Here is a 57,285-nt window from a genome sequence, read left to right as displayed (position 1 = left end):
GCGACCGCGGCGTGAGCCAGCCCGCCGACACGAAGGCCGTCCTCGCGCTCCTTCGGGAGCGCGTGGGCGCGGCCGGGTCGCACCGTTCATGGGCCGCCTCGGTCGGCCTCTCGCACACCTACGTCTGCGAGGTCGCCCGCGGGGCCAAGCCCCCGGGGCCCCGCCTGCTGGCGGCTCTCGGGCTGCAGTCGCACACCGTCTACACGCTCGCGCCGCGGGAGGCCGCCCATGCGTAACCCGTTCCTCGACGACCCGGACCTCGTCGACCTGCCCGATTTCCTTCGGCACCTCGAAGCAGACATCCGCCTCGCCGCAAGCCCCTCCTTCAACAGGCACGCCGCCCGTGCGCCTGTCGTCGACATCCCGTCGGAGATGCCCCCGGCCGCGCCGGTCGACGCCCGTCCCGTCGCCCAGGTCCGCACCATCCCGGCCGCGGCGACGCCGGTCCCACCCCGGCGCCCGGTGCTCATGCCCTCGGCCGATCCCCGCCGCCCCTCGCAGGGGAGCCTGCTATGACGGGCGGCGCCCTCTCCAGCATCGACGGCGACGTCTACGAGACGCCGTCGCCGGCGCTCGTTGCCCGGATCGTCGATTCGCACGGCCTGGATATGGCCTGCGAGCGCTGGTTTTGGATTGGCGAGCGCACGCTGAGCTCCCTCGCGCAGAAGGGGCGCGCCCAGGCAGGCCGCGTCTCCCCGCCCCGCACCGGGGGTCGCTCGATGTCGTGCTCGGAAGCCGAGGCGGCCGTCGCCATCGAGACGGGCTACGCCCTCGGGAGCGCCAAGCGGGGCACCCGGGCGGCCGGCATCAGCGTCGGCGCGCAGGGCCTGTATTCGCGCCGCGGCCTGACGCCGCCGACGATCTCTTCCGAGGAAAGGGGCGTCGCGACCTCGCTCGGGGCAAGGGCCCGTCGCGGCGACGTCGAGGCCATCTCGGCCTGGGAGGCGAGGCTGACCTTCGAGCGCGCCGTCGGTTCCGTCATCCGCGCGGCGCTAGCCCTGGTCGCCGCGCAGCCCGCCACCGGCCGCTACGTCCTGCCCCCGGTCGACGCGGTTCTCGCAGCGGCACTCCGGGACGAGGACCCGGCCGCCGTCGCCGCCGTCTTCCCCGACCTCGCTGCGCTGGAGCCGGAGCCCGAACCGGCCGAACCCGAGCCCCCTGTCACCGTCACGCCCCCCATCCCGGAGACCTACCCCATGCCCCGCATGCGCCGCATGCCCACCGACGACGTCATCCGGGCCGAGCGCGCCCAGGGCAAGACCGCCGCCCGCATGGCCTACGATTGGGAGGTCTCGGTCCAGACGGTCTACGCCCATTGGCGCCGCCTCGACGCCGCCGCCGCCCTGGCTGCCCAGGTCGAGGCGGTTGCACCCGAGCCGGTGCCCGCACCGCGTCCGGAGCCGATCTTCCGTCCCGCCGCGCCCGTCCAGCCGCCCGGCCGCCTGACCGTTGGGGATCTCGCCATCGCGGTCGACCTGGCGCAGCGCGCACAGATCACGCCGGGGGAGGCTGTCGAGTTCATCCGTGCCGACGTCGACCAGGCCCGGGCCCGTCCCGCGGCGCTCGAACCGGAACTTGCCGGATTTACGGCGCCGCGCATGTCCCCTGCGCTAGCCAGCTGGTTCCAAGCGCTGGCCGACGGTCGCGATCTGCCCGAGCTTGAGATGGCGGACTTCCATGTCTGAGGCATCCCCAGTCCGGCACGAGCCGGCCCCCGCTGCCGAGGCTCCCGCCGAGCGCCCAATCGACGTCATCGCCCGCATCGGACGGGCGATGTACGGCCCCCTCTGGATTGGGAAATTGGCCGCCGACAACGGCCTGTCGCACCAGAGCGTCCGTCGGTGGCTGGCGGGCCAGGGCAGTCCCACTGCCTTCGACTTCAGGCTTGTGAAGCTCATCGCAAGGGAACATGCCGCCCGCGTGATGCGCGCTGTCGGGGATGAGACGCCATGAAGCTCAGCCTCGACATCCCATCTCCCGCTGCCCGTGGGAACGGCGGCCCGGCCCTCGACGAGACGAACTACGAGCAGTTGGAGCGGATCGGACGCGCCCTGCATGGCGACCTTTGGCACGCCAAACTGGCCAACGACCTCGGTGAGAGCGAGCGCGACGCGCGCCGTTGGCGGGCGGGTCAAGGTCAGCCCTCCGACGAGACCCTCCGTATGGCACGCTGGTATGTGCGCCAGTACATCAAAATCCTCCAGCGCATCGTCGAGGAATAGCCGATGAGCGAGTCCCCCTTCGAGCTCCCCGGCGCCGTCCTCCTCGCCGGCGCGGACGCTGCCATTGAGGCCGACCGCATCCGCGCCGGCGAGCCCTGGGCCGGGTGCGAGATCGCCGGCCTGCAGTTCTACGATTACGAACGTGAGGGCCTCGACGGCGATCCCGTCCGTCCCCGCGCCGGGGACCGCCTCGTCCTCGTCCGGGCGCCGGACAACGAGCACGACCCACGCGCCGTCGAAGTTTGGTGGCGCAACGATATCAGGCTCGGGCATCTGCCTCGGGGCGTCGCCCGCGAGGTTGCCCCGCACATGGATGCCGGGGCACCACTCCGGGCTTACGTCAGCGACCCGGGCACGGGAGAGGCCTGGTCCGCCCGGGCGCTCCTCGTCGGCCCCGCTGTCGGCGACCTGCACGCCAAGTGGATCGCGCACGCCACCGCCCAGGCGCTGGACGAATGGAAGTGGGGCGAGCGCCTCGCCGAGATGCGCCGCGAGGGCGACAGCCGTGCCAGGGGCGCGCGGTTCGAGAAGCAGCTGTCGCTCGCCCGGGCCGCCCGGCTCGCTCAGGCGGTCAACACGTTCGTCGCGAAGATGCCGCCCGAGCCCATCGACGAGGCGCTCCTCCCCCCGGTCGGTGCCTGCGTGGAGATCTTCGCCATCGAGAAAGCCGTTGGGTGCTCGCGCTCGACCGCGAAGCGCCTCGCCTAACGGGCCGGCGCCCGCGTCCAGGTTCGCATGCGCGGATGGTTCGCCGAGCGCTCCGACGTCGTCGTCACGGCGGAGCTCCGGGCCGCCATGGCCGAGTGGGCATCCCGGCCGCGGCGGCGGGTGACCGTCGCCGAGCTCGTCTAAGCCGGGACCAACACGGCCACGACATCAACCATACGCACTTAACCTTCGCCGGCGGCCGTTGATCGGTTTCGGCAAACACCCGATCGTGCTCGTATGACGCTTCCCGACATCATCGTCTCCCGCGACGTCTTCGAAGGCAGGCCAGCGTTGGCTGCTGCAGCCGAAGATGACACGCCGCTCGACCTAGAGACAGCGGTCTGGCTTCCGACGCTGTGCATGCCGGTGACGCTCCCCGGAGCCACTCGGCCGACGTACTGGCCCATCGTCGAAGTCCGCCAACTGCGCTCGGCCATCTCGCGCGGGGAACTGCGACCTGAGCGATGGGGCCGGCAAATCGTCGTCACGAAGCGCATCATCAGGGAGTGGAGAGAAGCATGCCGCGACGCGCCCTCGGAGCGAGACTCTGGGAAAAGCCGGCCGAGCACAACAAGGACGGCACGCTCCGGAAGCGGCCGGTCTGGGTCATCCGCGACGGCAAGGCAAACATCGTCACCGGCGTCCCAGTCCTCCCTGAACTCCCTGACCGCAATCGCGGCGCGGCTGAGCCGGCGCTCGCCGAGTACCTGACCCGCAAGCACAACCCCGCCCGGGACGAGGACCGTGCGCTGGGCGAGATCCTGGTGACGGACGTCCTCGCGGTCTACGGAGAGGACATCGCCCCCAAGCACGCTCGTCCCGAGAAGACCGCCGCCCGGCTGCTCCAACTTGGGGCCTGGTGGGATGGCATGACGGTCGCCGAGGTCAACGGCAAGAGCGTCCGGGCGTACGGCACGTGGCGGAAGAAGACCGCGTGGAAGTCGGCCAAGCCCGACAAGACCGGCAAGCGCCCGCGCACGGTCACCGATGCCGGCGTGCGCCGGGAACTAGAGGACCTGCAGGCGGCGCTGAACCACTACCTAAAGGAAGGCCACATGCGGGCCACCGTGAAGGTCCCGCTACCGCCCAAGAGCCCGTCGAAGGAGCGCTACCTGGAGCGCGCGGAAGCGGCGCGCCTGCTCCGGACGATGCTCCACATGCCGGAGATGCAGACGCGCCACCGGGGTTCGGACAAGGGCAAGGTCGTGGCGACGAGCAAGCGCCCTGCTCGGCACCTCGCCAGGTTCCTTCTCGTAGGAATCTACACCGGTACCCGTGCCGCCGCGATCTGCTCGGCCGGCTTCGTCCCGGCGGAAGGCCGGGGGTGGGTCGATCTTCGGCGCGGCGTGTTCCACCGGCGGAAGGCAGGAGCGGCCGAGACGAAGAAGCGACAGCCGCCGGTAAAGCTTCCGGCGCGCTTGCTCGCTCACATCCGGCGTTGGGCCAGGACCCCGCGCAAGGACGGATCGATGCCCGAGTTCGTCGTTGAGTTCCGGGGCAAGCCAGTCGGCGAGGTGAACAAGGGCTTCGCCTCCGTCGTCACCGCGGCCGGGCTCGGTCCGGACGTCACGCCTCACACCCTGCGGCACACCTGCGCGACTTGGCTGATGCTGAACGGCGTCGATCTCTGGCAGGCGGCCGCCTACCTCGGCATGACCGTCCAGATGCTGGAGCGGGTCTACGGGCACCACCGGCCGGACTTCCAGGAGGCCGCAGCCGGTGCCCTGGACAAGGCCGGGAGGCGGGCGACCGAGACCCTCGACATCGAGGACGCCTTCACCCGTCGGGCTGCGTAACCGGGCTAGACATCGGCCAGCCCCCCGTACAGCAGGGCGTTCAGCGTCAGGCTGCACGCAGTATAGGCATCGGCCGCATCGTCGATTTCCTCGGGCGTCCACGGCTTGCCGTGGCGGAGAAGCCGTTGCGCCCCGCCCGGCACCGTCGCCGGGTAGGCGTGCACGATCCCGTTCCGCAACCGGACGAGACGCTTGAACTCGGTCGCCGCCGCGACGCATTCGGCGCCCAGGGCAGCCTCCGCCAGCTCCCCCGATAGCCGTAGGAGGTCGTCGGCAATAGTGCCTGCGGTCTTCAGAGCCACGGTGTCGAGGTAGCCGTCCTGCATCCGCGCGCAGCAGCAGACTGCGTTCCACTCCAGGCTGGCGAAGCAGTAGGCAGAGCGCCCCAGGGAGATAAGGTACGGATCATCGACGGGGGTGCGGAGGCGGTCGTCCTTCATGCCTCCCTCCTACCCAGGGGTCCCCTTTCGTTCTAGGGGGACAACGGGGGGACAGGAACGCGGGGGAAACCGGGGGGATTGGACGGTATCCGAGGGGTGTTGCCAGAGCGCGGCGCAGGGCGTGGGAACGTAGCGCGGACCCGCTCATAACGGTCTGGTTGCAGGTTCGAGTCCTGCCGGGCCCACCACCTTGCCCTGCGATCCCTCAAGGAGAGGTCCAGCAAGGCCCACCATCTTGCGCGGCGCTTCGGCCGCGATGGAAAAATCCATCCCAGCCACCATACGACCCTGTTTCAAATCCAACTCCTGCGTGTGCCTGGGGGCGTTCGGATTTTGTTGCCACGTTGAGGATGCCGGCGAGATCGCCGTGCAGGTCGATCAGCAGTCCTTTCGACTTCGGGTCAGGCGTCAGGACGATGCGGTCGACCAGCGATCGAATCAGTTCGGCTGCTTCATCGCGCCGCGCCTCGTCGTTCAACGCATCGACGAGCGCTGTCACCTCCGTCCGGTAGCAGAGCGCCATGTTCGGATGGAGGAGGATCGGCGCAGGCTCCTTGCCAGCTAGATGTTTGGTCCCGGAATTTGGTGGTGCGGGTCATTCGTGAACCTGGACGGATCGTCTGTCCAGGCTTTGCAGATGGCTTCGTAAGGGGTGAGGCCGCGTAAGGTCTTGAGGCGACGCGCGAAGTTGTAGGCTGCGACAAGGTCGGCGAGGTGCTGCCGAAGCTGATCGTGGCTGTCGTCATGAAAGCGTTTGACGGTCGCTTCCTTGATCGTCCGGTTCATCCGTTCGACCTGTCCGTTCGTCCAGGGATGACGAGGCTTGGTCAAGCGGTGCTCGATCTCGAGATCAGCGCAAGTTCCCTCGAAAGCATGGCAGCGAAACGGCACCTTCTCAGCCCTCATCGCTTTGATGTCTTCGAGTGTCCAACCATCGCCGGCTGGATCGGTGAAGTGCGTGCCATTGTCGGTGAGCACGATCTGGATTTTGTAGGGAACAGCGCTGGCAAGAGCTCTGAGAAAGTCTCCTGCAATGCGGCGGGGTCGCTTGCTCATGCAGCTCGACGAAGGCGAACTTGGATGTTCTGTCGATGGCTACGAAGAGATAGATTTTGCCCTCTTGTGTTCTGACTTCGGCGATGTCGATGTGGAAGTAGCCGATCGGGTAGCGTTTGAACTTGGATCGCTTGGGCTGCTCATCGGTCGCGTCGGACAGCTGCGAGATGCCGTGGCGCTACAAGCAACGATGCAAGGACGAGCGCGTCAGATGTGGGATTGTTGCCTGGAGAGCGTAGAGGCAATCATCCAGCGGAAGGAGTGTGTAGCGTCGGAACGCCACAATGACGGCCTCGTCCTCGCTGGACAGTACCGTGGATTTTGGCTCGCTCGGCCCTGTGTTGTGATCCTCGGTTGAGGTTCGCTTCTTCCAATTGGCCACCGTCTTGGGATTGATGCCATAGCGCGTCGCGAGGTGCCTCAGGCTGTCTTGACTATGCTGGATCGCTCGACGGATTTCCGCAGTCGTTGTGGCGCAGCCGTGGTGAACCTAGCCCATAGCGCATCCCTGCACTCGAGCGCGAAGAGTGCACCATCAAACCCTGGGATCAAACATCTAGGACAGAATTCTAGCGAAAACTCGAGAACCGGACCAAAGGTCGTTTTCAACGACCGTTGGCCTTACCCGTCGCAGGATCCCTCTCCCCGCAGGGAAGAGGGGCCATGCGTCATCGTGTCGGCGCCGCGTTCACGCCGCCGTGGTCATCCCGGCTTCGTTGCGCTTCACGTCGTAGCGGTCGAGCATCATCAGCTTGTGCCAGACCTTCACGAAATCGCGGACGAACCGCGCCTGGCCGTCGCTGCCGGCATAGATCTCGGCCACGGCCCGGAGCTGCGCGTTCGCGCCAAAGACGAGATCGCAGCGCGTCGCCGTGAACCTGGTCGCGCCGGTTTGCCGGTCGTCCAGGGTGAAGGTCATGCCGGCCGCATCCGCCTTCTTCCACTCGTAGTCCATGCTGGTGAGCACGGTGAAGAAGTCGTTGGTCAGCACGCCGACGCGGTCGGTGAAGACGCCGTGGCGCGAACCGTCGTGATTGAGGTCGAGCGCCCGCACGCCCCCGGTCAGCACCACCCAGTCGGGCGCGGTGAGCGCCAGGAGGTTGGCCTTGTCGAGGAAGACCTGCTCGGGGGCGACGCGGCCCTGCGTGATCTCGGCGAAGGACGGATCGACGTAATTGCGAAACCCGTCGACCAGGGGCTTCAGCCACTCGACGCTCTCGGCATCGGTGAGCGCGTCGGTGGTGTCCATCCGGCCCGGGACGAAGGGAACCGGCGTGGCCGCCCCGGCCGCCTTCGCCGCCTCCTCGACGGCCGTGCAGCCGCCGAGCACGATGAGATCGGCGAGCGAGACCTTCTTGCCGCCGGACGCCTTGCCGTTGAAGCCGGCCATGATGCCGCGCAGACGCTCGATCACCGGCAGGGTGCGCCGGTTGACGGTCCAGCCCGATTGCGGCGCCAGCGCCAGACGGGCGCCGTTGGCGCCGCCGCGCTTGTCGCTGTTGCGGTAGGTGGCGACCGACGAGAACGCCGTGAAGGCGAGATCGGAGACCGACAGGCCGCTGCCCAGAATCTCCGCCTTCAGGGCGGCGATGTCGGATTCGTCGATCAGCGGGTGGTCGACCGGCGGGATCGGGTCCTGCCACAGCAGGTCGTCCTCGATCTTCGCCTCGGGCCCGACATAGCGCTCCTTCGGACCCATGTCGCGGTGGGTGAGCTTGTACCACGCCTTGGCGAATTGCAGCGTGAAGTAGTCGAAGTCCGACAGGAACTTCTCGCAGATCGCGCGATAGACCGGGTCGGTCTTGAGCGCGATGTCGCTCGTCATCATCATCAGCGGGTGGCTCTTGCCCGGGATATGGGCGTCAGGCGTGCGCGGCGCGTCCGGGTCGGTCGGCTCCCATTGCAGGGCGCCGGCGGGGCTGCGGGTCTGCCTCCACTCGTACTTGAACAGGTTCTCGAGGTAGCTGTTGTCCCAGTTCGTCGGGTTCGGCGACCACGAGCCCTCGATGCCGTTGGTCATGGTGTATTCGGCAAAGCCCGTGCCCTCCGGGTTCTGCCAGCCGAGGCCCATCGCCTCCATCGGGGCGATCTCCGGCGGCGGCCCGACCTTGTCGGCCTTGACCATGCCGTGGCTCTTGCCGAAGGCGTGGCCGCCGGCGATCAGCGCGACGGTCTCCTCGTCGTTCATCGCCATGCGGGTGAAGGTGATGCGGATGTCGCGGGCAGAGCCCATCGGATCGCCGTTGGCGTAAGGACCCTCCGGGTTGACGTAGATCAGCGCCTGGTGCGAGGCGGCGAGCGGATTCTCGAGGTCGTACTCGGCCTCGCCGTTCTGACCGCGCCAGCGCTTGTCGCGGGTCACCATGCTGTCGAAAGCCTGGACATTGGTCGGATCCCACTGCTCGGGACCCCAATAGGTCGCGTTGTCGGCCTCCCAGGCATCCTCGCGGCCGCCGGCGAAGCCGTAGGTCGGGAAGTTCATGATCTCGAGGGCGCAAGTCCCAGTCAGCACCATCAGGTCGGCCCAGGACAGGGCGCTGCCGTATTTCTGCTTGATCGGCCAGAGCAGGCGGCGCGACTTGTCGGTGTTGCCGTTGTCCCACCAGCTGCTGATCGGGGCGAAGCGCTGCAAGCCCTGGCCGGCGCCGCCGCGCCCGTCGGCGATGCGGTAGGTGCCGGCCGAGTGCCAGGCCATGCGGATCATCTGCGGGCCGTAATTGCCGTAATCGGACGGCCACCACGACACCGAGCTGGTCAGGAACTGCTTGATGTCGCGCTTCAGCGCCTCGTAATCGAGCGACGCGAAGGCGGCGCGATAATCGAACGCCTCGCCGAGCGGGTTCGCCTGCGGCCCGTTCTGGTGCAGCATCTCGACGCGCAGGCGGTCGGGATACCAGTTCTCCAGGGTGGGCGGTGAGGTGAAGGCGCCGCCGACGCGATCGCCGCCGAAGGGGCACTTGCCCGACAGGACGTCAGTGTACTGTTCCACGCCGTCGTTCCTTCCATACCGATCGCGCGCGGCGACCGTGAGGCATGAGCAGGCGGTCCCGGCCGCGCGAGGCCGTCCGCTCAAAAGTCGTGATCCGATCCCGCAGGATGCTCTATACTGATGCTGGGTATATGAATGAGGCCGTGAATGCGGGCGATGGGCGGAATCACCCAGGGCTCAGACTTGCGGACACGATGCGTCATCCCAGACCCGTCACGATCAGGCAGTGCGCCGACACAGATAGGCGCCGCTTCCGTTGCGGCCACTCTCATCGCGTCGCGCGCGTCACGGCGTCTCGGCGGGGGGCGCGGCAGCCCGTCCCGCCTGCGCCGCCCTGGCCCGGCCCGTGGGAGGTGCAGGTGGAGCGATCCGACCGGCGGAGCGTCGGGCCAGAGGACGATGCGGCCCGCATCGACCGCGACGAGCCGGTCGACCGCTCCGGCGCGCGGCAACCCGCGCGGCCGTCATGGCACTTGGACATCGTGGCCGAGGGCGGTCGTAATGCCATCGGCCCAAGATGCTGACGCATCGGGCCGATGAACCATCTCAAATTTTCGATTCTAAGCCAAAGGCTTAGCGAAAATTGGAGAACGGAACCAAAGGTCGTTTTCAACGACCGTTGGTATAACACGCCCTGCTCTGGTCGACTCAAGCCACCGCCATCGCGTCAGGCGGGCGGCGACGAGCCACCATCGTGCCTTTTCGATCAATCCTGAGCGAATCCGCTCTCACCGGCGTCTCGGGCATTCCGCCAGGGGCGCTGCCTCCAATTTAGGCATAGCCGCGAACCCGGCAGCAAAACAAACAGGCTTGCGTGTTCGTAACATCGTGTCACAGTTCCGGAATGACGAAGGGGCAACGATGCGCAGGACACAGGAGCAGCGGAGTGCGGAGACGCGGCGCGCCCTCCTGGAGGCCACGATCCGCCTGCTTCACTCCGACGGGTATTTTCGCCTGACCACGCCCGCCATCGCCCGGGAGGCCGGCATCTCCCGCGGCGCTCTCAACCATCACTTCGCCTCCAAGGAAGACCTGCTGATCTCGGCCCTCGAGTTTCAGCTCCGCACCGTCATCGTCGACATGCGCGCCTTCGCCGAGCGCACGGCCCACCGCGCCGACACGTCGGATCTCGTGGTCGACTACCTATGGGACCTGATGGCGGGCGGCCTCTATTACGTAACCCTGGAGTACCTGCCGCAATTACGGCACAACCCGACGTTCAAGGGCCGGATGATCCCGGTGGTGCGCGAATTCCACCAGGCCCTCGACGAGGTCTGGACCATCCTCGCCGAGACCGAGGGGATCGAGCCGGAACGGGCACGGGCCACCCTGACCCTCACCATGGCGATGATCCGCGGCATGGTCGCCCAAACCATCGTGCGCGACGACGAACCCTATTTCCGCAGCCTCCTCGACTTCTGGAAGGCCGGCCTGCGCGTGCTGCTGCACCAGCCGGTGGCCCTCGACGCGACCAGGAAAGCCATCGAACCGTGACCTCCGTCCTGCTCATCAAGAACGCCCGCCTCGTCGACGGCAGCCAGGACCGGCCGAGCGACCCTCTCGACGTGGTGATCGAGGGCAACCTCATCCGCGAGGTCGGCCCCGGCCTCGCCTCCGGCGCCGAGACGGTGATCGATCTCGCCGGCCGGACCCTGATGCCCGGGCTGATCGACTGCCACGTCCACGTGATCGCCTCGACGCCCGATCTCGGCGCCAATGCCGAATTGCCCAATTCCCTCGTCGCCCTGCGGGCGGCGCGCATCATGCACGGCATGCTGATGCGCGGCTTCACCACCGTGCGTGACCTCGGCGGCGCCGACCACGGCCTCGTCCAGGCGATCGAAGAGGGGCTGATCGCGGCGCCCCGGCTGGTGATCTGCGGCAAGGCCCTGTCCCAGACGGGCGGCCATACCGATTATCGCGGCCGCAACCACTCGCGGCCGGTCGATTACTACGCCGAGCGCCTGGGCACTCTCGGCCGGATCTGCGACGGCGTCGACGCGGTGCGCCGCGCCTGCCGCGAGGAGATCAAGGGCGGGGCGCGCTTCATCAAGATCATGGCCAATGGCGGCGTCTCCTCGCCGACCGACCCGATCGCCTTCCTGGGCTTCTCCCGCGACGAGGTGCGGGCGGCCGTCGAGGAGGCGGAGAGCGCCCAGACCTACGTCGCCGCCCACCTCTACACCGATGCGGCGATCCGCCGTGCCCTCGCATGCGGCGTCGTCTCGATCGAGCACGGCAACCTCGTGACGGCCGAGACGGCCCGGCTGATCCGCGAGGCCGGGGCCTTCGTGGTGCCGACCAACGTCACCTTCGAGGCCCTCGCCCGCGACGGGGCGGCCCTCGGCCTGCCGCCGGAATCGGTCGCCAAGATCGAGGACGTGCGCGAGGCCGGCCTCGCCGCCCTCGCGACCCTGAGCGATGCGGGGGTCCTGATGGCCTACGGCTCCGATCTCCTCGGCGACATGCACCGGCACCAGTCGGAGGAGTTCGTGATCCGCGGCCGCGTCCTGCCGGCCGCGGCGGCGATCCGGTCGGCGACCCTGGACGCGGCGAAGGCCCTCCGGATGGAGGGCCGGATCGGCACCGTGGCGCCGGGCGCCTTCGCGGATCTCGTCGCCGTCGACGGCAACCCGCTCGAGGATCTCGCCCTGCTCACCGGCCAGGGCCGCCACATGCCGCTGATCGTCAAGGACGGCGCCGTCGTCAAGCAATCCGCCCGCTTCTGACCCCCTCCCCGTCCCGCCTTCTCGAGGAACCCCGACCATGCGCTTCGACCGACGCCAAACCCTCCGGCTGATGGCCGCCGGCACCCTCGCGGCCGGCCTGCCCCGCGGGGCCTCGGCCCAGGCGGAGGAGTTCCGCGTCGGCGCGCTCTGCCCCGTGACCGGGGCGGGCGCCACCTTCGGCGCCGGGATGCAGAAGACGATCATCGCGACGGCGGCCCGGATCAACGCCGCGGGCGGCGCGGCCGGCCGGACGTTCCGGGTCTTCGCCGATGACGACCAGACCCAGCCTCAGGCCGGCGTCCTCGCCGCCAAGAAGCTCCTCGAGGTCAACCGCGTCCAGGCGATCCTCGGCACGTGGTCGTCGGGCGTGTCCCTGGCGGTGATCCCGCTCACCAACGAGGCCGGGGCGATCCTGATGAACACTTCGGGCGCGCCGGCCCTGTCGGTGCCACCGGCCAACGCCAAGCACCTGTCCTACCGCTTCCAGGCGACCAACGACCGGTTCGGCCGCGCCTTCGCGCAGATCGCCGCCCGGGAAGGCTTCAAGCGGCCGGCCACGATGGCGTTCAACAACGCCTCGGGCATCGGCAACACCGAGGGCTTCGCCAAAGCCTGGAAGGCGCAGGGCGGCAGCCTGACCAAGGCGGTCGTCTACGAGCCCAACCAGCCGAGCTACCGCAGCGAATTGCAGAGCGTGCTCGACACCAAGCCCGACGTCATCGTCATGGGCTCCTACGTCGCCGACACCGCGATCATCCTGCGGGAATGGTACCAGACCGGCGCGACCACCAAGTTCATCCTGCCCGACTGGGCGGTCAACGCCAGCACCATCGCGAGCCTCGGCGAGGATGTGCTGTCGAACTGCATCACGGTCGAGAGCGTGGCGAACGAGGGCTCGCCGGCCTTCGCGGATTTCGACGCTCTCTACCGCAAGGAGATGGGCGCGCCGGGCCGCGGGAACAACTACGCGGCGATGGCCTACGACATGATGGTGCTGCTGGCGCTGGCCGTCGAGGCGGCCGGACCGGGGGCCGACGTGGCGGCGATCAACGCCCGGATCATCCCGTTGAGCGGTCCCGACGGCGAGGTGGTCTCGTCCTTCGCGCAGGGACGCGACGCCCTGAAGGCGGGGCGCACGATCAATTACGACGGCGCATCCTCGGTGCTCGACCTCGATCAGTACGGCGACGTCACGCCCGATTTCGGCGCCTACAAGTTCAACGGCAAGAGCTTCGAGCGCAAATATATCGTCAAGATCTGAGCGCTCCGCTTCTCCTCCCGACACTGATCCTCCGGCAGTCGACGACGCGGCCGGGCGCGGGGCTTCGGCCGGCGCGCCGGCGCCCCGCCGTGCCGGCCGCCCTCGCCCAGGCACTCCGATGCTCTCTCTCGACCTGCTCGTCGCGGGCCTGATCTCCGGCCTCGTGATCGGGCTCTCCGCCCTCGCGGTCACCCTGGTGTTCGGCGTCGCGCGCTTCCCCAACGCCGCGACGGGCGACGCGATGTCCCTCGGCGCCTACGCGGCCCTCGCGGTCGCGGCAGGGACCGGGTCCCTGGTGGCCGGCGGCGTCGCCGCGGTCCTCGCCGGCATCCTCCTCAACGTCATCCTCTACCTCCTGGTGTTCCGACGCCTGTCGGACCGCAGCCCGATCATGTCGCTTTTGGCCTCGATCGGCGCCGGGTTCATGATCCGCTCCAGCCTCGGCCTGGTCTACGGGCAGGATCCGCAGGCTTTCCGGGTGCCGCTCGCCCGTCCGCTGGTGCTGCTCGACGTGCGCGTGCAATGGCTCGACCTGAAGCTCGCCGGCCTCACCCTGGCGACGCTCGCGGTCGTCTATCTCATCCTGGCGAAGACCGCGGCCGGGCGGCGGATGCGCGCGGTCTCGGCGGATCCCGCGCTCGCGCGGGTCTCCGGCATCGACCCGACCCGGGTGATGCTGACGCTGTGGGCGCTGGCCGGCGGCGTCTCGGCGGTTGCCGGGCTGGTGCTCGGCCTGAAGACCGTGGTGACGCCCGATCTCGGCTGGAACCTGCTGCTGCCGGCCTTCGCGGCGGCGGTGCTGGGCGGGATCGGCAGCCCGCTCGGGGCGGTCGCGGCCGGCATCCTGCTCGGCATCGTCCAGGAGCTGGCGACGCCCTTCGTCGGCTTCACCTACAAGATCGCGATCGCCTTCGCGGTCCTGATGCTCGTTCTCCTGATCCGGCCGCGCGGCCTGTTCGGCCGCGCCGAGGGAGCCCGCTGATGGAAGCCTATCTCCTGGCGATCGCGATCTTCGTCGCGATCTTCACCCTCCTGACGCTCGGCCTCAACCTCCAGTATGGTCTGACCGGGCTCACCAATTTCGGCCTCGTCGGCTTCTTCGGCATCGGCGCCTACGCCTCGGCGATCCTGACGACGCATGGCTACCCGGTCGTCGCCGGCTTCGCGGCCGGCGCGGCGCTCGCCGTGATCGCCGCCTGGCCGATCGGCCTCGTCGCCTTGCGCCTGCGCGACGACTACTTCGCCATCGCCACCCTGGGCTTGTCGGAGGTCGTGCGCGTCGCGATCATCAGCGAGAAGGAACTGACCGCGGGCGTGCAGGGCATCCCGGGAATCCCGCGCCTGTTCGCCGTCCTGGAGTCGCGCACGTGGCAGCCGCTCCTGCTGCTCGCGGTCCTCGTCGCCGCCAATCTGGGGGTGGTGCTGGTGATGCGCCGCATCGCCCGCTCGCCCTTCGGCCGGGTGATCGGGGCGATCCGCGACAACGAGGAGGCGGTGCGTGCCCTCGGCAAGGACCCGGCCCGGTTCAAGACCCAGGTCCTGATGGTCGGCGCCGGGCTGTCGGCGGTCGCGGGCAGCTTCTATGCCCATTACGTCGGCTACGTCACGCCCGACCAGATCACGCCGCTCGTCACCTTCCAGATCTGGATGGCGATGATCCTGGGCGGCACCGGCCGGATCTCGGGGGCCGTCCTCGGCACGCTGCTCCTGATGCTCCTGATCGAGGGGGCGCGCTTCCTGCCCGACCTCCTGCCCTTCGTCTCGAGCACCGCCATGGCGGAGCTGCGGGTGTTCGTGGTCGGCCTCGCCCTCGTCCTCTTCACGGTGTACCGCCCCCAGGGGCTGATGGGCGAGGTGGCCCGGCGATGAGCCTCGAGATCTCCCGACTGGTGAAAGCCTATGGGCCGATCCGCGTCACCGACGACGTGTCGTTCACGGTGCCGGCCGGCGGCCTCGTCGGCCTGATCGGGCCGAACGGCGCCGGCAAGTCGACCCTGTTCTCCCTCGTCACCGGCTTTCTGGCGCCGGATTCCGGCAGCGTCTCCCTCGACGGCCGTTCCCTCGACCGCACGGGCCCGGCCGAGCGGGCCCGGCGCGGCCTGGTCCGCACCTTCCAGGTGCCGCGGGAATTCTCGCATCTCACGGTGCGGGACAACCTGATGGCCGCGGCGCCCGGCCAGGCCGGCGAGACCCTCGGGGCGCTCTTCCTCCTGCCCGGCCGGGTGCGCCGGGAGGAGGAGGCGCTGCGTCGCCGGGTCGAGGAGATGATGGCCTTCCTCAAGCTCGACCGGGTCGCGGAGGTACCGGCGGGCAACCTGTCGGGCGGGCAGAAGAAGCTCGTCGAACTCGGCCGCGCCCTGATGACGGGGGCCCGCACGATCCTGCTCGACGAGCCGTTCGCCGGCGTCAACCCGGTCCTGATCGAGGAGATCTCGGCCCGGGTGCGCGAGCTGAACGCCCGCGGCATCGGTTTCCTGGTGATCGAGCACGACCTCGCCGCTCTGTCGCGCCTCGTCACGACCCTGCATGTCCTCGACCGCGGCCGGCTGATCGCCGGCGGCCCGCCGGCCGCCGTCCTGGCGGATCCGGCGGTGCGGGACGCGTATCTGGGAGGAGCGTCGTGAGCCTGTTGTCCATCGAGGGCCTGACCGGCGGCTACGGCGAGGTCGACATCCTCAACGGGGTCGACGTCTCGGTCGCGGCCGGCCAGATCGTCACCATCGCGGGCACCAACGGGGCCGGCAAGTCGACGCTGGCGAAGGCGGTGGTCGGGCTGCTGCCCCGGGTCGCCGGCCGCCTGCGGCTCGACGGCGCCGACCTGATGCCGGTACCGGCCGAGCGGCGGGCCGCCCGCGGCATCGGCTACGTGCCGCAGGTCGCCAACGTCTTCGGGCCGCTCACCGTGCAGGAGAACCTGGCGGTCGTCGAGGGCGTCGCCGGGCGGCGCGGGCGCATCGCCGAGCTGTTCGCGATGTTTCCCGCGCTGGCGGAGCGCCGCCGTGCCCGCGCCGGCAGCCTGTCGGGGGGCGAGCGCCAGCAACTGGCCTTCGCCCGCGCCCTGATGACCCGCCCGCGCCTCATCGTCCTCGACGAGCCGACCGCCGCCCTCTCGCCGGCCCTGGTCGCGGACAGCTTCCGGCGCATCGCCGGCCTCGCCGCCGGCGGCACCGCGGTGCTGCTGATCGAGCAGCGGGCCCGCCAAGCCCTGGCGATCTCCGACATCGGCTACATCCTGGATCTCGGCCGCGTCGCGATGACCGGTCCAGCGCGGACCCTCCTGGACGACGAAAGGGCCGCGCGCCTCTATCTTGGGCAAGAGACGGCCTGATTGTCCAAGAGGCCGGAGACGGCCTGATTTCCAAGAGGCCGCCTCGATGGATCCTGTGCCGAAGCCGCGCGCTCACCCGACGGCGGAACCGTGGGGCGGGAGGCATCCGGGAAACACCGCGAAGCCGTCGTCCCGCACCCGGTCGAGGAACCGGCGGTAATCCTGCTCGCACGCCATGCCGGGCAGGATCCGCCCGTAATGCGCCGCCGGCGCGGTCCGCTCCGGGAGCAGGGCGAGAGGCGTCGCCGCGGGCGTGAGGTGCGCGCCCCTGCCCGAGACCAGGGTGGTCAGGATGCCGAACATCTCGCCCTGGATGGTCGGCCGGCCCAGCATGGCGAGACGGTACTGCCCCTGGAACTCGGTGACGAGGTAGATATGCCCCGACTGGTTGGACACCGAGACGGTGCCGGTCTGGGCGAAGGGCGCGTCGAGGCGCTCGGCCTCGCGGAAGACCAGCTGGGCGCTCCCGGCATCCCAGGCGATCTCGGTGCGGTAGGCGAAGATGGCGTCGGCCTGCCCGAAGGAGGGCCGCAGCGTGAGATAGCATCCCTCCAGGAAGGCCACCGCCGCACGGGTATAGGAGCCGAGGGCCGCCGGAGCCTGGCGCGCCGCCGCCGCGGGGGCCGGCGCCGACCGCCGCAGCGGCGTCCCGAGCGCCTCCTCGAGGCGGATCGTCGTCGCCAGCGTGAACGGCCGGCGGCCCGACAGGGCCTTCTCCAGGGTCGAGATGCTGATGCGGGCCGCATCCGCCAGCGCCTGGCGCGACAGGCGGTTGCGGGCGAGCGCCTCGCGCACCGCATCGGCGACCGCCTGGCTCTGCCCGTCCGGGAGGGCCGCCTCCTCGGTCTCGCGCGGAGTCTCGAAGGGCGGCATCGGGCGGACCTCGCGCGGAACCCGGCCGTGTGCCGGACGGATCCGCACGAAACCGCACAGCTGGACCGGCGTCAAGGCGGTGTCGTCGGCGCTGGGCCGGGCTCGGGCGCCGCCTCGGCGACCGCTTCCACCACCAGGCGCTTGGGCCCCGGGGCCAGGCCATCGAGCGGCCAGCAGGTCGCGAGGACCAGCCGTCGCCCCGGCGCGTCCGGATCGATCCCGGATCCGTCGAAGCGCACGATCCGGGACCGGACGACGCGGAACCGGACGATGCGTCCGTCCCGCCCCTGCACCGTGACCGGATCGCCCGGCGAGAGGCGGCCGAGGCTGCGGAACTGGGTGTCGCGGTGGGCCGCATAGACGGCGGTTCCGGGCTCGCCCGCCTCTGGCGTCCCCTCGACGTGGCCGGGCCCGAAGGCCAGGGCCTGGCCACTCGATCCGGCGAGGGCCAGATACGCCTCGTCGAGGCTCGGGAAGGCGATGCGGGCGACCGGCATGGTGTCGGCCCACGGCCAGGGGCGGGCCGGGGCGCCCTCCGCGAGGGTGCGGGCGAAGGCGCGGGCGAGCAGCGCCTGCGCCAGGGCCGCCTTGGCGGGGATCCAGGCGCCCTGGCCCGCGAGCGCGATCCCGCCCGCGGCCAGGAGGGCGGGCAGGGCCCTCACGGCGCCACCCGCGGCAAGCGCGCCCGCAGGAGCAGGGCGAGGCCGAGCAGGCCGGCACCGGTCAGCAGCAGGAGGTCGGACGCCGTCCCGGTCTGCGGCAGGCTGATCGAGCGGGTCGAGGCCGGGATCAGCTCGGCCGGGCCGTGTTCGGCCCGCCGCCCGGGCCGGGTCGAGACCGGGTCTTGCGGGAGATCGCGTCCGAACAGCGCCTCGAAGTCCCAGCCGGCGGGCAGGTTAAGCGGCAGGTCGGTGCGTGCGAGGCGCGTGCCGGCCGGCCGCCGCGGCGTGGCGTCGATCGCCACCAGGGAGGTCAGCCGGGTCGTCAGCCCCTGTTCGAGGGCGAGGCGCAGGATCGCGGCATCGGCGGCCTCCGCGGTCATCCGGCCGGTGATCCGCGCGGTCTCGGCCTCGCCGATCCGGGCGCGGGCCCAGACCTTGCCGATGCCGATGCCGGTGCCGGTCTCGGCCTCGTCGAGGTTCAGCACCGTGCGCCAGGGCTGCCCGCCGATCCGGCCGGTGAGGGTCAGGGTCCCGGTGGCGTTCCGCATCCGCGCCGCGATCGTCACCGGCTCGCCGCGATAGAGATCCGGCAGCGCCGCCGGACTCGCCTCGGCCTCCTCCGAGAAGGTCGCGGCGAGGTCGGTGACGACCGGGCTCTCGAGCTTGAGCAGGAGGTCCCGCATCCGGTCGGCGACCTGGTCCACCGTCGCGATCTGCGTGAAGGTGCCACGGCCAAGCTCGGCGGCATGGCGCATCAGGTGGCCGTTCGGGGCCGAGCCGATCCCGACCATGAACAGCCGCGTGCGCCCGCGCTCCTGCGCGATTGCGGAGAAGATCCGCGCCTCGTCGCCGATCGCCCCGTCGGTGAGGAACACGACCTGGCGCACCCGCCCGGTTCCCTCCGGATCGGCATCCCGCAGCGCCGCGCGGAGCGGCGCCAGCATCTCGGTCCCGCCGCGGGCCTCCAGGCTCGCCACGAAGCGCCGCGCCTCGGCGAGATGGCCGTCATCGGCGGGCGCCAGGTCGGGGAAGATCGTCTCCATCGTGTCGTCGAAGCGGATCACGTTGAAGCGGTCGCCCGGGCGCAGCCGGTCGAGACCCGCGAGCAGGCCCGCCTTGGCCTGGCGGATGGAGGTGCCCCCCATCGAGCCCGAATTGTCGATCACGAAGATCACGTCCCGGGGCGGCGGAGCGGCCGGGAGCGCCGCCGCGGGCGGGGTCACGACGGCGAGAACGGAATCGGCACCGGCCTTCCGCTCCCGGAACAGGCCGATGGCCGGAGCCGTTCCGGGAGCGGGCGTCCAGGTCAGTTCGAAGTCCCGGTCGGCCGCGGTGGCGCCGTCGGTCAGGGCGATGCGGCGTTCGCGCGCCGAGGGCGCCTCGACGGTGATCGCATGGGTGGCGCTCGTGACCGCGCCGAGGGTGAAGCCGGCCTTGAGGTCGACCGAGAGCGTCAGCGGATTGATCGGGGCGTGACGCGCCGGATCGAGCACGGGGGCCGTGATCGCGTGCCGGTCGGGGACGGGATCCGGCTCCGCCGGGCCGTCGGCGGTCCGCTGGACGGGCGGCGGTGCCGGGCTGTAGCGCGGCGCCGCGACGGTCGGCAGCCGCAGGGAATAGGTGTCGCCGGAGCGCCGCACGCTCTGCTGGTATTGGATCTGGACCAGCACGGTCTCGCCGGGGGCGATGTTGGCGACGGCGTTGGTGAAGAGGTTGGGCCGCTGCTGCTCGGTCAGCGCCGCCGTCTTGCCCTCGGCCCGGGCGGCCTCGTAGTCGCGCTTCGCCGCCTGCCGCTCGCGGATATCGGCCACGATGACCCGATCGCCGACCACGAGCCGCATCGCGTCGACGGCGGCATCCTCCGGCAGGGGAAACAGGTAGGTGCCCTCGACCCACTCCGCCGTGGTGTTGCGGAACGCCTGGGTGATCGTGGCCCGCGCCGTCGGCCCGCTCACCGCGATGGCCGCGTCGGCGGCCAGGCGCGGCGCCTCGACCGGCGCGCCGCCGCCGTGACGCAGCAGCAGGGTGCCGCCGCCTCCCTCCTCGGCCTTGGCCGGCGGCCCGCCGAGGAGGGCCAGCACGGCCGCGACCAGGGGGCCGACGAGGAGGTTGCGGGGCAACGGTTCGGGGAAGGGATGTCGATGCATGGGGAGCCTCGCCGTCGGGGCGCACCGGTTCGCGACCGGTCGACCGGAGACTCGCCCGGGCCCGGGACACCCGCCACGGGACAGTTCGCCAACCTTCGGGCTGCTCCCGCACCGGTCGTCCGAGCCGGTGGGGCATGCGGGGCGGCTGCCGACGGTGCGGTGCGGACCCGTGCGGGCGCGTCCGCCGGCCGGGGAGCCGGTTGACTCACTCCGGGTTCTCCGGCGCTCTCCCGTCTTTGAGGGATCGTGTCCAGAGAGGATCGTGTGATCGCGGCCCTCGGGCGCGTCACAGCTCCGACGCCCAGGTCCGGCCGCGCGCCGCGCGCGCCTACAGGCTCACGCGAGGCAACGCGCCCGAGGGCCGCGATCCGCCGTGACCCGCCGGACGGTCGGGAACCGTGACAGGGGCATGGTTGGTATGCTGCGCTGCGGCACCCGGTGCGCTTGGCGGAGGGCGGGGACCACCTACCTTCTGGGCTGACGACGGCCGCCATCGGCCGGACCATCCCGGAGAGATCCTTGCCTTCCCTGTTCGATCCGATCCAGCTCGGCGCCATCCAGGCGCCGAACCGCATCCTGATGGCGCCGCTGACCCGCGGTCGCGCCTCGCGGACCCACGTGCCGACCCCGATCATGGCCGAGTATTACCGGCAGCGCGCCGGCGCCGGCCTGATCATCAGCGAGGCCACCGGCATCTCGCAGGAAGGCACCGGCTGGCCCTTCGCCCCGGGCCTGTGGTCGGCTGAGCAGGTCGACGCCTGGAAGCCGGTGGTCGCGGCGGTCCACGAGGCCGGCGGTCGCATCGTCGCGCAGCTCTGGCATATGGGCCGGGTGGTCCATCCCGACTTCCTCGGCGGCCAGGCGCCGGTCTCGGCCTCGGCCACCACCGCGCCCGACCAGGCCCATACCTACGAGGGCAAGAAGCCCTATGCCGAGGCGCGGCCCTTGCGCGAGGACGAGATCCCGCGGCTGCTGGCGGATTACGCCAAGGCTGCCCGCAACGCGGTCGAGGCCGGCTTCGACGGGGTGCAGATCCACGCCGCGAACGGCTACCTGATCGACCAGTTCCTGCGCTCGGGCACCAATCTGCGCCAGGACCGCTACGGCGGTCCGGTCGAGAACCGCATCCGCCTCCTCGCCGAGGTCGCCCGCACCGTCGCCGACACCGTGGGGGCCGAGCGGACCGGCGTCCGGCTGTCGCCGAACGAGCCGATTCAGGGCGTCGACGATCCCGAGCCCGAGACCCTGTTCCCGGCCGCCGCCGCCGCCCTGTCGGAGATCGGCGTCGCCTTCCTGGAACTGCGCGAGCCAGGCCCCAACGGCACCTTCGGCAAGGCCGCCCGCCCGGCGGTGGCCCCCGCCATCAAGGCCGCGTTCCGGGGCCCGCTGGTGCTGAACTCCGATTATGACGGGCCGCGGGCGCAGGCCGCCCTCGACGAGGGCCACGCCGACGCCATCGCGTTCGGCCGCACCTTCATCGCCAACCCGGACCTGCCGGAGCGGATCGCCAAGGGCGCGCCCCTCAACAAGGACCATTACAAGACCTGGTACAGCCAGGGCCCCGAGGGCTACATCGACTATCCGACCCTCGACGCCGGCTGACGGCGGCGTCCCGGATCAAACCGCTTCCGCCGTGGAGGCGCGTGCACCGCACCTTGATCCGGCTTGACGTCTGGCCCCGCGTTTGCGACGCCGCTCGGCGCCTGCCCATCGGGCAGGCGCCGTCCGTCGGAGCGGACAGGCGGCATCGTGGCGGCACGCGGAGTCGATGCATGAGCAACCCGGGCAACACCTCTGCGACCTCCCAGGAGCCGAAGCAGCTCCTCCACCTGGTGTTCGGGGGCGAGCTGACCGACCTCGACAGCGTCACCTTCCGCGACCTGTCGACGCTCGACGTGGTCGGCATCTTCCCCGACTATGCCAGCGCCGCCATGGCCTGGAAGGCGAAGGCCCAGCAGACGGTGGACAGCGCGCAGACGCGCTACTTTATCGTGCATCTTCACCGGCTGTTGCAGCCCTGAGGCGAGTTCTTCCATTCAGGCATGCCCTCGCGGTGCATGTGACACGTCGGGGCTTGCGCAGTCCGGCGCCCATGAAGGCATTGTGACGATTTCCCGGCGCTGGTAAGAGCGTCGCCCGTCACACATGAGAGCATCGCCGCGCGAGGGGCCCGCATTCGCGCGACCTCGATGCGATTCCTCCCTCCCCCGGCGCGCGCGGTCTCACGGCGAGCACCGCGCGGCAGCGCCGGGATCTTCGCGCGGGCACGATGGAAGCACGATGAAATCCTCGATCAAGATCGTCGCCGGCAATGCGAGCCGCCCGCTGGCCGAGGCGATCGCGGCCTATCTCGAGCAGCCGCTGGCGGTCTGCTCGGTCCGTCGCTTCGCCGACATGGAGATCTTCGTCGAGCTCCAGGAGAACGTGCGCGGCGAGGACGTGTTCATCGTCCAGTCGACGTCGTTCCCGGCCAACGATCACCTGATGGAACTGCTCATCATGATCGACGCCGCGCGGCGCTCCTCGGCGCGGCGGATCACCGCGGTGCTGCCCTATTTCGGCTATGCCCGCCAGGACCGGCGCACCTCCGGCCGCACCCCGATCTCGGCCAAGCTGGTGGCCAACCTCATCACCGAGGCCGGGGCCGACCGGGTCATGACCCTCGACCTGCATGCCGGCCAGATCCAGGGCTTCTTCGACATCCCGACCGACAACCTGTTCGCCGCCCCGGTGATGGTGCGCGACATCAAGGAGCGGCTCGACCCGGCCGACATGATGGTGGTGTCGCCCGATGTCGGCGGCGTGGTGCGGGCGCGGGCGCTCGCCAAGCGCATCGACGCGCCGCTCGCCATCGTCGACAAGCGCCGCGAGCGGCCCGGCGAATCGGAAGTGATGAACATCATCGGCGAGGTCGAGGGCCGGTCCTGCATCCTCGTCGACGACATCGTCGATTCCGGCGGCACGCTCGTCAACGCCGCCGAGGCCCTGCTCGCCAAGGGCGCCAAGGACGTCTCGGCCTACATCACCCATGGCGTGCTCTCGGGCGGCGCGGTGTCACGCATCGCCTCCTCGAAGCTCAAGGAATTGGTGATCACCGACTCGATCCAGCCGACCGCCGCGGTCAAGCTCGCTCGCAACATCCGGGTCGTCACCATCGCGCCGCTGCTCGGCGAGGCGATCGGGCGCACCGCCGACGAATCGAGCGTGTCGAGCCTGTTCGTCTGAGCCTCGTCCGGCCCGTCGCCCGACGCCCGACCGGCGCGGGATGCTTGCCGGGGCTGGCACCTCACCTCCGCGCAACCGCTTCGCCCACGAAAGCGGTTTGCGCCTGGCCTGAGACGCGCCTATATATCGGGCGATTCCCTCACAATGTGAGACAGGCCGTCCTGATATCCCGGGACGCTGGCGGGGCCTCCCGGCTCCGCCCCGGGCGCCCTGTCGCCGGCGAGGGACCCGTGTTTGTACAGTGCCGCTTCCCGGACGGGCGGCCGTCGCGCTCCCGCTCCAGGAGCGCCCCGAGGAGGTGTGGTATGTCCCAGGGACCGTTGATGCCGAAGGCGACGGCCGTCTGGCTCGTCGAGAACACGTCGCTGTCCTTCGATCAGATCGCCGATTTCTGCAAGCTCCACCCCCTCGAGGTGAAGGGCATCGCCGACGGCGAGGTGGCGGCCGGCATCAAGGGCCTCGACCCGGTCTCGACCGGCCAGCTCACCCGCGAGGAGATCGAGCGGGCGCAAGCAAACCCGAACCACCGCATGAAGGTGGCGGTGTCCAAGGTGAAGCTGCCCGAGGTGAAGCGCGCCAAGGGTCCGCGCTATACGCCTCTGTCCCGCCGCCAGGACCGGCCCAACGCCATCCTGTGGCTGCTGCGCAACCACCCCGAGCTGAAGGACGCGCAGGTGATGCGCCTCGTCGGCACCACCAAGTCGACGATCCAGCAGATCCGCGAGCGCACCCACTGGAATTCCGGCTCGTTGCAGCCGATGGACCCGGTGACCCTCGGCCTGTGCTCGCAGATCGATCTCGACTTCGAGGTCCAGCGCTCCGCCAAGGACCGGCCGCTGGTGGACTCCGCCGAGGGCGGCGCCACCCTGATGCCGCCCGAACTCTCGGTCCTGCCCGAGGCCGAAGAGGAGCGCGACGCGGGCCACCGCCCCGGCCGCGGCGACGAGCGCCTCGACGCCAATTCGGTCTTCGCCCGTCTCAAGCCGCTGCGGAAGGGCGAACAGGACGACGACGACGAGTATTGACGGCTGCCGGACGGCTGTTCCCACGGCAATGGCCGTGCCCCGCCTGAACCCTCCCCCCTCCGCGGGGAGGGTGGCGAACGCCGCGGGACGCGGTCCCGCCGAGAGGGGACGCCGCTTCCGGAGAGGTCGCGACCGATCTGAAGGGCGCCCGCGTCAATCAGCGTCGCGCTGCCCCTCTCGCGGCTTCTGCTCACGCAGGGTCCACCCTCCCCCGCGGAAGCGGGAGGGTTTGGGGCACGGATGTCACGTCTCGAACAGCGACCCCTGCACGGCGCCCTCCACGGGCGCCTTTTTCGTGTCAGCGGCGGGCTCCTTGCGCCGGGCGGCCCGGCGCGGGGCCGGCCGCGCCGGCGCCGGCGGGGTTTCGGGTGTCGCGGCGCCCTCGACGGTCGCCGCCACCCGCCCGTCGGCAAACTCGACCGTCAGGCGGCCTGCCGCCCGCGCCGCCTCCGCCGTGCCGACCGGCGTTCCGGATGCATCGAGCACCAGCGCATAGCCGCGGGCCAGCACCGCCCGATAGTTGAGGCTGGAGAACAGGGCGGTCGCCCGCGACAGGCGGCCCGCCAGGCGTTCGAGCCCGTGGCCCGGCGCCCGATGCAGCCGGCGCGACACGCCGTTCAGCCGCTCGCCCTGCACCGCCAGCACCCGTTCCAGAGCGTGGCGCGGGCGATGGTCGATCGCCGCCAGGCGCTCGCGGGCCCGGGCGAGGCGCAAGGAGGGCGGGTTGCGGGCAAGCCCCTGGAGCGCTCGGTTGAGGCGGCCTTGCGCGTCCCGGGCATTGGCGGCCAGCGCCGGGGCGAGGCGGGCTTCCGCGAGGTCGAGGCGCTGGCGTTTCTGGGCGAGCAGGGCCTCCGGACCCGGCAGCGCCCGGGTCAGGCCGCGCAACTCGCCCCGGCGCTGGTCGACGAGGCGCGAGAGCGCGCCGGCATGGCGGCGGCCCAGCGACTCGAGGTCGGCCAGCAACTCGTGCAGCACCGGCACCGCCATCTCGGCGGCGCCGGTCGGGGTCGGGGCGCGCCGGTCGGCGGCGTGGTCGATCAGCGTGACGTCGGTCTCGTGCCCAACGGCGGCGATCAGCGGGATCGTGCTCGCGGCGGCGGCGCGGACCACGATCTCCTCGTTGAAGCACCACAGGTCCTCGATCGAGCCGCCGCCGCGGGCGACGATCAGCACGTCCGGCCGCGGGATCGCGCCGCCGGGCTCCAGCGCGTTGAAGCCGTGGATCGCCGCCGCGATCTCCTCGGCCGCGCCCTCCCCCTGCACCCGCACCGGCCAGACCAGAACGGGGCGCGGGAAGCGGTCGGCGAGGCGATGCAGGATGTCGCGGATCACCGCCCCGGTCGGCGAGGTGACGACGCCGACGACCATGGGCAGGTACGGCACCGGCCGCTTGCGGGCGGCATCGAACAGCCCTTCCGCGGCGAGCAGGCGGCGGCGCTCCTCCAGCAGCGCCATCCAGGCGCCGGCCCCGGCGGGCTCCAGCGAATCAACCACGATCTGGTAGGCGGACTTGCCCGGATAGGTCGTGATCCGGCCGGTGACCACGACCTCCAGCCCCTCCTTGGGCTTGTGGCGCAGCCGCAGCATCGTGCCCTTCCAGATCACGGCGTCGATCTTGGCGCCGCCGTCCTTGAGGCTGAAATAGGCGTGGCCGGAGCCGTGCGGGCCCCGATAGCCCGAGATCTCGCCCTTCAAGCGCACATGGCCGAACGCATCCTCCAGGGTGCGCTTGAGGGCGGTCGCCAGTTCGGTGACCGACCATTCGGGCACGTTGGCGATCGGGGCGGAGACGGCGGAAGCGGACATCGCCCGCGAGGCTAGCGGCTCGGGCCGGGCCGCGGAAGGCCGCTCCGCCGCTTGCGGAAGGCCCGTGTCCCAGGCGCATCAGTGCCGGTTGCCGCGCCGCGCCCGCGCCCCTAAACGTCTGGCGCAGGACTGACCTTCCGTTCCGGGACCGGCGATGCGCGACCAGCACCCCCTCACCCTCCTGCTGATCGGCGCCGGCGGGCGCGAGCATGCCCTGGCCTGGAAGCTCGCCCAGAGCCCGCTCTGCCGGCGCCTGCTGATCGCCCCCGGCAATCCGGGCACCGCGGCCCACGGCACCAACCTCGCCCTCGACGTCACCGACCACGCGGCCATCGTCGCCGCCTGCCGGCAGGAGGGCGTCGATGTCGTGGTGGTCGGCCCCGAGGCGCCGCTGGTGGCCGGCCTCGTCGATGCGCTCTCCGAGGCCGGCATCCGGGCCTTCGGGCCGAACGCCGCGGCAGCGCAGCTCGAAGGCTCGAAAGCCTTCACCAAGGAATTGTGCCGGGAATTCGCGATCCCGACCGCCGGTTTCGCGCGCTTCCGCGCGGTCGAGCCGGCCCTGGCCCATCTCCGCGCCGGCCGCATTCCGGTCGTCGTCAAGGCCGATGGCCTCGCCGCCGGCAAGGGCGTGGTGGTGGCCGAGACCTTGGGCCAGGCGGAGGCCGCCGTCGAAACCATGCTCGGCGGCGGGATGGGCGCCGCCGGGGCCGAGGTGGTGATCGAGGACTGCATGGTCGGCGAGGAGGCGAGCCTGTTCGCCCTCTGCGACGGCACCCGCGCCGTGCTGCTGGGCACCGCCCAGGACCACAAGCGCGTCCATGACGGCGACAAGGGCCCGAATACCGGCGGCATGGGTGCCTATTCCCCCGCCCCGGTGCTCACGCCGGACCTCGAAGCCGAGGTGATGGAGCGGATCATCCGCCCGACCCTCGACGGGATGCGGGCCCGCGGCACGCCGTTCTCCGGCATCCTCTATGCCGGGCTGATGCTGACCGCGGACGGCCCGATGCTGATCGAGTACAACACCCGCTTCGGCGACCCCGAATGCGAGGTGCTGATGCCGCGCCTCGCCTCGGACCTGGTGCCGCTGCTGCTCGCCGCCGCCGAGGGCGACCTGTCGGGCGTGACGCCGGAATGGCGCGACGAGGTGGCGCTGACCGTCATCATGGCGGCGCCCGGCTATCCCGGCCCCGTCGCCAGGGGCTCGGAGATTCGCGGGCTGTCGGAGGCGGAAGCCGCCGGTGCCCTGGTGTTCCAGGCCAGCACCCGGCGCGACGGCGAGCGGCTGGTGGCCGAGGGCGGCCGGGTGCTGGCCGTGACGGCGCTCGGGCGCACCGTGCGGGAGGCGCAAGCCAAAGCCTATGCCGCCCTCGACCGGATCGACTGGCCGGAGGGCTTCTGCCGCCGCGACATCGGCTGGCGCGCCGTGGCCCGCGAGACCTGAGCCGGGCTCCCGCGTTACCCTGGCTCAGGTCCGCGCGGTGGCGCGGGCCGAAACCCGTGGGGAGCCTCGATGCCCGCCGACCTGTTTCCCGGCTTCACGTCGCACTGGATCGACCTGCCCGATGGGCGCTTCTTCGCCCGGGCCGGCGGGCCGGAGGAGGCGCCGCCCCTGGTGCTGCTGCACGGCTTTCCCCAGACCCATGCCTGCTGGCACCGGATCGCCCCGGCGCTTGCCCGCACCCATCGGGTGATCTGCCTCGACCTCAAGGGCTACGGCTGGTCGGCGGCGCCAAAGGGCGATCCGGCGCATGACGCCTATTCCAAGCGGCAGATGGGCCGGGAGGTGGTCGCCGTGATGGAGCGGATGGGCCATGTCCGTTTCGGCCTCGTCGGCCACGACCGCGGCGCCCGGGTCGGCTATCGCCTCGCCCTCGACGAGCCGGGCCGGATCGATCGCCTCGCCCTCCTCGACATCGTGCCGACGCTCTCCCAGTGGCAGAAAATGGACCGGGAGCCCGGCGCCTACCCGCATTGGCGCTTCCTGGCGCAACCCGCGCCAATCCCCGAGCAGGAGATCGGCAAGGCACCGATCCCCTATTACGAGGACCTGCTGCGGCTCTGGACCGGCAACGGCACCCTCGACGCCTTCTCGCCCGGCGCCCTCGATCTCTACCGCCAGAGCTGGAACGTGCCCGAGCGCATCCACGCGAGTTGCGAGGATTACCGCGCCGGGGCCGGGCCTGACCGGGCTGCCGACGAGGCCGACATCGCCGAAGGGCGCCGCCTCGCCGGCCCGCTCCTGGTGCTGGTCGCCGACCGCTTCGTCGGCCGCGACGGGCTCGATCCGGTGCGCCGGGCCTGGACCGGCACCTTCGCGCCACAGGACACCACCTTCGAGATCGTCGCGTCGGGGCACTTCGTGGCCGAGGAAAATCCACAGGCGACGCTCGCCGCGCTGGAGCGCTTCCTGGCCGCCTGACCGGGGTCCTGCCCGCGCGGCAGACCCGCGCGGGGCGGGAGGCCGCTCCCCGCCCGGGACCGTAGCCGGACAATGGCCCCTGCGGCACAACCCGGGTGGGTGCACGTCGCCCGGGGGAAACATCCGTGGGTCTGATCTACGCGCTCGGCGCCTTCCTGAGCTGGGGCCTCGTCGTCCCGGTGCATTTCCGCCTGCTCGACGGGGTGCCGGCCTGGGGCATCCTCGCCCACCGCATCGTCTGGTCGGCCCTGTTCATCGCGCTGCTGCTCGTCGCCCTGCGGCTGCTGCGCCGCGGGCCGATCGTCTCGTTCGAGCGCCGCCACCTCTTCCTGCTGCTCTCCGCCCTCATCATCGCGGGCAATTGGTCGCTTTACCTGTGGGCGGTGCAGAACGGGCGGATGCTGGAGGCGAGCCTCGGCTACTTCGTCAACCCGCTCGTCAACGTCGCACTCGGCGCCCTGGTCCTGCGCGAGAGGTTGCGCCCGCTCCAGCTCGCCGCGGTGGCGCTCGCCGCCCTCGGGGTCGTCGCGGCGGTGGTGGCGGCCGGCTCCCTGCCCTGGATCGCCCTGACGCTCGCCGTCAGCTTCGCGATCTACGGCCTGATCCGCAAGCTGGTGCCGATCGATCCGATTCTCGGCCTCGGCGCCGAGACCGTCGCGCTCCTGCCGATCGCCCTGGCCTATCTCGCCGTCGCGCCGACGCCGCCCGGGCTCGGAGGCATCGACTGGCTGCTTCTGGTGCTCACCGGCGTCACCACCGCGGTGCCGCTGATGTGGTTCGCGGCGGCCGCCGCCCGGCTCAAGCTCTCGACCCTCGGGCTGATGCAATACCTCTCGCCGTCCTGCCTGCTGCTGCTCAGCGTGCTGGTCTACGGCGAAAAGCTGCCGCCCTCCCGGGCGCTGGTCTTCGGGCTGATCTGGGCCGGACTGGCGCTCTACGCCCTCGACGCCGCGCGTCCACGCAGCGTGGCGGCGCGGGCCCCCGAGGACAGGCCAGCCTGACGCAAGCCCCATTGGTCAAGCTTCCCCCGTCCAACCATAATCGCCGGGCTTTCTCGCCTCACGCGACGAATCGGCGGGGGCCACGATGATCCTGAACCAGGTGAAGACGAGGGACGAGGACGGGCCGCACCCGATCTGGCTGGTGGTCGGCCCCTGGGCGGTGTTCGCCGTGGCGGTGGGAGGATTCCTGGCGCGGTGGCTGCCCTGAGCGGAGTGTGTCCGCCGCGAACCGACCCGGATGCGTCACCGCGCCGTTCGGGGTTTCACAGCGCGAACACGCTGTCTCTTGCACCGACGGCCTAAGATCCTGACGCATCGAGTCGATCTCGGGCTTGCCCGAGATCGACGAGGCCGTTGACCCATCGCGAATTTTCGATGCCAAGCCCAGATGTCCAGGACCGTAGGCTTGGCGACGGGTCGAGAACGAAACCAAAGGTCGTTGTCTACGACCGTTGATATTACAGGTAGCTCGTCAGCGACAGCTTCGAGAGCATCGAGGTGGCCTGGTAGCTTGCCTGCAACTGCGTTTGCAGGGTCATGAGCTTGGCCGCCGCCTCCTCGGTCGTGACCGATTCGACGCCGTCCACGGTCGTCTGGAGCACTGCCTTGGTGGCGGTGTTCTGGCTCTTCTGGGTGTCGATCTGGGCCGAGGCGAGGCTCAGCTCCGAGGCGATGCCCTGCACCGAGGGCTGGCCGTCGCCGGGCTTGAAGAGGCTTTGCAGCCGGCCCGAATAGGCGTCGAAGCGGCTGCCGTCGGTGTCGGTGTCGTCGAACGGCGTGGTGGCGAGGACGGCGAGGCCGCTCAAGGTCGCGCGGAGCGGCTCCTCGTTGGCCTGGACGCCGATCGCCACCGACTGGTCGCGGGAGACCGGCACGGTCGCGGTCTGGCGCGGATCGGCGGAGGTGTCGTCGCCCTTGTACCAGATCAGGGTCCGGCCGCTCGGGTCGGCGAGGTAGCCGGTGGCGTTGCCGGCCGCGTCTGTCGCGACCCGGCGCGGGCTCAGGCCCGGCGAGGACGAGCCGGCGAAGAAGTCGCTCGCCGCCCGCGTCGCGGAACTCGCCGCGAGGTCGGTTCGGGCCGTCGCATCGAGCGCCGTCGCCAGCGCCGTCCGGAGGTTGGCGGCGGTGTCGGCCGGGCTCGCGCCGATCGCGAAGGTGCCGGCATTCTTGGTGTCCGCGGCGGCCTTCAGGGTCAGGGTCTTGCTGGTGCCGTCGCGCAGGCCTACCGTGACCTGCACGCTGTCGCCGGCCTTAAGCCCCGCCCCCACCGTCAGGGTGGCGGAGGCCGGGCTGCCGCCCGACAGCGTCGCCGTCGCCCCGGGCGGGCTCGCGCTCTGCACGCCGGTGACGGTCCTGCCCGCCAGCGCCGCGGTGAGGCTCTGCGCGCTCGCCACCGGATCGGCCCCGATCGTGAAGGTGCCGTCCCCGCCGCGCCCCGGCGCGCGGGCGGTGAGGTCGACGACATCCTGGCTGCCATCCGGGTTGCGGACGCTCACCCGGACGATGTCGCCGTCCTTCGGCTGGCTGGCGAAGGACAGGGTGGCGGTCGACGGCGATCCGGGCTGGAGCGCGACCGAGAGGCCGGCCGGGTTCGCGCTGACGGCGTTGGCGATGGTGAAGCCGAATTGCGTCCGCACGTCGGATGACGGGCTCTCCGACAGGCTCACGCTCGCGCCCGTGCCCGAGAGGTCGAGCCGGCCGGTCTTCGGCGTGCCGATGCCGAGATCGGCGGACTGGCGCTCGGCGATCACGGTCCGCACGCCGTCCAGGCCGGCAGCGGGGTCGCCGTCGAGGATCCGGGCGGCGCTCTCCACCGGCGCCCGGTCGGTGACCCGGCCGCCCATGATGTACTGGCCGCCGGTGCTCTGGTTGAGGGCGTCGAGGGCGCCGCCGAGCTGGCCCGCCGCGTTCTGTTGCAGGGTCGAGCGGGCGGCGGTGCCGGTGCCGGTCCGGGCGCTGACGAGGCTGTCCCAGGTCGAGGAGCCCAGGGTCGCGATCTGCTGCACGCTCGCCGAGGCCAGGGCCACCCGGGTCGACCCGGTGCCGGCCGCCGCGATGTAGCTGTCGAGGGCGCTGATCTGCGCGTGGGCCGCGAGGCTCTGGGTGCGCCCGCCGCCGAGGCCGCCATAGGTATCGGCGGTCCGGCCGCTGCCGATCTGGGCCGAGAGCGTCCCGAGCGACGCCTTCATGGCGACGAGGCGCTGGGTGTTGAGGTCGGCGGCGGCGGTGCCGGCCGCGAAGGGAGCGATGGTCATCGCGGTCGGTCCTCTCAGATGCGGAGCAGGGTGTCGAGCATGTCGCGGGCGGCCGTCAGCACCCGGGCATTGGCGCTGTAGGCGGTCTGGAGCTGGATCAGCCGGGACATCTCCTCGTCGACGCTGACGCCGGATTCCTTGCCGAAGCGGCTCTGGGCCGAGGCCAGGGCGATCTGCTGCCCCTCGTCGAGCTGCTGCGCCTCGGCGCTGGCCGCGCCCCGGGCATCGACCACCGACTGGGTGAAGCCGGTCACGGTGGCGGCGCGCGGGGCACTGACCCCGCCGATGCCGCTCGCCGCCGAGAAGGTCAGGGTGCGGCTGGTCAGGGCGGCGGTGAGGTATTGCGGCCGCGCCGTGTCGCCCGAGGCGGTGGTGTCGGCATAATCCACCAGGGTGGACGAGTCGGCGGTCACCGCCGGGTTGACGCCGAGGCGCTGGGCAAAGCCCGTCAGGTGCGAGCCGCCCTCGAACGAGCCGGTGAAGACGCCGTTGCCGGTCCCGGCATCGACGAACAGCGCGAGCGGGCCGCTGCCGGTCTTGGTGTCGGACGCGCTCGTCGGCACGGTGACGGAGGCGCTGGCGCTCGTCAGCGCGAGACCGGCGGGATCCGACAGGATCCGCACCGAACCCGCGGCGCCGCCGGGCGTCGCCGACACGGTGAAGCCAGTGCCGAGCACGGCGCCGATCTGCGGGGCGAAGGTCGCGGGCCCGCCCGAGATGTCGACCGGCACCACCAGGGCGGTCGGGTCGTCGGTGAGCGCGGGATCGATCGGGTTGGCGGCCGCGCCGTTCGTCGGCATCAGGATCAGGTTGCGGCCCATCCCGGCGGCGTTGCGCACGCCGAGCGTCACGGCGTTGCCGGCCTGGAGACCGGTGAGGTCGATGTCGAAGCCGGTGAGCCCGTTCGCGGTGGCGGCCGTCCCGGTCGCCGGGCGGTCGCTCAAGGCGCGCGACAGGCCGGAGGCGAGGTCGTCGAGCTGGCGCTGCGCCTGGACCAGGGTCTCGTCGCGCAAGCTCACCGCGGCGGCGATCGACCCGGAGCGGATCGCCCCGGTGGCGACGAGGTCGATCGTCGCGCCGGCCGGCGTCGTCGCCGTCACGGTGCCGACGCCGCGGGTGGCCGGATCGGCCGAATACTGCGCCTGGGCGCTCAGGGCGCCACGGCCGTCGAAGGCGAGGCTCGCCGCGGCCCCGTGGTCGACCAGGGTCGCCCCGGAGGCGGTGAGCAGGGTGACCGAGCCGTCGGGCTGGTCGCTCACCTGCACGTCGAGATACTGCGACAGGGTGTTGATCGCCTGGTCGCGCCGGTCGAGGAGATCGGCGGTGCTGGCATCGCTCTTCGGCGTCCCGGCGATCCTGCCGTTCAGGTCCGCGATCTGCGACAGCAGCGTGCTCGCCGAGGCGACGTCGCCGCCGAGCTGGGATTCGAGGCCGCTGCGCAGGTCCTGCACCCCGCGCGCGATGCCCGAGATCGTGGTGGCGACGGTCCGAGCGGCACTGACGGCGGTCGCCCGCGAGGCGGCGGAGGTCGGGTCGCTCGTCAGCGCCTGGAGCGACTGGGTGAAGGCGTTCATCACCCCGTCGAGGGCGCTGCCGCTGCCCGGACTGCCATAGAGGGCGTCGAGCTGGCCCTGGACCTTGGCGGAGAGCCCGGTATAGGCCGCCCCCGCACTCTCGAGGCGCAACTGCTTCAGCGAGACCGCGTCGAGGGTCCGGCTGATCGTGCCCGTCGCGACGCCGGAATTGCCGAGGGTCGAGACGGAGGTGAGGGTTCGCTTGACGTAGCCGGCGGTGCCCGCATTGGCGACGTTCTGCGACACGAGGCCGATCGCCGCCTGCGTCACCTGGAGGCCGGCGGTCGAGGTGTTGAGGGCGTTGAGGGACATCGGTCGGATCCGGGTTGGGGTGAGAGCCGGGCCGCGCCGCTCCCCTTTTGGGGCGCGCGGCACGTGCCGACGTCTCGCGGATGGGCCGGATGCGAGCGGGCCGCCTTTTGCAGCCGACCGGATCCGGGGCGACGGAACGAGAGGGTTCGCCGCGATGCGGACCCGCATCGGCACGCCGACACGCGATCCGCCTGTCTCGTCGCTGTGTCGCAGCCTTTTGCCGCGAAACCGGCGATTACGTCTTCCGAAATCTGCCTTTTGCAGTATCCGGAAAAATGGATAACAGTCCCTTTCAGATCTATCGGATCACATTGATCAGATCGGACATCATCTGCTGGGCCGTCGACATCACCCGTGTGTTGGCCGAATAGGCTTGCTGAGTGACGATGAGCTTCGAGAACTCGCCGGCGGTGTCGGTGTTCGATTGCTCGACATTACCGCCGACGATGGTGGTGCCGGAGAGTCCGGCCAAAGGCTCGCCGGAATCCGCCGTCTGGGCGTAATTGCCGCCCGAGACCGCCTTGAGGGCGTTGGGCGCGTTGAACCGCGCCACGCCGATCTGGGCCAGGCCCACGGTGTTGCCGTTGGAATAGGTGCCGGTGAGCTTGCCGTCGCTCGTCACCGCGAGCGAATTGAGGGTGCCGGCGGCATAGCCGTTCTGCTGGAGCGTGGTGGTGGTGACCTGGCCGCCGGCCGATCCGTACTGGGTCAGGCCGCCGCTGCCGAAGTTCAGCGCCACGGCGCCGAGATTGGTGCCGTTCACCGTCAGGTTGGGAATGCTCAGGCTGGTGCCGGTGGGGGCGGTGAGCTGGCCGCTGCCGTTGAAGGTGAAGGCGGTGCCGACATTCTGCCAGGTGCTCGGCGTGGTGCCGGTGGCGGTCTGGTTGGCGTAGAACAGGTTCCAGGTGTCGCCGGAGCCCGCCGTCGCGTCGGCATTGGCGACCTTGGCCCAGCGCACCTGCACGCTCACCGGGGTGCCGGTGCCCGAATAGGCCGTCAGTTCGCCGCCCGCGATGCTGGACCCGACGAAGGCCGCCGAGTCGGAGGCGGCCACGGTCGGAGCCGTCGCGGCACTGCCCGACAGCACCCGGGGATCGCCGCCCGGCAGCGTGCCGAGCAGCGCAGTGCCCGACGTGGTGGTCGGGTTGCTCGGCAGATTCGCCGCATACGCGATGCTCGTCGTCGGCTTGGCCGGCAGGGCCGCGTCGGAGATCTTGATCGGCCCGGTGCCGGTCGAGGCGCCGTTCGCCGGGTCGAGGCTCTGCCCGGTGAGATAGGCGCCGGCGCCGTTGACGAGATAGCCGTTGCGGTCGACCGAGAAGTCGCCGCGGCGGGTATAGAGGGTGGTGCCCGAGAAGACCGGCGTTCCGCCCGGGGTTCCGCCCGCGGTCTGAACGGTGAAGAAGCCGTCGCCGCTGAGCGCCATGTTGGTCGGGACGCCGGTCGCCGCCACGCCGCCCTGAAGGCTGTTGGTCAGTTGCGAGAAGGCGGCGACCCCGCCGGCGCTCTGCTGCTTGGCCGGCTGCTCGGTGAGCATGTCGACGAAGTCGGTGTCGATCCGCTTGTAGCCGACGGTCTGCGAGTTCGCGATGTTGCCAGAAATGTTCCCAAGGCTGAAGGCCTGGGCCTGAAGGCCCGAGACCGAGGTCTGCAACGCGCTGAAAACGTCCATCTTCCCCAGAGCTCCAATCCCGTCAGGATCACTCGGGGGATGATCCGCAAGCCGTGTGCCAGGACCCAAGTCATTGATTTTTCAGGGGCACCGAACCGGCGAGCGGCAAAACCCGCCGGGTCCGACCGGGACCTTGCGGCAAAAACTGCCGTCGGATCGGCGCGCCATGTTTACGCCGTGTTGAACCTCTTGGCCTTAGCTGAACTCCTGGACCGCGGTGGAACCAGGGATATGCGCCCGAGCAAGCGAAGCAGCCTCATTCACCTGATCTACTTCTCGCGCGCTCAGCTCTCCGCCGAGCCGCAGGAACGCGCGCGCCAGGTCAACGACATTGCCCGTCACGCGCAGAAGAAGAATGAGTTCTCCGTCATCACCAGCCTCCTGATCGTCGATCAGGGCTACTTCATCCAGATCCTCGAAGGGGAGCGGATGTCGGTACAGGAGACGTTCCAGCGGATCAGCGGCGATATCCGCCACCGCGACGTGCACATCGTCGAATGGCGCGAGATCGCCAAGCGCGAGTTCGTGACGTCGTTCGCGTATGTCCTGCGGACGCAGACCAACGACATCCTGTTCCAGAAGGCCAACCTGGCGCCGATGCTCCAGCGCGGAACCCCGAAGGCGAGCACGATCCACTCCCTCGCACAGGCCCTCCAGGCCGATACCATGGCCAAGCAGGGCATCGATCATCTGTTCGTCTAGGAGCCGCCGGGAGCCCCCGGTGGTCCGTCATGAAATCTAACCCTGCTGGCTGGTTCCAATGAGCGAAGCACCCCCGATCCTGATCGTCGACGACCAGGCCAAACTCGTCCGCCTGGTGACCGAGTTGATGAACCGCCTCGGCTTCCCGGAGGTCGAGGGCGTGACCGACGGGCCGCAGGCCCTCGAGCAGCTGCGCAACAAGCGCTACGGCCTGGTGATCTCCGACCTCGACATGGAGCCGATGGACGGGATCCAGCTCCTGCGCGAGATCCGGGCCGACGACGTGCTGATGAACATGCCGTTCATCCTCACCGAGACCTCGTTCAGCTTCGAGGACATCAACGTGGCGCACCTCGCCGGGGCCGATGCGTTCATCCTCAAGCCGTTCGACCTGTCGCTCCTGAAGACGAAGCTGAAGCAGGTGCTGAACGGCCGGCCGCGCAAGCGCGAGACGCCGGTGGGCCCGATCTCGAGCCTCAACGTCGACTTCCCGCTGCTCGGCAAGCTCTGAGAACCCGGCGCCGCCCCCGCACGGGGCGGGCGCCGGCTGATACACGAGAGTCGTCCTCTCAGCGCCCGGTCCTCTCGCCGTGGCCCGATCGCGACCCCCGCCGCCGTGGCGAAGCCTGCCGGGCCGTCACGCCCGCCGCTTCTGGTAATCCTTCACGTCGGTGAAGCGGATCGCAGGCGCCCTCTCCTCCTCGTAGCGGAGCGAGAAGCTTGTGGTCGCCATGTAGACCGGGGCCCCATCGAGGTCGCTCGCCATCGACGAGCCGTGCGAGCCGATGAACTTGTCGAGTTCGACCTGGTCCTCCGCCTCGATCCAGCGGCAGATGGTGAAGCGCGTCGGCTCGTAGTCGATCGGCAGGCCGTACTCGGCCTGGAGCCGCTCCTTGAGCACGTCGAGCTGGAGCGCGCCGACGACGCCCACGATGGCGCCCGAGCCGTCCTGCGGCAGGAAGAGCTGCACGACGCCCTCCTCGGCCATCTGCTGGAGCGCCTCGCGCAGCTTCTTGGCCTTCATGGCGTCGGTGAGCTTGATCCGGCGCAGGATCTCGGGGGCGAAGCTCGGCACGCCGCGGAAGACCAGTTCCTCGCCCTCGGTCAGGGTGTCGCCGATGCGCAGGGTCCCGTGGTTGGGGATGCCGACGACGTCGCCCGCATAGGCTTCGTCGGCGATGGCCCGGTCCTGGGCGAAGAAGAATTGCGGTGCCGAGAGCGAGATCGGCTTGCCGGTGCGAACGAGCCTCGCCTTCATCCCGCGGCTGAGCTTGCCCGAGCAGACCCGCATGAAGGCGATGCGGTCCCGGTGGTTCGGGTCCATGTTCGCCTGGATCTTGAACACGAAGCCGGTCATCTTCGGCTCGGTCGGGGAGACCGCGCGGGTATCGGCATCCTGGCCGCGGGGCGGCGGCGCCACCTCGGCAAGCCCGTCGATCAGATCGCGCACGCCGAAATTGCGGAGCGCAGAGCCGAAGAAGACCGGGGTCAGGTGGCCCTCGCGGAACGCCGCGAGATCGAACGGCTTGCAGCCGCCCTCCGCCAGCTCCGCCTCCTCGCGCCAGGTCGCGGCGTCCCCGGCCTCCGGCAGCAGGGTGTCGAAGAGCGGATCGTCGGTCCCTGAGACCGGCACCGTGCCGGCATCGTCCGCCGCGTCGAGGCGGCGCACCCGGCGGCGCAGGAGATCGTAGGTGCCGGCGAAGCTCCGGCCGCGCCCGATCGGCCAGGTCACCGGCGCGACATCGAGGGCGAGGGTCTTCTCGATCTCGTCGAGGAGATCGAAGGGGTCGCGGGATTCGCGGTCGAGCTTGTTGACGAAGGTGACGATCGGGATGTCGCGCAGGCGGCAGACTTCGAACAGCTTGCGGGTGCGCGCCTCGATGCCCTTCGCGGCGTCGATCACCATCACGGCGGAATCGACCGCCGTCAGCGTCCGGTAGGTGTCCTCCGAGAAGTCCTCGTGGCCCGGCGTGTCGAGCAGGTTGAAGACGCAGTCGCCATACTCGAACGTCATCACCGAGGTGACGACCGAGATGCCGCGCTCCTTCTCGATGCCCATCCAGTCCGAGCGGGTCGAGACGCGGTTGCGCTTGGCCTTGACCTCGCCGGCGAGCTGGATCGCGCCGCCGAACAGGAGGAGCTTCTCGGTCAGCGTGGTCTTGCCGGCATCCGGGTGCGAGATGATCGCGAAGGTGCGGCGCCGGGCGACGGGATCGGCGGGGGCGCGCGGGGCGTCTGTCTGCATCAACATGGGATGTGTCTAGCCCGGACCCGGGGATCTGTCGCGGGTCCCACAGGGGCCCGGCCGTCGGTGGGAGTGAGCGATCCCTGAAACAGGGACGGCACAGCGGGCGCCGGCAGACGACCGCTGTGCCTCTCTCTACCCCAACCCGGCGGCGGAGGGCCAGAGCCCCCTTGCCTGTCTCAACCGCGGCCGATGAACGGCATCTTGGTCGCCATGACGGTCATGAACTGCACGTTGGCATCGAGCGGCAGGCTCGCCATGTAGACCACCGCGTCGGCGACGTGCTTGGCATCCATGGTCGGCTCGGGTCTCAGCGAGCCGTCGGGCTGCGGCACGCCGGCTTGCATGCGCGCGGTCATGTCGGTGGCCGCATTGCCGATATCGACCTGGCCGCAGGCGATGTCGTGGGCGCGCCCGTCGAGGGAGGTCGAGCGGGTGAGGCCCGTGATGGCGTGCTTGGTGGCGGTATAGGGCGCCGAGAACGGCCGCGGCACATGGGCCGAGATCGAGCCGTTGTTGATGATGCGGCCGCCGCGCGGCTGCTGCTTCTTCATCAGCCGGAACGCGCCCTGGGTGCACAGGAAGGCGCCGGTGAGGTTGGTGTCGACCACCGCCTTCCAGGTCGCGACGGGCAATTCGTCGAGTTCCACCGGCGGTGCGCCGATGCCGGCATTGTTGAACAGCACGTCGAGACGGCCGAAGGTCTCCTCGAGGCGGGCGAACAGCGCGGCCACCGACGCCTCGTCGCCGATATCGGTCGGCTGGGCAAGCGCGCGCCGACCCTTGGCCTCGATCTCACGAGCGACCGCCTGGAGCGGCTCGGGACGGCGCCCCGACAGCACCACGTCGTAGCCGGCCTCCGCGAGCGCGAGCGCCACCGCACGCCCGACGCCCGAGCCGGCCCCGGTCACCAGCGCGACCTTCTGCATGCTCATCTCGCCTCTCCTCCCCCTGTCGTTTGCTGGCGGCGGCTCGTTGACGATTGCGTCTGTGGGAGCCGGTCGCGACGTCCGGCATACACGAGCCCGATGGCCCCTCCAACCGCCGCCTGCGCACGGAACCGCATCGCCCCGGTTGCCAGCACCGCCCCACCCGGCTATGGAAGCGCCAGCCGCGGATTGGGGCGTCGCCAAGCGGTAAGGCAGCGGTTTTTGGTACCGCCATTCCCAGGTTCGAATCCTGGCGCCCCAGCCACCTTTTCACCTAACCCATTCAGATCGCTCACGTTCTCGCGCAGGCGCCCTGCGGAGTGAGCCGGTTGCTACATTCCGCTGCTACACAGGCCGCCCGCCCGGGCGGCGAGGGAGCGGAGTGGGGTCCATCGCCAACGTCGTCCTCCGGGGACGAATCTTCCACTTTCGACGCCGCGTGCCGGACACGCTCAGACCCAGGCTCCGCCTGAAGGAACTGGTGCGCAGCCTCGCGACCACCGACCTTCGTGCTGCCAAGGCGAGAGCCTGTCGGATATACCTCGCCTCAGAGACCTTATTCACGGCTCTGTGCGCGACACCGATGCTGACCGACGACCAACTCGCCCGCCTCGTGCAGGACTTCTATGGAACGATCCTCGACGGGGACGGACACGGACGACTGACGCACGCAGCGATCACCGCCGACATGCGGGAGCGGCGCGTCGCCCAGTACGAGTCGATGGCGGCGCAGGCACGCGACGCTCTCGCGTGCAACCGGCTGGAGGAGGCGGGCTTCGTCACGGTCGCCATGCTCCGCAAGCAGGGCATCGCGGCGACCGACCTCGAACCGCGTGCAGTCGCGCAGGCACGGCAGGCGATGCTGCGGGCGGGCATCGACGTCGCGGAAGCGCTCAAGGCCCGTTACGAGGGCGACTTCAACTTCGAGCCCCGCGACCGCCTTCTCAAGACGCAGCTGGCGGCACTCGACGAGGCTCCGAAGGCCCCGCCCACGGAGAGCACTGCGGCACCCCGCCCAGCCGACAAGGAGGCGGTGCCGCCGCACGCCCCCGAGCTTTTTTCCGCAGTCGCCGCCGTATTCCGAAACACACAAGCCGCCACCAATACCTGGGACAACCAGACCGCGTCCCAAGCGGGGGCAACCTTCCGTCTGTTCGTCGACATCTGTGGAGACCGCCCCCTCGCCGCCTACACCCGCAAGGACGCCGGCCACTTCCGCAGCCTCGTCGAGCGGCTGCCGAACGACTACGGCAAACACCCCCGCTACCGACACCTCACGGTGGACGAGATCCTGGCGGCACACGAGGCACTGCCCGACAAACAGCACACACAGCCGATCACCCAGCGGACCGTGAAGCGGCACTTCTCGGCCCTGTCGGCGCTCTGGACGGCCGCGGTCGCGAGAGACGAGGCGGCAGCGAACATTTTCCTGGGCTTCCGCTTCAGCAATACCCGCAAGGCGAGCGAGCAACGCGCCATGTGGGAGCGGGACGAGCTCGCCCGCCTCTTCGCAACGCCAATCTGGACAGGCTGCGCCTCCCCCGGCCGGCGAACCACACCGGGCACACTCATCCTACGCGACGAGAAATTCTGGCTGCCCCTGATCGCCGTGTTCACTGGCATGCGCCAGGAAGAAATCTGCCAGCTGCATGCCGAGGACATCCGGCAGGACGAGGGCATCTGGTTCATCGACATCAACGACCGGCCCCCACGAAAACTCAAGAACGCGACGGCGGTCCGGCGCGTACCGATCCACTCGCAGCTGATCCGTCTGGGCTTCCTCGCGCATGTCGAAGCGCAGCGCCGCCGCCGGCAAGACCGCATCTTTCCCACCCTGGAACCCGGAGGGGCCGATGGTCGACTGGGCCACGCCTTCACCAAGTGGTTCACCCGCTATCGACGCGACGTGAAGCTCTACCGGCAGGGTCTCGACTTCCACTCGTTCCGGCACACGGCGACGACGCTGATGCACCAAGCGGGCACCGCAACCGCCGTCATCGACCACGTGACCGGGCACGTCACGCCGGGTGAGACGGCCCGGTACACCAAGCGTTCGTCGTTATCCCAGCTTCAAGCGGCAATAGAGTCGATCGCCATCGGGGTCGATCTTACGCAGCTCCACACAACAAAGTCTGCGTAACGAGCATCCTGACGTCCCAGCGCAGCAACACCTTCAAGCCCCCTGTCTGCGCAAAGAAATCTCCTCGCTCTACGTTAGCCTCTGCGCCCGCCCCGCAGTGGTTTAGGCGGCGCCTCATCATCAGCAGGGGTGACGAACAACTCGCTCAAGGGTACAGAGAGCGCCTCGGCAATCTTGTCGAGCAGGTCGACCGTCGGGTTCTCGACCTGCCGCTCCAAGCCGCCAAGATACGCGCGGTCCACGCCCGCATCGGCAGCCAGTCGCTCCTGGCTAAGCCCTTGTGCCACGCGTACGCGGCGCAGGTTCCACGCGACCAAAGCTCGTCCCTTCATAAACGAGGACCAGCGGCCAGCGAGGGCTATCAAACCACTGGCTATAGCCACAGGGAACGGCTACGGTTGTCTCGCGGCGAGGAAGACCGCGCGGGGCAGGCAGGGTCACGATGCGGGTGCGCATTCACCGCGGCACGCGCGAGATCGGCGGCACCTGCGTCGAACTCGCCCACGATGGCGCCCGGCTCCTGCTCGACCTCGGCCTGCCACTCGACGCCACGGCAAACGACGCGACCTGTCACCCACCGGTCGAAGGACTCGACGGCAGCGGCGATCTCCTCGCGCTCATCCTCAGCCACGGCCACCGCGACCATGTCGGGCTGAGCTACCTCGCCGGACCTGAGCTGCCAGTAGCGCTCGGCGCGGCGACCCTCCGCATCCTCCAGGCAGCCGCCACCTTCGTGCCCGATACCTGGGTACCGCCCAACACGGTGACCTTCGGCCACGGCCAGTCCCTCACCTTCGGCCCCTTCACCGTCACGCCGATTCTCGTCGACCACTCCGCCTTCGATGCCTACGCACTCCTCGTCGAAGCCGGCGGGCAGCGGCTGCTCTATTCTGGCGACCTGCGCGCGCACGGACGCAAGGGCGCCCTCTTCGAGCGTCTGGTCCGCAGCCCACCGCGCGCCATCGACGCCCTCCTCATGGAAGGATCCAGCCTCGGCCGCCTCGACGCCGAGCGGCTTTTCCCTACCGAGGATGAGATCGAGGACCGCTTCGCTGCGCGGTTCCGCGAGATGACGGGCCTGGCTCTCGTGGCGGCCTCCGCCCAGAACATCGACCGCGTCGTCTCGCTCTACCGTGCCTGCAAGCGCACCGACCGTACGTTGATCCTCGACCTCTACGCCGCCGAGATCCTGGCCGCGACCGGCCACCCCAGCATCCCGCAATCCGGCTGGCCGGGCGTGGCGGTCTTCGTCCCGCACCACCAGCGCGTGCGCATCAAGCGCACCGGCCGCTTCGATCTGCTCACGCGGCACGGCCACCAGCGCATCTACGCGGAGCACCTCGCGGCGCTCGCGCCCCAGGCGGCCCTGCTGTTCCGGCACTCCCTGCTGCCAGACCTCGACCGGGCCGTCTGCCTCGCGGGCGCCGAGGCGATCTGGTCACAGTGGGACGGCTACCTCCGACAGCCCCGCGGACAGGCGCTCGCCGCCGACCTCGCTGCCCGCGAAATCCCGCTGACCCACGCCCACACCTCGGGCCATGCCAGCATCCCGGACCTCAAGCGTCTGGCGGCGGCGATCGCGCCCCGGCGGCTCGTGCCGATTCACACCTTTGAGCCGCAGGGCTTCCCAGCGCTGTTCGGCGCCAGCGTTGACATCAAGGAGGACGGACAGTGGTGGGACACGACGGCATGAGCGAGACAACACCCTATCGGGTCCTGGGCGAGCCCTTCCTCGCGGCGCTCGAAGCCCTCGCGACCGCGCCGCATGGCGGCTGGTGGGCGGACGCCCTCGCCGACTCGGACCTGCTGCTGGCAGTGCGCGACCGCTCGCTCAACGTCTACTATCGCGGCGCGTCGCTGTTCCGCATCACCCCGGCGGGCGCGGGCGTCTCGGCTGAGACGCACGTGAAGTACCTCGTGCGCCAGCGTCAAGCGCTGACCCGGCTCGGCCAGGACGGGGGCTTCGCGCTCGACCCAGGCACGGCGGTGTGGACGCGCTACGAGGGGCCCGGCACGCTGGCCGAGATGAAGCGGGCCGCTGCCGCACTCTCCGGCCTGGAGAAGGCGGGCGTGCACGCGCTGGTGAAGGCCAGCCCGAACGTCGTCGATGTCGAGATCGCGCTGACCGGCGCACCGATGGAGGCTGCGCCCACCGAACGGGAGGACGCGGAAGCAGACGCCATGCTCCTGGCGCCGGACACTGAAGCCTCGGCAACTCCAACTCCGGCTCAGACCCGCCAGGATCGGCTCGACGCCGCGAGCCTGGAGGAGCGGGGCGCGGCCAACGAGGCGTGGCTGGTGTTCCACGAGGCCAAGCTCGCTGCGAACCCTAGCCTTCGTTCGACGACTATCCCGGCGATCGTCACGCAGCTCGCGCGCTACCGCGCGACGCTGACTGAGCAGGCGGAACGGCTCGCAGAGAGCTGCCCAACCCTGTGCCGCGACCTCGTCCGCCTCGATGCCCTGCGCCGGGCGGTGCGTGCCGCCCGCGGCCTCGCCGCCGTGCCGACCCTCGATCCACTCGTGGACGAGGTCGCCCGCGGCGCGCGCCTGCTCCGGGTCGACACCGAGCCGCGTCTCGTGGTGTTCGGCTTCGATGCCGACCAGCGTGACGGCGCACTGAAGGCGGTGATCGACGAACTGCGCGGCCAGCACAGGCTACAGGTCTATGCGGTCGGCCGGCCCAGCGGGCGCACGACGGCTGCCTTCCGCCCCACCGACGCGGTCTGACGGCACCCGCCCAGATAGAGTGCGACCGCCGGCCGCGGCAGGAATCTGCGTCCGGCGGTAAATTCCGAGGGGGGTCAACGGGAATACATATCCTCGGCTCTGCCGGAGCCTCCGCGAGACCACTTCGTCATGTCCAGTCCATTCCCGTCATCCGCCCTGCGCACCGCCCTCCGGGCCGGTATTCTCACCGGCCTCTGCCTCGGCGCCCACGCCGCCTGCGCCCGCGAGCCCGCGCCCGGCCGCAGTGCGCTGACCCGCTACCTCGGCTCCTGGGCGCCGACCAAGCAAGCCTGCGGCGTGCTAGACAAAGGGGCGAGCGAGCGCCTGACGCTCACAGCCGAGGACGACGGCTTCTACCTCTACGACGATCGCGCTGGCGACATCTCCTGCCGCATCGAAAAACAGCGGCACTACCCCGACGGCGTCAACCTCGACACGGTCTGCGGCCGCGGCCAAGAGCCGCCGTACAACTTCCGCACGGACTACTCCTTCCGCCTGACGCCGACCCGCACGCTGATGGTGACGAACAGCTTCGTCGACCGCAAGCCCGAGGTGGTCGAGTACGTCCGCTGCGTAAAGGCGGACCTGCCGGACCCGAGCGCGCAAGTGCAGCGCGCGGCCGCGACGACGAGCCAGTACGTGTTGCCCCCGTTGGCCGGCGGCGAGTTCTACGAGGGGCACGCCTACCCGGCGGACTACGAGGAGCGCCGCGCGGAGTTGTTGGGTGCGAAGGCGAAGCCGCTCGCACGCCGCACGCACGAAGTCTGCACGCAGCCTTTCTGCAAGAAGTACCCCGAGATCCGCGCCTGCTACGCCGATTACTGCGTCGGCCGCTGGGAGCGCGCGGACGGCGCGACGCTGGACTACGTCGTCAAGCCGGAGACGCTCGAGGTCCTAAAGATCGTCTGCCGCGACACCTGCAGCGCGGACGAGATTCGCCCGCACGTCCGGTAAAATGCCCGCGCGCCAACGACCCGGCAGCTGGAGAAGCTAAGCCATGCAACTAGCAGGTAGATGCCGGCTGGAGCACTCCGACAACGCGGGACCTACCGCACCGAGCGTCGGCATCTTCTGGGGCGTGCCGGACGGCGGACGCACCGTGCTGGTCACCGACCGCACGCCCATGACCGAAGCGGAGATCTACGGCGACTGCCTCACCCACCCGCGCGGGCACCACGAGGTCTGGGAAGCATGGCGCAAGCTCGGAGCCACGGCGCTGCGCCGCCGTGGCCTGCCGCCGACCATCGTGAATCACGAGTATGAGGCGTTCCCGCGCGGGCGGGTAGTCTACATGCGCGAACCGGCGCTTTTCACTCTCTACGCCGACCGGCACCTGCAACGGCCGGAGACGGTCACCAACATCCTCCGGCTTTTCGGCCTCGCCGGCGAGCGACACACGGTGCGCTCAGACGCGCACTATCGGACCCGGGACGGAGGGCAGTTCACATGACCGCCAGCTCTGCAGACATCGAGGCGCTACTGGTCGATGTCAACGACCTCAGCAACCCGACGCCCGGCATGCTGCCGGCCATCTTTCGCGACATCATCGGGGGTCTCGATGCGGCTGGTCTCAGCTACGCCGTGGTCGGTCGCATCGCCCTGGCGCTTCATGAGCAGGCCCGCTCCGTACGCGAGATTGAGATCGTCGTAGCTCTCGATGCAGACGAGCACGAACGCATCGCGGTCCTCACACGAGCGACCCAGGAACGATTCGCGGCACACATGGACCCGCGGACGTGCGAGCATCCCATCGTCCTGACACTGAGGCCCAGCACCTGTTCAGTCGAGACACAGCTGCTGGCTGAGGCGATCACCTGCCCGTGGTTCGGCGTCCAAGCACGGCTGGCAAGCGCAGAGCACCTGCTTTGGCTGTGGTGCCACACCGAGGCTCCCGACCATGCCATGAACGCCAGTGCGCTCATCGTGGGCGGCACGGTCGACCTCTACTGCGTACGGAGTCTGCTTCGCGAGACGGACGACGTTGAGGAGAGCAGCCAGCGGCGGCTGCGGCTGGCAATCGGGGACGCAGTCCTGTCGGCGACGTCCTCGTTCAGCGGGTTCATGGCGGAGCGGCGCATCCGGCTCGACCCGAACCGCGTACCAATCTGGCGCCTGCGACAGGCGGAGAACGTCGACGGCGATGACCGCTGAGAGCACGGTCAACCGCAAAGCTACGGGTCCGTAGCGCTGCGAAGGGCGACCACCTCTATGGCTGCCTTGCGGCTGTCGCGACGACTACATCACAGCGAAAATCACCCCCGCCGGCGGCAGGCGAGGTAGCTGGGCAGGCCGGCCTCATTGTCTACGGCGCTTCCACCGGCCATCCTCGGCAGGGTGGCCCCCAATCCCAGCGCCCTTTCCACCCTGCTCGTGCGGCCAGCTGCACCCGAGATCCACACCAGTCCGACCTCAGCTCCGACTACCCGACACAGAACATCGCGGTTTCCCCACCGAAACAGACAGCGCCAAGTGTTTGAAACTTGGCACTTCTCGACGGCTCGTTTCTGCCGACATGCAGCCTCGACAGCACCTGACGACCTCCAGCTCGGCCCGACGCCAAGGTGCCGGCTAGAGGCGACGAATTCGCTCTAGTTGCGGCTGCAGTTCCATAAGAGTAGCGATCGGAAGCACATTCGTGAGGGTGCTCATCAGCGGCGCCACGATGACCCGCGCTTCGGGCCAGCAGGCGACGAACGAAGCGGCTAGGTCGGCGAAGATCGCGAGCCGCCCGTCGGCGGCATCTGTGAGCGTCCACGCGACTTCCAGCAGGGAATGGATATGCCGGTCGGCGGGTGTATCCGCACCGTCGTCGGTCCGCACACCTAACTGCGCACCACGATGCCGAATTCCCAGGAGCTTCGCGGTCTCCTTCGCTCTCGCGACCGTCGGTCCGGCTTCGCTGCCGCATGCGTCAACAAGGGCGGCCTCGGTACGCAGGCTGCCAAGCGTCTCCTGCTCGGCGATCACCTCGCAGGAAATCTCGGCGCGCATCCTGGTCAAGAGGTCGACAGCGAACGAGGGATCGAGAGCGTCTACGCCAATCAACACAAGGAGAAGGCCTGCAACGTCACTACCCAAGTTCTGCGCGAGCTCTCCGGCGACGAGTTCGACCCTGCGCCGCCGGTCAAGGCCGGTAAGATTCTCCGGACCGAACGCGTCCAGATGCTGGGCAAGGATCGGGAGTGGATCGGCATCCAACCAGCTCCAGCCGGGGCGGCCCAGCCCGAGCAGTTCCGGTGCCGCATATGGTCCGTCTGGGCTCGCGCACAGGGCTCGGAGGCGTTCGCGCTCCTCGCTGGAAGGGCCTTCGTCGGGTCGTAACCCCACAAGCACATCGCCGAGGATCACGCCTGCCAACGCGCGTGTCGAGAGGCGCTGACCCCGTTCGGCGAGGCTCGGCGAGCGCTTCGACCTCCTGAGGAGATCGCTAGGTACCAGTTCGCTCCTTTCTTCGAACACCTGCGCGGTTCCGGCGCGGTCGACTTCCGCAGCGAGCAACGTGGCAGCCAGAAGATCCGCATAGATCCATGCGAGCGCCGCGCGGTCTTCGGAGGTAAGTGGCTGCCAGTCGCCTCGGCGTGCAGTCTCCCGAACCACCCAGCGCAGCACCGCACAGAACAGCGCCGACCCGTCCTCCAGAGCTTCGGCCAGTAGTGCGAGGTGTCGCCCAACCGCACCCGCGCGACCCGCCCCGTGAACGACGAGGGCTCGCGCCGCCAATCGCGCTCTGAGCGGCGTCGAGTAGAAGCTCCCAACGATCTCCTCGGGCTCGGCCTCCAGCCAGCGCGCCAGTGCGGCCATGAACGTATCCGGGAGGGGCGCGACCAGGCCAGCTAGGCGCGCGGCAGCGAACTCAACCGGCAGTTCCTCCAAGAGGCGGGATACTGCCACGTCGGCTGCGTCGACCGATGATGGCCCGTCGCGCCCCGGGTCCAGGCGTAGGTGGTCCCGGACGCTGTCTGGCGATGGCGGCTCAAGCAGGGACCAGTCCATCGCGGTCTGGTCGCGCAGACACGCTCCGATCTTCCGCAGGCGCCAGACCAGGCTCGCTTCCCGCACGCGCTCGAAGGCTGCCATACGCCGGATTACGTCCCGTTCTCGGACGATGGAGGCGGCGATCTGCCGTCGGCGTTCCGGGGTCCCGTCCAGCCAATCCACATCACGGTCAAGCGTCAGCCTACGGACTTCTTCGTCGGGGTGAGCGAGGGCCACGGTGGGATCCCGTAGTTCTAGTTCGGCTTCCCCTGGCTCGACGATGATGCGCGGCAGACCATCATCCGCTACACGAGACCGGACGACCGCCTCACCGTTCGGCTCGTCCAGCACGAGGCGAGCTTCTCCATCGGCAAGGGCGCGTTCGATGGCCGGCCAGAGGCGCTCGACGGGCAAGGCGAAAGGTCCGATCTCGGCCCTCTGCGTAACGAACGCGCCGAAGGTATCGGTGAAGCCCGGCTCCGACGCGAGTCGTTCGAGCCACTCCACGGGAAGTTGGACGAGAACCAGTCTAAGAACAGCCAAGATGGCAGATCGGGCGCGTTCTTCCCCAACGCCTTCTACCATAGCGGGCACGGGGGCTGCCGCCTGGCGTGCCCAAGCGGCGAGTGCTCTAACGATAGCCTTGGAGTTGCCCTCATGCGCCTCCGCAAAGGGCTGGATGACAGCCGCGAGCACGAAGCGGACGTAGTCACTGACGAGGTCTTGCCATACCTCCCAACGTGCCGGCCCCGCTGCGTCGCCTGCCACGGATGCCACAGGAATGAAAGCCGCCTGGACGATGAGCCACGCGCACGACTGCAGACGGAAATGCTCGAGGGTTTCGGGTGCACGCTCGGCGAGCGATCCGACGACCGCAGTCTCAATGCGCAGGTTCGTGAGGACCCATGCCGCAGCGGCGTGCCGGCGTCGACGATCGCCCGGGAACCGGGACCATAGCTTCGGCAGCGTGCGGTGCCAGAGTCCGAATAGATGGGCGACAATGCCGGAATCGTCGACGCGGCCGTCCGGGCGACGGAGCCCAGCATTGACGGACGCATGGGCGAGGTACTCGATCTGGAGCGCGAGGTGGCGTCGGATAGTCGTGAGCGCCTCGGTTTCTACCACTCGGCTGTCCTCGACAGGCGCCGCAGCGAGAGCGGTCGTGACCTCCTCCTCTTGGAAGGGAAGGAAAGCGTAGCCCAGACGCCGAAGCGTCCCGCAGCGGAGGAGAAAATCCGCGTCCGTCAGTCGTCCCGACCGCTGGAGTGCGGCGAGCACCTCGACGACGGTGACGATGGCCGTACGGTTCTCGGTCGCGCTGAATCCCGAGACGACACGATCCTCGACCCAGGCTGTCGGGATGCGCCCATCGTTCCCGTCATCCCGCCGCGGCGTTAGGAGTTCACGCAGACAGCGCTCCGGCGCCGAGCAGTGGTCAACACCGTCTGGACCGACCTGTTGCGGGACGAACGACCACGCCCTCCGGCCGAGATGATCGGCCACGCGTTCGCGCAGGCGGGCGATCCGCTCGGCGCAAGCCCGGGCCTTTCCGTGGTTCGCCACCGCGCGCGCGAGCGTGTCCGCCTCAGCACGGCGCACAGCTAGCCCGAAGTGATGCGAGACGGAATCGAGGCAACCCGCGGTCTCGAGTTGGACGAGGTGGCTCGCGTGAACAACGACGGACATGCCTGGGTCGAGAAGGCGAGGATCGCCGGGAGGGTGTTCGTTCCCGAGCAACCCGTCGATGCGATCCCGCGGAAGACCGCACCGGTCCCGCAGGGTCGCAGCCAAGTCCGCGAAGCGAGGTCCTGCCGATGGGTCGTTTCGCTCACGCACGACCCGTCGCGAACCAAAATCGTCGTCCGGCACTGTCGCGATGCGCCCCTCGCGGACAGCCGCGTTCACCACTGCTTCGGCGTCCCGCACGTGCGGCTGGATGGGTCGGACTGCATCCTCAAGGATCCGAAGCGCCTCCGGGACACTCGGCGGCAGCAGAATAGCTGCCGAGGCCTGGGTTACGACGTCGAGCAGATCGAGGGCGTCGGCCAGGAGCAGCGCCGTGAGGTCGAGCGTCAGCGACCACGCACTAATACCGCTGCTATCCTCGAGCGACGCGTCCGGCCTACCCGGGCGCACCAGCAGCGGCGCGAACGCCTCCTGGTTCAAGTCCCGCCGCCCATCGAAAAGCGTGGCAATGACGTCGGGACGGATTTCGCCGAATGCGATATGGATCGGGACAGCGGCGTCGAGCCACAGCCTCCAGGCCTCTTCAAAGGTCCTGGCCGCGTCGTGTATTGCGGCTGCCGCGCTCTCGGCGTCGAGGACGCGAATGACGGCTTGTTCGTCCGGCTCGGCGGCGAGTCGTCGGAAGGCTGGTCCGAACACGTCGCGCGCGAGATCATCAGCCCGGATGTCGAGAGCGAGCCGCATGCCCTCTGCGACGACGCCAGGATCCAGTAGATCGCGACCAGCGCGCTGGAGCAGGCGGCGCGCCAAGTCGGGATCGTGGCCGCGGATGTCCCGCGCGAACACAATCGCCTCCCTCGCAGGCAGAAGCTCGACGTCCCCGAGCCGTCGGAGCTGTGAGGCGGCGCCGCGGACGTCCCCGATCTGATGATGAAGTACCGCTAGGTCCCGCATCGCTTCAGCCGCATCCCCGCGGTCGACCGCGACGGCGGCCCTGGCGTAAGCGAGCGCACCTCCGGGATCGCCAAGCCGCAAAGCCGCCTCGGACTGCAGGCGGATCAGCGGATGGGGTAGACGACCACCAACGAACACGGCCGCTCCATCGCGCAGCGTGTCCAAGGTCTGACGCCAGTCACCGATAAAGAACGCGGCCCGCGCGACGAGCGTGACACCCCGCGCTGTGCCGAAGCCCAACAACTGGGGGGCAAGCTTCAAGACCGCGGCATGCCGTCCGGCCCGCGCAAGAACCTCAGCCAACTGCGCGACGATCCGACCATCGGTCCCAGCTTCCGTCAGGCGCTCTCCCAGGTTGCCTGCCGCCACTTCGTCGCCGGCCAGCGCATCCCCAAACAGTCGTTCGAGCTCTGGCGGCAGCGGCAGTCGGTTTTGCCCACCCGCTTTCGCGCGCCCAATCTGCTCGACCCAGAACCGCACGAGCGCGCGGTCGTTCGCGCCAGGGAACCGCCCACCTTCCTCCTCAAGCAGACGCTCAGCCCGGTCCAGTCGGCCGAGCGACACCTCTAGACCAGCGAGCACCGCGAGGTGGGAGGCCGTCCCTCGGTCCGCTGCAACGAGATCGCGGTACGAGCGACGGATCCTGTCGGAGTTGACCTCGTACCCACGTGCGAGCGCCCAGGCCACGGCGCCGGGATGGGGATTAGCCCGCGAGAGGAGGCGACGCGACAGCATCTCAGCCTGTTCGCCCCGCGTAGGGTCAGACGATATCGCAGCGAGGTGCCAGACTTCGAGATCGCCACGCTCCGAGGCGTCGACGCTTCCAGCCAGTTCCGAGAAGCGGCGCGCCGCTTCGTCGAGGTGACCCAGGGATGCGGCATCCTGGCGGAAGAGCGACCGGTCGACCGGATTGGGAAAGGCGCCGAGGTCTGGCACGACGCCGTTCGCGAGAGCGGCGTTGAAGTGGGCAACAGCCTCCGCCCAGGCGACACCCGCGTCGTCCAGGGTGATCGAGGAGCGAGCGCGTGCCGAGACATCCAAAGCAGTCTGTGGCTGTCGTTCAAGCACCCACGCGAGCACCGTGAGGCGCACAGCCTCCGCGTCAACAGGAGCGGCGGAGACGGGATCGTCGGTTCCGAGGACTGACAGCGCCTCGGTCGACCGACCGACTTCGATCAGGATGGCCGCCCGCGTGTGCCGCTCCGCCTCGTTTACCGGGTCTGCGAGCAGCCGAAGGGCCTCTTCCGACCGCTCTTCAGATCGCAGGAGGAGTGCTTCGAGCGCGCGGTCCTCCGGCTCGTGGAAAGCGGCGGCATCGTCAGCATGCCGCCGCGCGCTCGATCGATCGTTGTGCGCGAGGGCTCGCGCCGCAGCCAAACGAAGGATTCTGGCCTTGTCGCCGTCAGGAAGTGCGTCCCACTGGACAGCGTCGGTGCGGATCCGGCCCAAAAACGCATCGAGCGCCGCGGCGCGCCCCCGACGTGACTCGTCCATCGCCATCTTGAGTTCGCGCCTTGCCCCCTCGGCCAACCGCTCGGCGAGGGCTGCAAGCTTCGACATGTTCGGGATGGCGCCGGGAACGTTCCCGTGCTGCTGGCCGCTCGCGCCCGCGAGCGGGGGAGACGGGGCGGGGCGGTAGCGCCGACTCCACAAATCCGCTCGACCCAGGCCGGATGAAGGTAGTTCTCGACCAGATCCCGACGTGTCCGCAGCAACCGCACGATCTCTTTGCGGTCCCATGCCTCGTAGGCGATCGCGTGCTCGGCGAAGAGCTTCGTGTCGTCCGTGATCTGCGCGTTGACCTGATCGCCCCTGAGTTCGTCTGCACACGCCAGAATGAAGCGCTCGACACCCTTCGCCGCCCAATGGCCGCCGAGGTGCTTCAGGAAGTCGTTACTCCAGCGACCAATCCTGGCTTTCGTCGGCCCCCGCTCACGCTTCGCCGAGAGGACGACAAACGGCTTCTGCGCAGCCGAGTAGCCTTCGACGTCAACGCCGAACTGCGGATTCCCACGGCGGTTCTTCTATACGGCCCGCGTAACGCCCTCAAGCGATCTTACCAATTCCTCGCACAACTCCTCGAAGTCGTACTCGGAGAGTTCGAACAGGTCAGGCCACCGATGTACCGGGGAAGAGGGAGGCAAGCGTTCAGCCAGTGGCACGCCGGGCTCAGCAGCCGGTCTATTCCTGATCCTGGCCAAATCTTACCTCTGTCGAACTTCCCTTCCCTCGAACGTACTGGCGAGGAGGGGTAGGATCCACGCTCGCACGGTCAGAGCCTGTAGACAACCTATCCGACCACCAGAGCGCGAGAACATCCCACAGTCGATCCATCTGATGCCGCCAGCTGCACACTCGCAAGTCAACACGTGGGAATCGGCCTTCAACCACTGGCGCTTTGACGCACGGCACCAAGTGCATCCCAATAGTCGAACGTACTATCTTCCCCGAAACAACAGCTAGACCGGGGGCGATACGACACAGCCGGTCGGATGGCGACGGCGCATGACGTGCGCCAGCCACCCCTACGCCGACACCGCCAGCACACCTGCGGTGCCGCCGAAGACGACGAAGGTGGCAGCAACCCCCACCGCTTCCTGGCCGAGCAGCTCCTCAATCGGCGACCGCGCCAAAGCATCCGCATGGACCACACTGAGCATCGGTTGCCTTGTACAAATTCGCGCCGCACCCCCTCCTAAGTCGTTCATTCTGCTGCTCCTAACGGGAACCCCGGTCCAGCCGCATCCCGTGGCTGTGACCCAGGACCACCCCGATGGACATCGCCGCCGCCCTGCCACACACCACCGCCGACGACATCACCCCGCTCGCGACCGCCGCCCAGGCGCTCCTCGACCCCAGCGGCCTCGGCCCGATCGACCGCGTGCCCCTCATCCCCGAGGCGGCCCGCCGCCGACATCACGTCTTCGTGCCCGCCGACCACCGCTTCAAGGCCGCCGCCCGCTTCCTCCAGGCACTCTGGCGCGAGGACCGCGGCCTCGCGATGGGCACCCACGTCAACCGCCGCGAGCCGCACCGCCCCCGCCGCCTCGGCTCACGCATCTCGACCGCGGCCGGCGCGCTCGGCGTCAACTTCCTTCATCCCGACATCGTCCCGGTCGTCACGCGCGCGCTCGCCTACCGCGAGCCGGGCGCGGCCTACGACATCGACCGCCTCAAGACCAACCTGCTTTCCTCGCAGCCGCTAGCCTTCAACTTGTTCGGCCTGCTCGCCCGCGACCCGCAACTCGCCACCCGCTTCGTCACGGAGTTCCTGCCGGGGACGCTGACGGAGGTCATGGACGTGCTGTTCGAGCACAGCCCGGGCCGCGGCGACCCGCGTTTCACGGCCGACCGCACCGCCTACGACGTCGTCTTGCGCGGCCGGGACGCGACCGGCGCAAGCAGCCTGATCTGCATCGAGATCAAGTACAGCGAGCCCGGCCACGAGCCCGCGCCCCCACCCCACCCGCGGCACACACAGATCGCGCACGCCACCCCGAGCCTGTTCGTGGACCCCGACGCCCCGACCCTGACGAGCGCCACCTGTCAGCAGTTCTTCCGCCAGCACTGCCTCGCGAGCGCGATGCTCACGGCCGGGCTCGCGGACACAGCGACCCTGGTCTTCATCGCCCCCGCCCACAACCAGTCCGCGCACACCGCAGCAGCGACTTACCGGCGCCACCTCACGGACCCCCAGACGGGCACAGTACCGTTCGTGCCCACGACGCTGGAGCACGCATTCGCGGCTATGGCGACCGCCGGTCTCCCAGACCACGCCCGCGCCCTTCACCGCCGCTACACCGACTGGTGGCTCGTCGACGGCGAACTCGACCTCGCCGCAGCAGCGGCGGTGGCTGCATCGACCTCTCACACCTTCACGCTGCCGTCGCCTGCAGTACTGACTAAAGCTCGCGGCCCTGTGGGCAAGGCCTCACCATCAAACGGAGGCACGGCGGTTCGTACGCCTCACGGGCCGTACCGCGCTCGCACCACAACGTCGGCGGCGGACATCGCTGCCTGACAGCCCTTTGGCTTATGTAAGCAAGCCGTCGGAACCGACCGCATTTATCACTACTCTCTCCCCGACGCGCGCGCCGTGTCGGGGCACCTCACAAGACGATGCCCACCGACCTACCACCAACAGACGCCTTTGTGCGGACTGGCCGCCCCCCCTCTGCCGGCAGCACAGCCGTGCAGGCGGATCACGCTGACGCGCCGCCGATGCGGTCTCACAGACACGAACACCACGCAGTCTGTCTGTGTGTACGGCCGCGATGCTCAAAACTATATAACAGTAGTTGCCCCGCAAACCTAAGTGCAAGGCGGCAATTAACTGTCACAATGGAGCTGTCTCGTGAGCAAAGATCCCATAATATCGCTGGCCAAGATCGCCAAAAAGATCAAGGTGCGTGACCACTACCTGGCCTGCCGCCTGGAGACCAAAGCCGACGACGCATACCGCGCGTGGCGCGACCCGAACTCCTTCCTGCGCTGGTTCGTACCGCCAGAGCTGAGTGTCGTCTCCTACGAGCACGACGACGCCATGAACAAGATCGTCCTTGAGAACAATCTCGGGGACGAGATCGGATACCGGCTTCGCTACAACCGCGACAAGCCAAACTCCATCATCCAGCTCAGTGTCGGCCTATACTTCGACGACCAGCGCGAAGGCGAAAACGAGGCCAGCTTCACCGTCAAGTTCGACGAACTCAGCGAGCTGTGCGATATGCTCGGCGAAGAGACAAAGGTCACGTTCGTCCAGCTGCTCATCCGCCACCCCACTGTCTCGGCGTGGTACAGCGCTGACGGCTGCGGTCTTCACAAGCAATGGACGTCCGCATTTGAGCGTTACGTCGCGCGCGCCGAAGCGCGCTGACTCCAAGGCGGGGCGAGTCCATGCGCGACTCGCCCCGCGCTCAATGGTTGTCTACGGCGTGGCCGACTATCGCGACGCGACTTTCGCTGAAGAGCGAGCCCCCGTGACCGACGCCGCTCCCGGTAAGGTCAAGCATCACGCTGCCAACCAGATCACCATGCGGGAGGACATGGTCGGGGCGTACCTCGAACGCGGCTTTCTGCTGCGCATGCGCGGCGAACGGGACGGGCAAGTCAACCTGATCTGGGATTGCCCCGTTTCTGTGGACGGTTATGGGGCTTGGCTGACCAGGGTGTCGGTTGCGGGTTTTGGGCGATGCTCCTGTTCGTAGACGAGGGGTGAGCGGTAGCCTAGGGCGGAGTGTCGCCGCACTGGATTGTAGAAGCCCTCGAGGTAGCTGAAGAGGGCCATGCGAGCCTCGGGCCGGGAGTGGAAGCGCCGGCGGGCGAGCAACTCGCATTCCAGGGTTGAGAAGAAGCTCTCGGCCATGGCGTCGTCGTAGGCATCACCGACCGAGCCCATCGAGGGCCGCACACCCGCCTCGCGGCAGCGACTGCCGAAGGCCAGCGACGTATATTGCGAACCCTGATCCGAGTGGTGGATCACATCTCGTGGCTTTCTCTGGCCGACGGCCATCTCGAGCGCGTCCAGCACCAGTTCAGTTCTCAGATGATCCGCCATGGACCAGCCAACGATCCGGCGGCTGAATGCATCGAGTACGATGGCCAAGTAGAGGAACCCGGCCCTCGTCGGGATGTAGGTGATGTCCGCGACCCACAGCCGGTTGGGCTCGTCAGCCGCAAAGCTGCGGTCAACCAGATCCGGGGCCGGCCGAGCCTCCTGGTCGCGCCGCGTCGTCACCGGCCCGCCGCGGCGATGGCACGCCCCGACGAGACCCGCCTGGCGCATCAGCCGGGCAATGCGCTTGCGGCTGTGGGCCTCACCCTGGTCACGCAACTCTGCCTGGACCCGTGGCGAGCCGTAGGTCTGGCGCGAGCCCAGGTGGATCGTGCGGATGCGCCGGAGCAGCACCTCGTCCGCCTGAGCCCGCGCCGAGAGGGGACGGCCGGACCAAGCGTAGTACCCGGCCTTCGAGACGCCCAGCACGCGCGCCATGACGGCGATCGGGAAGTGCGCCTGGTTCGCGCTCATGAACCGGAAGATCCCGACGGCAGAACTCCGGTCTCGCGCGCAAACCAGGCTGTCGCGCGAGAGAGGATGTCGCGCTCCAGCTTCAACTGACGGTTCTCGCGCCGCAGCCGAAGGAGTTCATCGCGCTCGCTCGCCGACAGGGCGGCCTCCACGGCAGGAGGCTTCACCTCCCGGCGGCCTTCCAGTTGGTCGGCCTCGGCCACCCAGTTGCGGATGGCTTGGGCCGACGGTTCGAACTCACGGGCGAGGTCGGTCGGATCGCGTCCGGCGCGGACCAACTCGACCATCTGGCGGCGGAACTCCGCCGGGTACGGGGGACGGGTTCTCGGCATGGCAAAAACACCTCACGCGAAAGCGTTCTCGGTGTCCACCGATCCGGGGCAATCCCAGCCG

The 57,285-nt window shown here is 69.6% G+C and carries 49 protein-coding genes, 1 tRNA gene and 1 pseudogene (1 of these 51 only partly in view); 34 read left to right on the top strand and 17 right to left on the bottom strand.

Annotated features, from left to right (window positions below; translation table 11 throughout):
* The 7 genes from VP06_RS10520 to VP06_RS10485 all read left to right on the top strand — a co-directional run.
* Nucleotides 1–15, top strand: partial view of a hypothetical protein gene (locus VP06_RS10520; protein ID WP_156295534.1) — the end only. The gene continues 375 nt to the left of window position 1, outside the view; 15 of the gene's 390 nt are visible here — the last part of the coding sequence; the start codon falls outside the window, past its left edge; its stop codon occupies nt 13–15.
* On the top strand, nt 12–236 hold the full coding sequence (locus VP06_RS10515; RefSeq protein ID WP_048463715.1) for a hypothetical protein: 225 nt from the start codon (nt 12–14) through the stop codon (nt 234–236). Before VP06_RS10520 ends, VP06_RS10515 begins: the two co-directional genes overlap by 4 nt.
* Nucleotides 229–516, top strand: a complete 288-nt coding sequence (locus tag VP06_RS10510; protein ID WP_048463714.1) for a hypothetical protein — start codon at nt 229–231, stop codon at nt 514–516. Before VP06_RS10515 ends, VP06_RS10510 begins: the two co-directional genes overlap by 8 nt.
* Nucleotides 513–1,685, top strand: a complete 1,173-nt coding sequence (locus tag VP06_RS10505; protein WP_048463713.1) for a hypothetical protein — start codon at nt 513–515, stop codon at nt 1,683–1,685. The genes VP06_RS10510 and VP06_RS10505 overlap by 4 nt, the downstream gene beginning before the upstream one ends.
* A gap of 264 nt (nt 1,686–1,949) precedes the next feature.
* On the top strand, nt 1,950–2,222 hold the full coding sequence (locus tag VP06_RS10495) for a hypothetical protein (protein ID WP_053081689.1): 273 nt from the start codon (nt 1,950–1,952) through the stop codon (nt 2,220–2,222).
* Nucleotides 2,223–2,225: 3 nt separating this feature from the next.
* On the top strand, nt 2,226–2,930 hold the full coding sequence (locus VP06_RS10490) for an HIRAN domain-containing protein (RefSeq protein WP_048463711.1): 705 nt from the start codon (nt 2,226–2,228) through the stop codon (nt 2,928–2,930).
* Nucleotides 2,931–3,448: 518 nt separating this feature from the next.
* Nucleotides 3,449–4,726 carry a tyrosine-type recombinase/integrase gene (locus VP06_RS10485; protein ID WP_048463710.1) on the top strand — a complete coding sequence of 426 codons (1,278 nt, stop codon included), beginning with the start codon at nt 3,449–3,451 and terminating at the stop codon, nt 4,724–4,726.
* A gap of 5 nt (nt 4,727–4,731) precedes the next feature.
* On the opposite strand, the gene VP06_RS10480 is transcribed toward VP06_RS10485, so the two are convergent.
* The 4 genes and pseudogenes from VP06_RS10480 to katG all read right to left on the bottom strand — a co-directional run bounded on the left by VP06_RS10480 (nt 4,732) and on the right by katG (nt 9,211).
* A complete protein-coding gene (locus VP06_RS10480) occupies nt 4,732–5,166 on the bottom strand; it encodes a hypothetical protein (RefSeq protein ID WP_053081685.1) in 435 nt (144 codons plus the stop codon).
* A gap of 205 nt (nt 5,167–5,371) precedes the next feature.
* Entirely contained in the window at nt 5,372–5,665 is a 294-nt protein-coding gene (locus tag VP06_RS36190) for a hypothetical protein (RefSeq protein WP_156295533.1), read from the bottom strand.
* 62 nt (nt 5,666–5,727) lie between these two features.
* A pseudogene (locus VP06_RS10465) lies at nt 5,728–6,679 on the bottom strand (IS481 family transposase).
* 231 nt (nt 6,680–6,910) lie between these two features.
* A complete protein-coding gene (katG, locus tag VP06_RS10460) occupies nt 6,911–9,211 on the bottom strand; it encodes a catalase/peroxidase HPI (RefSeq protein ID WP_048463708.1) in 2,301 nt (766 codons plus the stop codon).
* Nucleotides 9,212–10,072: 861 nt separating this feature from the next.
* Between katG and VP06_RS38045 the strand changes: the two genes are divergently transcribed.
* From VP06_RS38045 to VP06_RS10425, 7 genes are all read left to right on the top strand, one after another.
* Nucleotides 10,073–10,705, top strand: a complete 633-nt coding sequence (locus tag VP06_RS38045) for a TetR/AcrR family transcriptional regulator (protein WP_048463707.1) — start codon at nt 10,073–10,075, stop codon at nt 10,703–10,705.
* Nucleotides 10,702–11,940 (top strand): metal-dependent hydrolase family protein, encoded by a 1,239-nt coding sequence (locus tag VP06_RS10450; RefSeq protein WP_048463706.1) that lies wholly within the window; start codon nt 10,702–10,704, stop codon nt 11,938–11,940. Before VP06_RS38045 ends, VP06_RS10450 begins: the two co-directional genes overlap by 4 nt.
* A 37-nt stretch (nt 11,941–11,977) precedes the next feature.
* Nucleotides 11,978–13,201, top strand: coding sequence for an ABC transporter substrate-binding protein (locus VP06_RS10445; RefSeq protein ID WP_053081683.1), 1,224 nt, complete (start codon nt 11,978–11,980; stop codon nt 13,199–13,201).
* 118 nt (nt 13,202–13,319) lie between these two features.
* A complete protein-coding gene (locus VP06_RS10440) occupies nt 13,320–14,183 on the top strand; it encodes a branched-chain amino acid ABC transporter permease (protein ID WP_048463705.1) in 864 nt (287 codons plus the stop codon).
* Complete coding sequence (locus tag VP06_RS10435; RefSeq protein WP_048463704.1) at nt 14,183–15,070, top strand: branched-chain amino acid ABC transporter permease; 888 nt, start codon at nt 14,183–14,185, stop codon at nt 15,068–15,070. Before VP06_RS10440 ends, VP06_RS10435 begins: the two co-directional genes overlap by 1 nt.
* Nucleotides 15,067–15,825 carry an ABC transporter ATP-binding protein gene (locus VP06_RS10430; protein ID WP_048463703.1) on the top strand — a complete coding sequence of 253 codons (759 nt, stop codon included), beginning with the start codon at nt 15,067–15,069 and terminating at the stop codon, nt 15,823–15,825. The genes VP06_RS10435 and VP06_RS10430 overlap by 4 nt, the downstream gene beginning before the upstream one ends.
* On the top strand, nt 15,822–16,529 hold the full coding sequence (locus VP06_RS10425; RefSeq protein ID WP_048463702.1) for an ABC transporter ATP-binding protein: 708 nt from the start codon (nt 15,822–15,824) through the stop codon (nt 16,527–16,529). The genes VP06_RS10430 and VP06_RS10425 overlap by 4 nt, the downstream gene beginning before the upstream one ends.
* Before the next feature lie 72 nt (nt 16,530–16,601).
* Here the strand turns inward: VP06_RS10425 and VP06_RS10420 are convergent, their stop codons facing one another.
* From VP06_RS10420 to VP06_RS10410, 3 genes are all read right to left on the bottom strand, one after another.
* On the bottom strand, nt 16,602–17,402 hold the full coding sequence (locus tag VP06_RS10420) for a helix-turn-helix domain-containing protein (protein ID WP_048463726.1): 801 nt from the start codon (nt 17,400–17,402) through the stop codon (nt 16,602–16,604).
* Nucleotides 17,403–17,473: 71 nt separating this feature from the next.
* Nucleotides 17,474–18,064, bottom strand: a complete 591-nt coding sequence (locus tag VP06_RS10415) for a class GN sortase (protein WP_048463701.1) — start codon at nt 18,062–18,064, stop codon at nt 17,474–17,476.
* On the bottom strand, nt 18,061–20,211 hold the full coding sequence (locus VP06_RS10410; RefSeq protein ID WP_048463700.1) for a marine proteobacterial sortase target protein: 2,151 nt from the start codon (nt 20,209–20,211) through the stop codon (nt 18,061–18,063). Before VP06_RS10410 ends, VP06_RS10415 begins: the two co-directional genes overlap by 4 nt.
* 519 nt (nt 20,212–20,730) lie before the next feature.
* Between VP06_RS10410 and VP06_RS10405 the strand changes: the two genes are divergently transcribed.
* The 4 genes from VP06_RS10405 (at nt 20,731) to VP06_RS10390 (ending at nt 24,461) form a co-directional block, all read left to right on the top strand.
* Nucleotides 20,731–21,813, top strand: coding sequence for an alkene reductase (locus VP06_RS10405; protein ID WP_048463699.1), 1,083 nt, complete (start codon nt 20,731–20,733; stop codon nt 21,811–21,813).
* 170 nt (nt 21,814–21,983) lie between these two features.
* Nucleotides 21,984–22,232 carry a DUF4170 domain-containing protein gene (locus VP06_RS10400; protein WP_048463698.1) on the top strand — a complete coding sequence of 83 codons (249 nt, stop codon included), beginning with the start codon at nt 21,984–21,986 and terminating at the stop codon, nt 22,230–22,232.
* Between the two features lie 259 nt (nt 22,233–22,491).
* Nucleotides 22,492–23,436 (top strand): ribose-phosphate pyrophosphokinase, encoded by a 945-nt coding sequence (locus VP06_RS10395; RefSeq protein WP_048463697.1) that lies wholly within the window; start codon nt 22,492–22,494, stop codon nt 23,434–23,436.
* A 305-nt stretch (nt 23,437–23,741) separates the two neighbouring features.
* The gene (locus VP06_RS10390; protein WP_048463696.1) at nt 23,742–24,461 is read left to right on the top strand and encodes a DUF1013 domain-containing protein; all 720 of its coding nucleotides are present in this window, start codon (nt 23,742–23,744) and stop codon (nt 24,459–24,461) included.
* A gap of 243 nt (nt 24,462–24,704) precedes the next feature.
* Here the strand turns inward: VP06_RS10390 and xseA are convergent, their stop codons facing one another.
* Nucleotides 24,705–26,267 carry an exodeoxyribonuclease VII large subunit gene (gene xseA, locus VP06_RS10385; RefSeq protein WP_048463695.1) on the bottom strand — a complete coding sequence of 521 codons (1,563 nt, stop codon included), beginning with the start codon at nt 26,265–26,267 and terminating at the stop codon, nt 24,705–24,707.
* 154 nt (nt 26,268–26,421) lie between these two features.
* Here xseA and purD point away from each other — a divergent pair, with 154 nt between their 5' ends.
* From purD to VP06_RS38590, 4 genes are all read left to right on the top strand, one after another.
* Nucleotides 26,422–27,711, top strand: a complete 1,290-nt coding sequence (purD, locus tag VP06_RS10380) for a phosphoribosylamine--glycine ligase (protein WP_048463694.1) — start codon at nt 26,422–26,424, stop codon at nt 27,709–27,711.
* 69 nt (nt 27,712–27,780) lie between these two features.
* The gene (locus VP06_RS10375) at nt 27,781–28,689 is read left to right on the top strand and encodes an alpha/beta fold hydrolase (protein WP_048463693.1); all 909 of its coding nucleotides are present in this window, start codon (nt 27,781–27,783) and stop codon (nt 28,687–28,689) included.
* 125 nt (nt 28,690–28,814) lie between these two features.
* Nucleotides 28,815–29,690 (top strand): EamA family transporter RarD, encoded by an 876-nt coding sequence (rarD, locus tag VP06_RS10370; protein ID WP_048463692.1) that lies wholly within the window; start codon nt 28,815–28,817, stop codon nt 29,688–29,690.
* An 85-nt stretch (nt 29,691–29,775) separates the two neighbouring features.
* Entirely contained in the window at nt 29,776–29,898 is a 123-nt protein-coding gene (locus VP06_RS38590; protein ID WP_280950199.1) for a hypothetical protein, read from the top strand.
* A gap of 250 nt (nt 29,899–30,148) precedes the next feature.
* Here the strand turns inward: VP06_RS38590 and VP06_RS10365 are convergent, their stop codons facing one another.
* The 3 genes from VP06_RS10365 to VP06_RS10355 all read right to left on the bottom strand — a co-directional run bounded on the left by VP06_RS10365 (nt 30,149) and on the right by VP06_RS10355 (nt 35,503).
* A complete protein-coding gene (locus VP06_RS10365; protein WP_048463691.1) occupies nt 30,149–31,945 on the bottom strand; it encodes a flagellin in 1,797 nt (598 codons plus the stop codon).
* A 14-nt stretch (nt 31,946–31,959) separates the two neighbouring features.
* Entirely contained in the window at nt 31,960–33,831 is a 1,872-nt protein-coding gene (gene flgK / locus VP06_RS10360) for a flagellar hook-associated protein FlgK (RefSeq protein WP_048463690.1), read from the bottom strand.
* Nucleotides 33,832–34,129: 298 nt separating this feature from the next.
* A complete protein-coding gene (locus VP06_RS10355) occupies nt 34,130–35,503 on the bottom strand; it encodes a flagellar hook protein FlgE (RefSeq protein WP_048463689.1) in 1,374 nt (457 codons plus the stop codon).
* A 231-nt stretch (nt 35,504–35,734) separates the two neighbouring features.
* Here VP06_RS10355 and VP06_RS10350 point away from each other — a divergent pair, with 231 nt between their 5' ends.
* Both VP06_RS10350 and VP06_RS10345 read left to right on the top strand, forming a co-directional pair.
* Nucleotides 35,735–36,205, top strand: coding sequence for a BLUF domain-containing protein (locus VP06_RS10350; protein WP_048463688.1), 471 nt, complete (start codon nt 35,735–35,737; stop codon nt 36,203–36,205).
* A 58-nt stretch (nt 36,206–36,263) separates the two neighbouring features.
* Nucleotides 36,264–36,716, top strand: a complete 453-nt coding sequence (locus VP06_RS10345) for a response regulator (RefSeq protein ID WP_048463687.1) — start codon at nt 36,264–36,266, stop codon at nt 36,714–36,716.
* Nucleotides 36,717–36,842: 126 nt separating this feature from the next.
* Here VP06_RS10345 and VP06_RS10340 read toward each other — a convergent pair whose 3' ends face one another.
* The gene (locus VP06_RS10340; RefSeq protein ID WP_048463686.1) at nt 36,843–38,456 is read right to left on the bottom strand and encodes a peptide chain release factor 3; all 1,614 of its coding nucleotides are present in this window, start codon (nt 38,454–38,456) and stop codon (nt 36,843–36,845) included.
* Between the two features lie 173 nt (nt 38,457–38,629).
* Entirely contained in the window at nt 38,630–39,385 is a 756-nt protein-coding gene (locus tag VP06_RS10335) for an SDR family oxidoreductase (RefSeq protein ID WP_048463685.1), read from the bottom strand.
* Between the two features lie 184 nt (nt 39,386–39,569).
* Between VP06_RS10335 and VP06_RS10330 the strand changes: the two genes are divergently transcribed.
* Together VP06_RS10330 and VP06_RS10325 are read left to right on the top strand one after the other, a co-directional pair.
* Nucleotides 39,570–39,644, top strand: a tRNA-Gln gene (locus VP06_RS10330).
* Between the two features lie 117 nt (nt 39,645–39,761).
* Nucleotides 39,762–41,519: a site-specific integrase gene (locus VP06_RS10325; RefSeq protein WP_048463684.1), complete on the top strand. Its 1,758-nt coding sequence runs from the start codon at nt 39,762–39,764 to the stop codon at nt 41,517–41,519.
* A gap of 74 nt (nt 41,520–41,593) precedes the next feature.
* Here the strand turns inward: VP06_RS10325 and VP06_RS10320 are convergent, their stop codons facing one another.
* Nucleotides 41,594–41,851 carry a helix-turn-helix domain-containing protein gene (locus VP06_RS10320; RefSeq protein ID WP_048463683.1) on the bottom strand — a complete coding sequence of 86 codons (258 nt, stop codon included), beginning with the start codon at nt 41,849–41,851 and terminating at the stop codon, nt 41,594–41,596.
* A 110-nt stretch (nt 41,852–41,961) separates the two neighbouring features.
* Here VP06_RS10320 and VP06_RS10315 point away from each other — a divergent pair, with 110 nt between their 5' ends.
* From VP06_RS10315 to VP06_RS10295, 5 genes are all read left to right on the top strand, one after another.
* Nucleotides 41,962–43,212 (top strand): MBL fold metallo-hydrolase, encoded by a 1,251-nt coding sequence (locus VP06_RS10315; protein ID WP_048463682.1) that lies wholly within the window; start codon nt 41,962–41,964, stop codon nt 43,210–43,212.
* Entirely contained in the window at nt 43,209–44,249 is a 1,041-nt protein-coding gene (locus VP06_RS10310) for a hypothetical protein (protein ID WP_048463725.1), read from the top strand. The genes VP06_RS10315 and VP06_RS10310 overlap by 4 nt, the downstream gene beginning before the upstream one ends.
* Before the next feature lie 129 nt (nt 44,250–44,378).
* Nucleotides 44,379–45,203: a hypothetical protein gene (locus VP06_RS10305; protein ID WP_053081681.1), complete on the top strand. Its 825-nt coding sequence runs from the start codon at nt 44,379–44,381 to the stop codon at nt 45,201–45,203.
* A gap of 145 nt (nt 45,204–45,348) precedes the next feature.
* A complete protein-coding gene (locus tag VP06_RS10300) occupies nt 45,349–45,699 on the top strand; it encodes a hypothetical protein (protein ID WP_245291134.1) in 351 nt (116 codons plus the stop codon).
* Nucleotides 45,696–46,400 carry a hypothetical protein gene (locus VP06_RS10295; RefSeq protein WP_048463680.1) on the top strand — a complete coding sequence of 235 codons (705 nt, stop codon included), beginning with the start codon at nt 45,696–45,698 and terminating at the stop codon, nt 46,398–46,400. Before VP06_RS10300 ends, VP06_RS10295 begins: the two co-directional genes overlap by 4 nt.
* Before the next feature lie 417 nt (nt 46,401–46,817).
* Here VP06_RS10295 and VP06_RS10290 read toward each other — a convergent pair whose 3' ends face one another.
* Complete coding sequence (locus VP06_RS10290) at nt 46,818–52,424, bottom strand: hypothetical protein (protein WP_048463679.1); 5,607 nt, start codon at nt 52,422–52,424, stop codon at nt 46,818–46,820.
* Between the two features lie 113 nt (nt 52,425–52,537).
* Here VP06_RS10290 and VP06_RS36185 point away from each other — a divergent pair, with 113 nt between their 5' ends.
* Entirely contained in the window at nt 52,538–53,119 is a 582-nt protein-coding gene (locus tag VP06_RS36185) for a hypothetical protein (protein WP_156295532.1), read from the top strand.
* Between the two features lie 270 nt (nt 53,120–53,389).
* Here the strand turns inward: VP06_RS36185 and VP06_RS38585 are convergent, their stop codons facing one another.
* Complete coding sequence (locus VP06_RS38585; RefSeq protein WP_280950198.1) at nt 53,390–53,524, bottom strand: hypothetical protein; 135 nt, start codon at nt 53,522–53,524, stop codon at nt 53,390–53,392.
* A gap of 113 nt (nt 53,525–53,637) precedes the next feature.
* Here VP06_RS38585 and VP06_RS10285 point away from each other — a divergent pair, with 113 nt between their 5' ends.
* Entirely contained in the window at nt 53,638–54,885 is a 1,248-nt protein-coding gene (locus VP06_RS10285) for a PGN_0703 family putative restriction endonuclease (RefSeq protein ID WP_245291133.1), read from the top strand.
* 333 nt (nt 54,886–55,218) lie between these two features.
* Nucleotides 55,219–55,740, top strand: a complete 522-nt coding sequence (locus VP06_RS10280; protein WP_048463678.1) for a hypothetical protein — start codon at nt 55,219–55,221, stop codon at nt 55,738–55,740.
* Between the two features lie 270 nt (nt 55,741–56,010).
* On the opposite strand, the gene VP06_RS10275 is transcribed toward VP06_RS10280, so the two are convergent.
* Nucleotides 56,011–57,224, bottom strand: a protein-coding gene (locus VP06_RS10275; protein WP_156295531.1) for an IS3 family transposase whose coding sequence is annotated in 2 segments (ribosomal slippage) — nt 56,011–56,945 and nt 56,945–57,224 — 1,215 coding nt in all. Because the reading frame shifts where the segments join, the coding sequence is not laid out codon by codon here.
* Between the last annotated feature and the right edge of the window lie 61 nt (nt 57,225–57,285).

Origin of the sequence: Methylobacterium aquaticum (genome assembly GCF_001043915.1) — a bacterium.
GTDB lineage: Bacteria > Pseudomonadota > Alphaproteobacteria > Rhizobiales > Beijerinckiaceae > Methylobacterium > Methylobacterium aquaticum.
Note: the sequence above shows the minus strand (reverse complement) of the source record. Positions and strands in the feature narration are given on the sequence as shown.

Excerpts from the sequence above, each read along its gene's own strand:
- VP06_RS10510 (WP_048463714.1), top strand. The coding sequence starts at position 229 with ATGCGTAACCCGTTCCTCGACGACCCGGACCTCGTCGACCTGCCCGAT.
- VP06_RS10505 (WP_048463713.1), top strand. The coding sequence starts at position 513 with ATGACGGGCGGCGCCCTCTCCAGCATCGACGGCGACGTCTACGAGACG.
- VP06_RS10495 (WP_053081689.1), top strand. The coding sequence starts at position 1,950 with ATGAAGCTCAGCCTCGACATCCCATCTCCCGCTGCCCGTGGGAACGGC.
- VP06_RS10490 (WP_048463711.1), top strand. The coding sequence starts at position 2,226 with ATGAGCGAGTCCCCCTTCGAGCTCCCCGGCGCCGTCCTCCTCGCCGGC.
- VP06_RS10485 (WP_048463710.1), top strand. The coding sequence starts at position 3,449 with ATGCCGCGACGCGCCCTCGGAGCGAGACTCTGGGAAAAGCCGGCCGAG.
- VP06_RS10480 (WP_053081685.1), bottom strand. The coding sequence starts at position 5,166 with ATGAAGGACGACCGCCTCCGCACCCCCGTCGATGATCCGTACCTTATC.
- VP06_RS38045 (WP_048463707.1), top strand. The coding sequence starts at position 10,073 with ATGCGCAGGACACAGGAGCAGCGGAGTGCGGAGACGCGGCGCGCCCTC.
- VP06_RS10445 (WP_053081683.1), top strand. The coding sequence starts at position 11,978 with ATGCGCTTCGACCGACGCCAAACCCTCCGGCTGATGGCCGCCGGCACC.
- VP06_RS10440 (WP_048463705.1), top strand. The coding sequence starts at position 13,320 with ATGCTCTCTCTCGACCTGCTCGTCGCGGGCCTGATCTCCGGCCTCGTG.
- VP06_RS10435 (WP_048463704.1), top strand. The coding sequence starts at position 14,183 with ATGGAAGCCTATCTCCTGGCGATCGCGATCTTCGTCGCGATCTTCACC.
- VP06_RS10430 (WP_048463703.1), top strand. The coding sequence starts at position 15,067 with ATGAGCCTCGAGATCTCCCGACTGGTGAAAGCCTATGGGCCGATCCGC.
- VP06_RS10420 (WP_048463726.1), bottom strand. The coding sequence starts at position 17,402 with ATGCCGCCCTTCGAGACTCCGCGCGAGACCGAGGAGGCGGCCCTCCCG.
- VP06_RS10410 (WP_048463700.1), bottom strand. The coding sequence starts at position 20,211 with ATGCATCGACATCCCTTCCCCGAACCGTTGCCCCGCAACCTCCTCGTC.
- VP06_RS10400 (WP_048463698.1), top strand. The coding sequence starts at position 21,984 with ATGAGCAACCCGGGCAACACCTCTGCGACCTCCCAGGAGCCGAAGCAG.
- VP06_RS10395 (WP_048463697.1), top strand. The coding sequence starts at position 22,492 with ATGAAATCCTCGATCAAGATCGTCGCCGGCAATGCGAGCCGCCCGCTG.
- VP06_RS10390 (WP_048463696.1), top strand. The coding sequence starts at position 23,742 with ATGTCCCAGGGACCGTTGATGCCGAAGGCGACGGCCGTCTGGCTCGTC.
- xseA (WP_048463695.1), bottom strand. The coding sequence starts at position 26,267 with ATGTCCGCTTCCGCCGTCTCCGCCCCGATCGCCAACGTGCCCGAATGG.
- purD (WP_048463694.1), top strand. The coding sequence starts at position 26,422 with ATGCGCGACCAGCACCCCCTCACCCTCCTGCTGATCGGCGCCGGCGGG.
- VP06_RS10375 (WP_048463693.1), top strand. The coding sequence starts at position 27,781 with ATGCCCGCCGACCTGTTTCCCGGCTTCACGTCGCACTGGATCGACCTG.
- VP06_RS38590 (WP_280950199.1), top strand. The coding sequence starts at position 29,776 with ATGATCCTGAACCAGGTGAAGACGAGGGACGAGGACGGGCCGCACCCG.
- VP06_RS10365 (WP_048463691.1), bottom strand. The coding sequence starts at position 31,945 with ATGACCATCGCTCCCTTCGCGGCCGGCACCGCCGCCGCCGACCTCAAC.
- flgK (WP_048463690.1), bottom strand. The coding sequence starts at position 33,831 with ATGTCCCTCAACGCCCTCAACACCTCGACCGCCGGCCTCCAGGTGACG.
- VP06_RS10355 (WP_048463689.1), bottom strand. The coding sequence starts at position 35,503 with ATGGACGTTTTCAGCGCGTTGCAGACCTCGGTCTCGGGCCTTCAGGCC.
- VP06_RS10350 (WP_048463688.1), top strand. The coding sequence starts at position 35,735 with ATGCGCCCGAGCAAGCGAAGCAGCCTCATTCACCTGATCTACTTCTCG.
- VP06_RS10345 (WP_048463687.1), top strand. The coding sequence starts at position 36,264 with ATGAGCGAAGCACCCCCGATCCTGATCGTCGACGACCAGGCCAAACTC.
- VP06_RS10340 (WP_048463686.1), bottom strand. The coding sequence starts at position 38,456 with ATGTTGATGCAGACAGACGCCCCGCGCGCCCCCGCCGATCCCGTCGCC.
- VP06_RS10335 (WP_048463685.1), bottom strand. The coding sequence starts at position 39,385 with ATGAGCATGCAGAAGGTCGCGCTGGTGACCGGGGCCGGCTCGGGCGTC.
- VP06_RS10320 (WP_048463683.1), bottom strand. The coding sequence starts at position 41,851 with ATGAAGGGACGAGCTTTGGTCGCGTGGAACCTGCGCCGCGTACGCGTG.
- VP06_RS10315 (WP_048463682.1), top strand. The coding sequence starts at position 41,962 with ATGCGGGTGCGCATTCACCGCGGCACGCGCGAGATCGGCGGCACCTGC.
- VP06_RS10310 (WP_048463725.1), top strand. The coding sequence starts at position 43,209 with ATGAGCGAGACAACACCCTATCGGGTCCTGGGCGAGCCCTTCCTCGCG.
- VP06_RS10305 (WP_053081681.1), top strand. The coding sequence starts at position 44,379 with ATGTCCAGTCCATTCCCGTCATCCGCCCTGCGCACCGCCCTCCGGGCC.
- VP06_RS10295 (WP_048463680.1), top strand. The coding sequence starts at position 45,696 with ATGACCGCCAGCTCTGCAGACATCGAGGCGCTACTGGTCGATGTCAAC.
- VP06_RS10290 (WP_048463679.1), bottom strand. The coding sequence starts at position 52,424 with ATGTCGAAGCTTGCAGCCCTCGCCGAGCGGTTGGCCGAGGGGGCAAGG.
- VP06_RS36185 (WP_156295532.1), top strand. The coding sequence starts at position 52,538 with ATGAAGGTAGTTCTCGACCAGATCCCGACGTGTCCGCAGCAACCGCAC.
- VP06_RS38585 (WP_280950198.1), bottom strand. The coding sequence starts at position 53,524 with ATGCTCAGTGTGGTCCATGCGGATGCTTTGGCGCGGTCGCCGATTGAG.
- VP06_RS10285 (WP_245291133.1), top strand. The coding sequence starts at position 53,638 with ATGGACATCGCCGCCGCCCTGCCACACACCACCGCCGACGACATCACC.